The 40872-nt window shown below is 60.2% G+C and carries 26 protein-coding genes; 13 read left to right on the forward strand and 13 right to left on the reverse strand.

Going from position 1 to position 40872, the window contains the following annotated elements:
• Nucleotides 1-300: 300 nt before the first annotated feature.
• Together GE027_RS19275 and GE027_RS19280 are read right to left on the reverse strand one after the other, a co-directional pair.
• Nucleotides 301-522: a hypothetical protein gene (locus GE027_RS19275; RefSeq protein ID WP_153558859.1), complete on the reverse strand. Its 222-nt coding sequence runs from the start codon at nucleotides 520-522 to the stop codon at nucleotides 301-303.
• Nucleotides 489-1337: a transposase gene (locus GE027_RS19280; protein WP_153558860.1), complete on the reverse strand. Its 849-nt coding sequence runs from the start codon at nucleotides 1335-1337 to the stop codon at nucleotides 489-491. The genes GE027_RS19275 and GE027_RS19280 overlap by 34 nt, the downstream gene beginning before the upstream one ends.
• A 215-nt stretch (nucleotides 1338-1552) precedes the next feature.
• On the opposite strand from GE027_RS19280, the gene GE027_RS19285 reads away from it, so the two are divergent.
• The gene (locus GE027_RS19285; RefSeq protein ID WP_153558861.1) at nucleotides 1553-2689 is read left to right on the forward strand and encodes an alkene reductase; all 1137 of its coding nucleotides are present in this window, start codon (nucleotides 1553-1555) and stop codon (nucleotides 2687-2689) included.
• Between the two features lie 47 nt (nucleotides 2690-2736).
• On the opposite strand, the gene GE027_RS19290 is transcribed toward GE027_RS19285, so the two are convergent.
• The gene (locus GE027_RS19290; RefSeq protein WP_153558862.1) at nucleotides 2737-3957 is read right to left on the reverse strand and encodes a cation:proton antiporter domain-containing protein; all 1221 of its coding nucleotides are present in this window, start codon (nucleotides 3955-3957) and stop codon (nucleotides 2737-2739) included.
• Between the two features lie 171 nt (nucleotides 3958-4128).
• Between GE027_RS19290 and GE027_RS19295 the strand changes: the two genes are divergently transcribed.
• Nucleotides 4129-6258 (forward strand): heavy metal translocating P-type ATPase, encoded by a 2130-nt coding sequence (locus GE027_RS19295; RefSeq protein WP_237607661.1) that lies wholly within the window; start codon nucleotides 4129-4131, stop codon nucleotides 6256-6258.
• Between the two features lie 10 nt (nucleotides 6259-6268).
• On the opposite strand, the gene GE027_RS19300 is transcribed toward GE027_RS19295, so the two are convergent.
• The 4 genes from GE027_RS19300 to GE027_RS19315 all read right to left on the reverse strand — a co-directional run bounded on the left by GE027_RS19300 (nucleotide 6269) and on the right by GE027_RS19315 (nucleotide 16220).
• Nucleotides 6269-11533 carry a DNA repair ATPase gene (locus GE027_RS19300; RefSeq protein ID WP_237607662.1) on the reverse strand — a complete coding sequence of 1755 codons (5265 nt, stop codon included), beginning with the start codon at nucleotides 11531-11533 and terminating at the stop codon, nucleotides 6269-6271.
• 21 nt (nucleotides 11534-11554) lie between these two features.
• A complete protein-coding gene (locus GE027_RS19305; RefSeq protein ID WP_153558882.1) occupies nucleotides 11555-13684 on the reverse strand; it encodes a flotillin family protein in 2130 nt (709 codons plus the stop codon).
• On the reverse strand, nucleotides 13684-14445 hold the full coding sequence (locus GE027_RS19310; protein ID WP_153558863.1) for an OB-fold-containig protein: 762 nt from the start codon (nucleotides 14443-14445) through the stop codon (nucleotides 13684-13686). Before GE027_RS19310 ends, GE027_RS19305 begins: the two co-directional genes overlap by 1 nt.
• A 284-nt stretch (nucleotides 14446-14729) precedes the next feature.
• Nucleotides 14730-16220, reverse strand: coding sequence for a sulfatase (locus tag GE027_RS19315; protein ID WP_162006828.1), 1491 nt, complete (start codon nucleotides 16218-16220; stop codon nucleotides 14730-14732).
• Between the two features lie 328 nt (nucleotides 16221-16548).
• Between GE027_RS19315 and GE027_RS19320 the strand changes: the two genes are divergently transcribed.
• The 3 genes from GE027_RS19320 (at nucleotide 16549) to GE027_RS19330 (ending at nucleotide 22444) form a co-directional block, all read left to right on the forward strand.
• Nucleotides 16549-17973 carry a right-handed parallel beta-helix repeat-containing protein gene (locus GE027_RS19320; protein WP_162006829.1) on the forward strand — a complete coding sequence of 475 codons (1425 nt, stop codon included), beginning with the start codon at nucleotides 16549-16551 and terminating at the stop codon, nucleotides 17971-17973.
• A 279-nt stretch (nucleotides 17974-18252) separates the two neighbouring features.
• Complete coding sequence (locus GE027_RS19325) at nucleotides 18253-20988, forward strand: PSD1 and planctomycete cytochrome C domain-containing protein (protein WP_153558866.1); 2736 nt, start codon at nucleotides 18253-18255, stop codon at nucleotides 20986-20988.
• Nucleotides 20989-21004: 16 nt separating this feature from the next.
• Nucleotides 21005-22444 carry a DUF1501 domain-containing protein gene (locus GE027_RS19330; protein WP_237607666.1) on the forward strand — a complete coding sequence of 480 codons (1440 nt, stop codon included), beginning with the start codon at nucleotides 21005-21007 and terminating at the stop codon, nucleotides 22442-22444.
• A gap of 125 nt (nucleotides 22445-22569) precedes the next feature.
• On the opposite strand, the gene GE027_RS19335 is transcribed toward GE027_RS19330, so the two are convergent.
• The 5 genes from GE027_RS19335 to pssA all read right to left on the reverse strand — a co-directional run bounded on the left by GE027_RS19335 (nucleotide 22570) and on the right by pssA (nucleotide 27035).
• Nucleotides 22570-23154, reverse strand: coding sequence for an MgtC/SapB family protein (locus GE027_RS19335; RefSeq protein ID WP_153558867.1), 585 nt, complete (start codon nucleotides 23152-23154; stop codon nucleotides 22570-22572).
• A gap of 35 nt (nucleotides 23155-23189) precedes the next feature.
• Nucleotides 23190-23609, reverse strand: a complete 420-nt coding sequence (locus GE027_RS19340; protein ID WP_153558868.1) for a GreA/GreB family elongation factor — start codon at nucleotides 23607-23609, stop codon at nucleotides 23190-23192.
• A 268-nt stretch (nucleotides 23610-23877) separates the two neighbouring features.
• Nucleotides 23878-24279 carry an HPF/RaiA family ribosome-associated protein gene (locus GE027_RS19345; RefSeq protein ID WP_153558869.1) on the reverse strand — a complete coding sequence of 134 codons (402 nt, stop codon included), beginning with the start codon at nucleotides 24277-24279 and terminating at the stop codon, nucleotides 23878-23880.
• Between the two features lie 579 nt (nucleotides 24280-24858).
• Complete coding sequence (locus GE027_RS19350; protein WP_153558870.1) at nucleotides 24859-25554, reverse strand: class I SAM-dependent methyltransferase; 696 nt, start codon at nucleotides 25552-25554, stop codon at nucleotides 24859-24861.
• 590 nt (nucleotides 25555-26144) lie between these two features.
• Nucleotides 26145-27035: a CDP-diacylglycerol--serine O-phosphatidyltransferase gene (pssA, locus tag GE027_RS19355; RefSeq protein ID WP_237607664.1), complete on the reverse strand. Its 891-nt coding sequence runs from the start codon at nucleotides 27033-27035 to the stop codon at nucleotides 26145-26147.
• 133 nt (nucleotides 27036-27168) lie between these two features.
• On the opposite strand from pssA, the gene nadB reads away from it, so the two are divergent.
• Nucleotides 27169-28785 (forward strand): L-aspartate oxidase, encoded by a 1617-nt coding sequence (gene nadB, locus GE027_RS19360; protein ID WP_153558871.1) that lies wholly within the window; start codon nucleotides 27169-27171, stop codon nucleotides 28783-28785.
• Nucleotides 28786-29325: 540 nt separating this feature from the next.
• On the forward strand, nucleotides 29326-30933 hold the full coding sequence (locus tag GE027_RS19365; protein ID WP_153558872.1) for an IS1182 family transposase: 1608 nt from the start codon (nucleotides 29326-29328) through the stop codon (nucleotides 30931-30933).
• Nucleotides 30934-31038: 105 nt separating this feature from the next.
• Here the strand turns inward: GE027_RS19365 and GE027_RS19370 are convergent, their stop codons facing one another.
• Nucleotides 31039-31293 (reverse strand): hypothetical protein, encoded by a 255-nt coding sequence (locus GE027_RS19370; RefSeq protein ID WP_153558873.1) that lies wholly within the window; start codon nucleotides 31291-31293, stop codon nucleotides 31039-31041.
• A gap of 493 nt (nucleotides 31294-31786) precedes the next feature.
• Here GE027_RS19370 and GE027_RS19375 point away from each other — a divergent pair, with 493 nt between their 5' ends.
• The 6 genes from GE027_RS19375 to pglX form a co-directional block, all read left to right on the forward strand.
• Nucleotides 31787-32008, forward strand: coding sequence for a MerR family transcriptional regulator (locus GE027_RS19375; protein ID WP_153558874.1), 222 nt, complete (start codon nucleotides 31787-31789; stop codon nucleotides 32006-32008).
• 42 nt (nucleotides 32009-32050) lie between these two features.
• On the forward strand, nucleotides 32051-32680 hold the full coding sequence (locus GE027_RS19380) for a DUF1819 family protein (RefSeq protein WP_153558875.1): 630 nt from the start codon (nucleotides 32051-32053) through the stop codon (nucleotides 32678-32680).
• 69 nt (nucleotides 32681-32749) lie between these two features.
• On the forward strand, nucleotides 32750-33304 hold the full coding sequence (locus tag GE027_RS19385) for a DUF1788 domain-containing protein (protein ID WP_202617475.1): 555 nt from the start codon (nucleotides 32750-32752) through the stop codon (nucleotides 33302-33304).
• Between the two features lie 2 nt (nucleotides 33305-33306).
• Complete coding sequence (gene brxC, locus GE027_RS19390) at nucleotides 33307-36831, forward strand: BREX system P-loop protein BrxC (protein ID WP_153558877.1); 3525 nt, start codon at nucleotides 33307-33309, stop codon at nucleotides 36829-36831.
• A 63-nt stretch (nucleotides 36832-36894) separates the two neighbouring features.
• Nucleotides 36895-38508: an ATP-binding protein gene (locus tag GE027_RS19395; protein WP_153558878.1), complete on the forward strand. Its 1614-nt coding sequence runs from the start codon at nucleotides 36895-36897 to the stop codon at nucleotides 38506-38508.
• Nucleotides 38509-38745: 237 nt separating this feature from the next.
• The coding region (pglX, locus tag GE027_RS19400) for a BREX-1 system adenine-specific DNA-methyltransferase PglX (RefSeq protein ID WP_153558879.1) at nucleotides 38746-40872 on the forward strand (2127 nt) is incomplete at its 3' end.

Genomic DNA, 40872 nt, shown 5'->3' on the forward strand with positions numbered 1-40872 from the left:
GGCCGACCACCCTGTTCTACCCACTCGACGCCCAATTCCAATTACCGCTGAACCAGCACAGGTAAGCAAACCGCAAAGTGTATTTGAGCATTATTATCTCGCCGTTTCTCGTTGAAAGCCTGATTGCACTTCTGGGGCTTGCGGAACCAATTATATGCCAATAGTTACTCCCCTCTCTCCGCCGGTTTGGGCAAGTGGTGCTTGCCCAGGCCGGCGGGGAGAGGGGAGAAAATGATCTTGTTTCTGAAGCGTTTTTGGTGGGCGAGGAGTGCCAGATGGCTTCGCCGACTTGCTTCACGATCATGGCGGGGGATGCTCCGGAATTGACTCCGTCGCCTGCTGCTGGCGACGTTGTTCGGCCTTCAGTTCGGCGGCGACGAAGACTCGCAGGTGTTCGGGGACCAGCAAGGGAACCTTCTTGGGTGGACCGTCCGTCTTGCCACTGAGCCAGGCGATCAACTGCACGAGGTACGGCAAGATCCGGAGGGTCAACCGGCCATCGATCTGCTCGAGTGGCTGCATCGGTCGTTTGCACATCCGGCAACGCGCCGGGTAGCTGCCGCGATGCTTGTTTTGTCTTCACCGGTGAATAACGCGCGACGCTCGTCATCGGGGGATAAGGCATCTTCAACGGGTTCGTCGGCTGGTTGAGGGTCGGCCTGATCTTGTGGTGCGTCGCCGACGTGTTTGTGCAGGGCGATCAGTCGACGACAGGTTTTCAATCGTTCGTGGCGTCCCTTGGACGCGAGCAGGCCGACGTAACGGATTCGCCGACTGTGCCGCGGACAGATGTGTGAGGCGAAACGCTCGACGAACTCCACGCCCGGCATCGTCTCCGTCGTTCGCTCGCCTGTGCGATAATCCTTTAGCTTGATGGTGACGCCGCTGTCGTTATCGGAGACCATCCGGTGATCGCTGATCGCCGTGCCAGCCACATAGGATGCCAGGTAGTTGACGATGCCCCCGCTGCCCGACCACTGGGCCGGCGAGGCCTGCAGGTCGACAATCCACGACTTCTTCAAGAGGCGAGCAGTCAACTCACGGGCGGCCTGTTGCTGTTCCGATTCATCCGTCGGCTCCACGCCCGGCATGCGAATCCTGCCAGCCTTTACCCGAGCCCTAAAACGTTTCGCGTACTGACCGCGGTAGACCGTGGCAAGCTCTTCACGCAGTGACCGCAGGGAGGCCTCGTCGATCGGCAGCGGCACCCACCGGTCGTTCTCCCCCCTTGTTTCTTCCCTACCGCCCGAGTCCGTCCCAATCTCGCCGGCGATCAACACCACATGTAAGTGAACATGCCGGTTCAGGCGTTGCCTCCAGGTGCGCAGCGGCATCATCGGACCAGCACTGGCGATACCGCGTGCGAGTTGCGGCGGTACTTTGGTGGAGCGATTCCCATGAGTTGGGGCTTGCGTGCGGCTGCGGCGAGCGAAGCTGACCGCATCAAGAGCTACCTCGAGCGCCGAGCCGACTTGTCGGCGGTGGATAATGGGAAATACTGCGTCCTTCCGGGGGCCGCTCCACCTTTCCTTGTCTGCCTTCAGGGTTTTCTATGTCCACCGCGAATCAAACCGACACGTATCCCGAATTATTTTCCCCGATCGAAATTGGTGGGCTGGAATTGCCCAATCGCATCGTGATGGCGCCGTTGACGCGGGCGCGTGCCGGTGAACGTCGCGTGCCCAACGCGATGATGGCGGAGTACTACTCGCAGCGTGCTGCGGCGGGACTGATTATCAGCGAAGCGACGACGATTTCCCAACAGGGCATCGGCTGGCCCAATACGCCGGGGATCTACACCGCAGCGATGGAGCAGGCTTGGAAGCAGGTGGTCGAGTCGGTTCACGACAGTGGCGGACGCATGTTTTTGCAGCTATGGCATACCGGGCGGGCGTCGCACAGTGATTTTCACGGCGGAGACCTGCCGGTCGCGCCTTCGGCCATCGCGATCCAGGGTGACGGCGTCCATACGCCCGGCGGCAAGAAACCGCATGAAACGCCGCGAGCTCTGGAGACGGACGAGTTGCCGGGGATCGTGGAGGACTATCGGCGAGCGGCCGAAAGGGCCAAAGCGGCTGGCTTTGATGGCGTCGAAATCCACTCCGCCAACGGCTACTTGCTGGATCAATTCCTTCAGTCCAAATCCAACCATCGCTCGGATCGCTACGGCGGCAGCGTCGAAAACCGGTATCGGCTGCTGGGAGAAGTTGTCGATGCGGTTACGTCGGTTTGGTCGGCCGATCGGGTCGGGGTTCGGATCGCCCCAAATGGATCCTTCAACGACATGGGCTCGCCGGACTATCGCGAGCAATTCCATTATGTCGCACGACAGCTTGATCGCTATGGCCTCGCTTACTTGCACGTGATGGATGGCACCGGTTTTGGTTTCCACGAGCTCGGCCCCGTCATGACGTTGGCAGATTTTCGCAAGGTCTACTCCGGACGTTTGATGGGCAATGTCGGATACACCCGCGAATCGGGCGAGCGAGCGATCGCGGGCGGCGAGGCGGACTTGATTGCCTACGGCCGGCCCTATATCAGTAACCCGGATCTGGTAGACCGGTTTGCGAACGATTGGCCGTTGGCCGATACCGCGGATACATCGCTCTGGTATTCGGCAGGTCCTCGTGGCTACATCGACTTCCCAACATACGAGTCGTCGAAATCCGGTGTTCGCGACGAGACCTGAGCCGAGAGGTGGTTGTTGCGACATCACGGAGCAGTCCGCCGGAGCCATCAGGAGCGACGCTTGCTGTACCAGCGGATTGCGGTGGCGGCAGTGACGCCGTGGGCGATGACCGAAAGGACAACCAATGCGCTGACCAGGGGCCAAACGGCCGCCTGTTCGGTCTCGCGCTGAGCCAACGCGGCGTAGAAGATGGCGGCCACGCCGATCGGTCCGAACCAGCCCGCAAAGGCGGCGTCGGTGCTGCGCAGCAGCGGCCGCAACATCCGCCGCCCCAGCACCAACACCGGCAGCCGCCGCAGCAACAGGATCGACGCCGCCCACAACCACAAGACGAGGCCGTACTCACGCCACTGCTCCACCGGAAGAACCGCACCCAACAGCGCAAAGATGGGGATGACGAAAAACTGGTTGACGGTTTCCTGAATGCGTTCTTCCTGCAATCGGTCCGATCGCGTGGCGACCGCGTCAAAGGCGATACCCGCGACGAAAACGGCCAGGACATCGTCGGTTCGCAGCAGTTTCGCAAGCCCCAGAGTCAACAGCGTCAGGGCCAGCGTAAAGCCCAGCAGGCCGGTGCGTTCAATGGTGTGCCGTGCTTCGGCGTGCCGCAGTGCCCGAGCGGCCAGGCTGCCCAGCACCCAGCCGACGACGATCGCTCCGCCGACTTCCCACAGCAGGGTTACCGTTAACCAATGCGATATGCCATCCGGATGATCGTTGACCAACAGGATCGCCAGCCAAACCAGTGGGAAGGCCAGCCCGTCGTTCAGTCCGGACTCCGCACTAATGATCCGTCGCAGACGCAGCGGCAGATGGGACTCCGCCAGCCGGCCGGTGACGATCGAGCTGGCCACTACGGGGTCTGTGGGGGCGGCGATCGCTCCGATCAGCAAAGCCAGCAACCACGGCTCGGACAGCAGGGTCGTGGTCAGTCCGCCGGTGATCAGCATGGATATGGGCATGGCGACCAACAACAACACGGCCAGCGACTTCCAGCGCCGCCGTAATGTCGCCGCTGGAATGCGCAGGGCGACCCCCATCAAACCGATGGCCAGCGTGAATCTCGCCGCTTCTTCAACGAGCACCGTCTTTTGGCCACGCCACGAAGCCGGATCGATCCAGTCCAGCACCTGCGGCCCGGCCGCGAACCCAGCGACCAGCGCGAGCAGGGGCGCAGAGACGGGGGCGCGCTCGAGCCAAACCGAGCAGGCGGCGATGCCCAGCGTTAAACCGCCCACAAGAATCAATGCGATGGAGATCGGGTCCATGCAATCAGGATATAGCAAACCCCGCGCCGGCGATTCGACGGCGTCTTGCCGCGGTGCCATCATGTACACAGTGTGTCGAGCAGGTAGGCAGGGGTCTTGCCCAGGTCCGGCGGGGAGTGGGCGTAAACGTTTCGATACCTAGTTTCCGTTGGAGTCAGAGGAATCTTATTGATGTCGACCGACATGCGTTTGCGAATTCACGGACTGGACTGCGCCGAAGAGGTGGCGATGCTGAAGCGGGAGCTGCTGCCGGTCGTCGAGGACGAGGAACGATTGGGGTTCGACGTCCTTAAAGGCAAGCTGACGGTGGACCGGGCGGGAACGGGCGCTTCCGAAGCCGACATCCTGGCGGCGATCGCGCGCACCGGGCTGAAGGCCGAGCCTTGGCAGCAGGACGCCCAGCACGCCGGTGAAAGCACTTTTTGGCAGCAGCACCAGCGAACCGTATTGACGGTTTTCAGCGGTCTGTTCGGACTGGCCGGTCTGGTAGTGCAGCTGGCCGTGGGCGGCAGCGAAGCGGTGCCGCCTGTGGCCATCGGGTTGTACAGTCTGGGCATTCTGGCAGGCTTGTTGACGGTTTTTCCGAAGGCTTGGCGTTCGCTGGTTTCGCTGCGTCCGGACATGAATCTACTGATGTCGGTCGCGGTTCTCGGCGCGGTCCTGATCGAGGAATGGTTCGAAGGGGCGACCGTGGCCTTTCTGTTCTCGTTCTCGCTGTTGTTGGAATCGTGGAGCGTCGGACGGGCGCGTCGCGCGATTGCGTCCCTGATGGACTTGTCGCCTCCCACCGCCCACGTGCGCGACGCCTCGGGCGGAATCCAAGACGTGGCCCCCGCGGACGTGGCGATCGGATCGACGGTCGTGGTGCGGCCGGGCGAGAAAATTCCCTTGGATGGTTTCGTCAGCGATGGAGCCAGCAGCGTCGATCAGGCCCCGATCACCGGCGAAAGCGTCCCCGTCGAAAAGGACGAAGGTGCCGAAGTCTTCGCCGGCACGATCAATGGAGACGGGTTGCTGGAGATCGAAACCACCAAGGCGGCGGAGGATACGACGCTGGCGCGAATCATCCGGATGGTCGATAACGCCGGCTCCAAGCGCGCCGCTTCGGAACGTTGGGTCGAACGCTTTGCGGCGGTTTACACCCCGGCCGTGATGTTGATGGCCCTGTTGATCCTGTTGGTCCCGCCCCTGCTGTTCGGTGGCGAGTGGTCCGACTGGCTGTACCGTTCACTCGTACTGTTGGTGATCGCCTGTCCGTGCGCGCTGGTGATCTCGACGCCGGTCAGCGTCGTGGCCGCGTTGGCAGCGGCCGCCCGTCACGGCGTGTTGATCAAAGGCGGTATCTTTGTCGAGGTGCCCGCACGACTGAAAGCCATCGCGTTGGATAAGACCGGTACGTTGACGCGAGGCACGCCGGCGGTCATCGACATCGTGCCGATGAACGGTCACGACGAAGTGGAACTGCTGACCCGTGCCGCGGCCCTGGAACGGCACAGCAATCATCCGCTGGCTCGGGCCATCATCGCGGAAACCGAAGCGCGGGGAATTCCGATTCCCGAAGCCGAACGATTTGCCACGATCCAGGGCAAGGGCGCTTCGGGGGTGATCGCCGGCAAGCCTTACTGGCTAGGGTCGCATCGCTATCTGGAGCAGCGTGGTCAGGAAACGCCCGAGGTGCACCGGCAACTGGAGGCGATGCAGAGCGCGGGCCGTACCGTCGTGGTGGTCGGCAACGACCACCACGTGTGCGGCTTTATTACGCTGGCGGATCAGATCCGCGAAGAAACGCGCGACGTGATCGATCGGCTGCATCGCCAAGGTGTCGAACAGATTGTGATGCTGACCGGTGACAACGCGGGGACGGCCAAAGCCATCGCGAAAGAGGCGGGCATCGACCAGGTCCACGCCGAACTGCTTCCCGAAGACAAGGTTCTGGCCGTGGAACGCTTGGTCGAACAACACGAGTTCGTGGCGATGATCGGCGACGGCGTCAACGACGCTCCGGCCTTGGCCCGGTCGTCCCTGGGACTGGCGATGGGCGCCGCCGGCACGGACGCAGCAATCGAAACGGCTGATATTGCTCTGATGTCCGACGACCTTTCGCGGCTGCCGTGGTTGATCGGCCATTCGCGAAAGACGTTGCGGATCATCCGGCAGAACATCGCGTTCTCGCTGGCGATCAAGCTGTTGTTCGTCGTGCTTACCTTTGCCGGATTCGCCTCCCTGTGGGCGGCGATCGCCGCCGATATGGGCGCCTCGCTGTTGGTGATCAGCAATGGTCTGCGGCTGCTGAAGTCGTAGCGCCCGGCGGCTACTTTTCCGACGCGTCTTCCAGCTCGCTTCGCAACCGGTCGTAGTTGGCCAGCGTTGTTTCGACCAACTTCTTCAGGTCCGACAACTGGCGCCCGTTCTGACCGCTTTCCATCACCAGGGGTCGCATCCATTCCTGCATCAGATGAAACTGGCCTCGCACCAGCTCCAGCATCACGCGAGGAACTTTGTGCTGGACGATGTACTTCTGCTCCGGCGGCTGTTCCGCTCTCTGGCGGCTGATCGTTTGCAGCTGGGTCGACGTTTGTTGCAAGGCGTCGGCCAGCTGTTGGCCGGCATTGGAAAAACTCTGTCGCAGCGCGTCGACGCGTTCGTCCATGCGAACCTCGGCGGAATCGTCCTGCGCGGCGACGGCCCTGGCGATCACCTGCCGAATCGATTCCAAACCATCTCGCATCGATTGCAACTGCCGCATCAGCTGTGCCGCTTGGTCTTCGGAATCCATGCCGGCCATCTTGACGCTCTCGACAAACGCGTACTTGATCGCCTCCCAACGCTGCTTCTCTTCTTCGCTGAGCAATCCGTTCAGCTCCTTGAACTTCAGCACGTTGGATTCGTTGTCGGTGGTCAAGGTCTGTGCATCCTGCTCGTAACTGCTGATGATCAAAGCCTGCAGTTCCTCCTCGTTCATCACCGCGACGACACGTTCGGCGATGCGATTCATATTGCGGTAGCTGCCCTGCAGCTTGAACGGAGGTTCGGTGCGGTACGCATCCGCTTGAGCCGCCGAACGGATGTACTGGCGATTGACTTTCAGCACACAATCGCGAACGACCAGCAACTTCTGCAGCACCTGGAACATTTCACGTACTTGGTCGGCCGAGAAGTTGCTTTCCAGCTGCAGATCGTCCAGCGACTTTCGCTGGGCGGCGTGGATCAGGGCGCGGGCATCCTTGGGGGACGCCGAAGCGAGCGGCGCGAGCGTGGGGTTGCTGGTCAAGCAGTTCTCCAGATAGCTGATCTCGAACGCGTCTCGCGACTGGCCGATGATCTCGCCCAGGTTGTACACGTCGGCACGGTTGGACAGCATGTCCGGGATCTGGAACCGTTCCCCGCTTTCGGTATAGGGATTACCCGCCATCACCACGGCGACCCGCCGGCCGCGGAAATCGTAGGTTCGCGTGCGGCCGTTGTGCACGCCTTCGATCTTGCGTGTGGCGTCGCACAGCGAAATAAATTTCTGCAGGAATTCCGGATGCGTATGCTGGATGTCGTCGACGTACAACAGGACGTTGTCGCCCATTTCCAGCGCCAGGTTCAACCGTTCCACTTCCTCGCGGGCCGCGGCGTTGGGAGCTTCGGCCGGATCCAGCGAGGTGACGCTGTGCCCGATCGCCGGCCCGTTGATCTTCATGAACACCAGTCCCAGTCGGTTGGCGATGTATTCCATCAACGTCGTCTTGCCGTAACCCGGCGGACTGATCAACAGCAGCAGGCCCATCCGGTCGGTGCGTTTTCCTTCGCCCGTGGCGCCCATCTGCTTGGCCAGGTTGTCGCCGATCATCGGCAGATAGACTTCGTCCAGCAGTTGGTTGCGAACAAAACTGGTCAACACCCGCGGCTTAAACTCGTCCAGCCGCATGTCCTGGCGAGCTTCTTCGACCAGCCGCAGTTTCGTTTCCTGCAGACGATGGTAACGAGCCAAGACGTCCTGCCGGTACTGCGAGACCCGCGACAGGATTTCGTGATAATGAATGACCATTCGTCCGTCTTGAATCCGATCATGCGCCCCGGCCATATCGTCCAGCCTGACGGCGATCGCCACATCGGAAGGTACGAACGACGTGTCCGGATGTAGCGCGATCAACAGCGCCAGTTCGTCGCGGTAGGCTTCCGCAGGATCCAGTGCTTCGCCGCTTTCGTGGTTCTTCAAATAAGCGTCGGCCCAGTTGCGGGCCAACACAAAGACCTGCAGCGGATAGTCGGCAATCGCTTCGATGGACCGTTCCAACAATTGACGTTGATCGGCGACGGGCAGGGCGTCGCGAAACTCCAGCAGCAGGTGCGAGGCGCGGCCGCTGCAGATCCATTGCTCGGTGGGATCGATCAACTGGGCGAACAGGTATTCGGCAATGGCTTCGGAGGAAACTTCCGGAAACACATCCTGCAGCCGCAGTGTGGACCCTGCATTCGTCTCCGCACTCGTCTGTTCCAGGACTTCGACGATTCGTTCTCGGAACTGCCGGGCGGGTTGGGCGTCGGGGTAGGCCCGGGCCAGATTGGCAAAGCCATTGACCCAGTCGGTCAACCGTTGCTTGACCTGCGGATCCACCATTCGCAGCCACCACAGCGTCGCCACGGCGCGGGTCGAAGGGCCATATCGCAGTAGCCCCAATTGCTGATCGATTCCGGTCAGAGTCTGTAGGATCTTCAGGGCGTCGTGGTCGTGCACCCCTTTGGCATAGCCTTCGGAAAAACGGCCACCGATCTGCCCCCGCAGCCAATCGGCATCGATCTTCGGCCGCTCGGCTGGCGGTATCGCCCTCCACTGTTGGAACAATTCGACCGCCAAGAACTCCGCGCGATACACGGCGTCGTTCTCATTGGCCAACTCCTGCGTCCACAGATCCTCAGCCGCTTGCAGGTCCGGGTGCACCAGCGGCTGGAAAAACTGCGTCCCGGTCAGATGCAGGCAAATTTGACCGTCGCGCAGGACCGTCGTCAGGTCCAGCTTCTGGGTATTGACCGCAAATCGATGGCGCCCCAAACGGATGGCTTCACCACCGTCTTCGTACAGTTCCTGGCGGTCTTTTAATTGCCGTAGGGCATCCTCGCGAATCGTCTTCAACCGGCTCTGGATGTCTTCGACACGGACCGAATCGTCCAGTTCCTGGAGGTCGGCGATGATCGAACGGATCTTTTCGACCATCAAGTCCGCGGCAAAGTAGGCCAGAATCTCGTCGGCCGAGTCCATCCCGCGAGCCCGCGATTCGATCCCGCCCAGGATCCGATCGGCGGCCCCGGCGAGCGCCTCGGCGCGGCGATTGCGTTTCTCGACCAGCTGGACTTTGCGGGTCTCGAACGCGTTGTACAGCTCTTCACGGCGCTGGGTCAGTTGTTCGATGAATTCATCGAATTCAGCGAAGCGGCCTTCCAGCTCTTCCAGCTGGACCATCACTTTGGTCAGGTAATTGTCGCACTTTTCAGGCGTGTCGCAGATATCCAGATAACCGGCGACGGTCTGTTCGAGCAGCCGTAGCTGCGAAGCGAATTCCGCGCGTCCCTCGCCGCTGGCCAACTCGGCCGTGCGGGCCTTGAGACGGCTGCGAACCCGGTTCAGGGCCGCGAACACGGTGCTGATCTGGTCGATGATCTGGGTGCGTTTGGTCGTGTCTTCGATGTTCAGGTTGCTGACGGTTTCGGTCAGCAGTTCCAGCTCTCCGGCGGCCGCATCGATCTGTTCATCCAGCCGTTTTGCATCCGCTACGGTAGCCACGGCTTCGACGTGATTGCCGGTTTCTTCCACTCGGTTGCGGTAGGGCAACAGGGCGTCGTCGTGCAGCAGAAAATCGACGCACCGCCGGCTGACGCGGTCGCTCCGCTCGGCGATCTCGGTTTCCAGCCGTTCCACTCGGTCCGGGTCCACGTACCGCAGTTCGCGGAGTCCGATGGCGTGGCCGCGCTGCGAGCGAAGTTCGGCCAGCGAGGTGACAAACGCGTCGATGGTTTCGAAGCGTGAACGTTCGATCGATTTGAACAGGTCCGTCACCGCGTCTTCGACCGCGGCCGTCTTTTCCTCGGTGTCGCGACGAGCCCGCACGACACGTTCGAATTCCTCCACCGCCGCATCGGCCGCTTCGCGGATCTGCCGCAGCGGTTCGTCCAGCCGCTGGGTCTCGGGTTTGTCCAGCCAGAAGTAGCTGTCCAGGATGTCGCCGGCCTTCTTGCCAAGATCGACGTACAAGCCTTCGTAGTTGTCGTCCTTTTCGATCAATTGCAACACTTCGCTGCATTCGGCCATCCCGCGGACGAGTTCCTTGTTGCCGATTTTGAACAGCATGGAATCCGTGTCGCTGTGGGCGACATAGTCGGGACCGGTGAACGGCGTCTGCCACAGCTGGATCGCATGATGTTTCTGCGGCTGTTCCTGGGCCCGAAAGCAGACCATCAGACCATCGTCGAAGATCGTCTGTCCGTTGCAGATCAACGGCGTGTCGACCTCCTGGCGGATGACGTTGTAACGCAGTTGAACGTACGTGCCGTGGCGGCGATTGTAGAACACGTACAAATAATCTTCGCCGTTGCTAGCCGCGATGCTGCGGGCGTACAGCATCTCGGACAAACCGTGGTCAAAACGTTTGAAGTCGCCGGTTTGCAGATAGTAGCCGCCGGAAAAAATGATCCCGTGGTCATCGGGCAACAGGATGCAGGCGTGCTGGATGTCGTCCAGCCGCATCGCCTTTTGGATCTTGGCGTTGAACAACAGGTACCGCGCCTGATCCTCTTGGTACGGGACCATCTTTAGTAGGATCAGGTTCCCCAGCGACGCCCAATAGACTTCGGCGTCGTCCAGGGTTTGGTCGGGGTTGTCGACCGGTTCGGCGTAGATGCCCTTACCCGAGGCGGTGTTGTCTTCCACCTTGATGGTCAGGTCGCCGCCCACGGTTTCCACGAATACGCGGTCTTCGATCGAAACGTGGGGGTGTTCGCCGTAGCGGTGTTGGTCGCGGGTGGCTCGCTGCCACTCGAAGGCGTGCTGCGGCGGGTAGCGAACCTCGTGATCGCTGCGGTTATCGATGTACTCGAACCGGTCGCCGGTCCGTCGCCATTTGAACGTCTTGATGTCCGAGACCGATTTGCCGACGTGGAACACCATGTACATGAACACACCTTCGACAAAGAATTTTGCAAAGGTGGTGTGTTTGTAGAACCGGTACAGCTCTTGGAAGTCGCGCTGAAAACGATCGTCGTCGATCATCTCGGCCAGATCCACCGAGCGGAACGTGCGATCCTCCAGCCGGTAGGCGGCGAACACGTCTGCCAGACTGGTTTCGGTCTTCAAACCGAACTGGACGTTGTAACCGAACAGAAAACAGTTGCCGATTGCGACGAGGTCGCGAGGCACGCAGTTGTGTTCGGTGGTGATCCGTTCGGTCGACAGCAGATGCGTTTCGATATTGCCGAACGTCGCCGACCGCTCGTTGTTGAGAGCGGCCAGCCGCTCCCGCAGCGTACCAGCGGCCTCACGCAGCCGATTGCGTAGCACCTCGTAGGTGCCGCTGGTCATGGTGGTTTCAGCAGTCAAAGCAACGTGCCTCGCGGTGGACTAGTTCTTCGGAGTCCCGTTGGACTTGGCTGCAGCGGCCGTCGTCAGACGCTGGACCGGTTGGTCGGCGACGCCGGCGGAACTGGCCATCCCCAGCAGCGAGGTCAATTGTTGGCGCACGTCCTCGGTCTTGGCCAACCCCATCAACTTGGCGATCAGGGCGGCGATCGACAGGTCTTTGACGTCGCCGGTGTCCAGGTTGAACTGCCGCGTCAACTCCAGCAGTTTGTCGCTGAAGTATTCCGGGTTGCCGTTGAAGAAGGTGTCTTTGACATCGGTCGCCACGCGGCTGTTGTAGACAAAGCGGTCGATCGCCTTGCCGCCCTTGACGGCGGAGGTGATCTGATCGAAGAACTCGCCGTCGCCACCGACGATGTCGATGCGGGCGGCCCGCAGGGCGTCGCCGACCACACCGGCCTGGCTCTCGGCGATGCCGCGTTGGGCATCGATCGCGGCGATCTCGACCGCTTGTTCTTTTTCGATCTTGATCTTGAACTCTTCGTGCTCCTTGCCGACGCCGTCCAGTTGCTTCATGGCTTCGGCCTTCTCGGTGATGCCGGTCGCTTCGCTGTGGTATTTCTCCAGCGAGACCTTGGCTTCGGCCAGGCCTTGCTTTTCCATCGCTTCGGCTTTGGCTTCGATGCCCTTGGCTTCGGCCACGGCTTTCTTCTCCAGCACGGTCGCTTCGGCCAGGCCTTCCTTCTGCAGGGCGTCCGCTTTGGCTTCCTGCACCTGGGCGTCGGCCAATCCCGGCGCGGCGGAGGTCGCCGCGGTGCCTTCGGCGGTCATTTTGGCGGCGGCGGTTTCCTTTTCCGCAGCGTCGCGTTTGGCTTCGGCTTCGATGCGTACCTTTTCGGCGTACAGATCGGCCGCTTCGCGTTCGGCCTGGGCGGCTTTGACGCGTTCGATCAAGTTCTCCTCGGCCTTCATTTCGGCCGCCGTCACTTGCACTTTCTTCAGCCGTTCGGCCTGCGCGACTTCTTCGGTGTCCTTGATGCGTTCCTGTTCTTCCACCACGGCGCGTTCGACCGCGACGCGTTCTCGAATCACTTCCTGGATATTGCGTTTCTCAACCTCGATCGCTTTCTCTTTTTCGATCTCGGCCACACCCACCAACCGCAAGCGTTCGGTCGACTCGAGGTCGCGATCACGGATGACGCGTTCCTGTTCGACCGCGTCGGTGCGTTCTTTGTTGCGCAGTGCGACGACGATCTGGCGTTGTTTGTTCTCCTCGGCGATGCCCAGTTCTTCTTCGGTACGAATGCGGGCGCGCACCGATTCCAGGCGTTGTTCTTCTTGGACTTTGGCTGCCGAAGCCTGTTCGCGAGCTTTGATCTCGGCGATTTCTCGGGTTTGTTTTTCGACCGCTTCGACGCGTTGGCGTTCCAGTTCCAGAATGGTTTCTTCCGCTTCGACATCCTGCTTCTTCAGCGTCTTTTCTTTGTCGCGGGTGAACTGGTTTTCTTTGACCTTCTCGTTCGAGGTAAGCTCGGTGATCTTCTTGATCCCCTCGGCGTCCAGGATGTTGTGCGGGTTCAGCAGATCCAGCGGGGTCTGCTCGAGAAAGTCGATGGCCGCGTCGTCCAGGCGGTAACCGTTCAGGTCGGTGCCGATGACCTTTAGAATCTCTTCCTTGAACTCTTCACGTTTCTCGTACAGATCAACAAAGTCGAACTGTTTGCCGACCGTTTTCAAAGCTTCGCTGAACTTGGCGTCGAACAATTCCCGCAGGGTTTCCAGTTGGCTGCAGCGGCGGGCGCCGATCGACTGAGCCACTTCTTTGATTTCCTCCGACGACTTATCCACGCGGATGAAGAAGGCCACGCGGATGTCGGCCCGGATGTTGTCGCGACAGATCAGACCTTCGGAACCTTCTCGAGCGATCTCAAAGCTCTTCAGCGTCAGGTCCATGTACTCGCTGCGCTGCAGCAGCGGAATCACAAAGATACCGCCGGCGGTGCACGTCCTCAGCCCGCCGGAACCACTTCGCACGACCGCCTCATCGGGGCCGACTTTGACGTAGTACTTGCTGAAAACGATCACGACCAGGATCAGCAACAAAATCGCGGCGCCGATCACGACCAAGGCAAATTCGGTTGCCCCCGACAAACCGAACAACACGGGAAGCATCATGAGGGCACCTCTGGATCTACCTGGGAAACAATGTAAATGCGTTTATGGGGATCGAAACCGATGATGCGGGCTCGATCGCCTTTGGTTAGTTGCGGTCCGTCGGTACGAATGTTCAGCAGTAAGGGCGCGGCATCGGTTCGGTAATGGGCTTGTCCGAACTCCGCTGTGGCCTTGCTGGTCGAAACGGTGCACTCCTTGCCCATCAAACAGGCCGCATCGTACTGCGGTTCGGGCGCGAAAATTCGGGTCATCGGGCCTGTAGCGAGTTTCGTCAGCCCGACGGCGATGACCACGTTGCGGATCGACAGCAGAACACTCGTCAGAAGGGTAGGTTCGTATCGGGGGATGTCAAAATGGTTCCACAACAACCACGAAACCGACCAGAACAACAGCGTGAACGTGCCCGCCCAGATGATGATTGGGATCTTACCGAGGTTCAGCCACCGCAGGGTCATCGCCCCGGCACCACCGAACAGGTCCGAAGCTTGATGCGCCCCTTCCAGATCGGCCGTGGGTGAACCGGCCGCCGCATCGACGTCGACATCGAAATCCGCGTCCGGCGCATCCGGCAGATCGGCCGCGTCGAGGTCCATGCCCGGATCGCCCCCCAAATCCGCGTCCGGACCGTCCAGGTCCATATCGACCGCACCGATCAGCGACAGGACCAAATAGCACAGCAGCAGTCCCATCAGTACCGAGGCCGGCCACATGGGTCCCGCAAAGACGGCATCCAGAAATGTTTCCACAGCGTTCCACACAGCAGCGCAACCTCAGCTGAAAAGGCTTTCGCGGGCAAGTTAAACCCAGTGTACCGCCGCCGGAGCTCGCCTGCCGCTGGCGTCCTGCGGGCCGCACCGGCGGGTTGACGAGCGGCCGCTGCGATGGTCGCCGGTTCGCCCCACCAGTCCTGGCCCGCAAGCGAGAGAACCAGGGCGCAAAAAAACCAGCAAAGTGGCATCGGCTGTCCCGGCCGAGACAGCTGTGTTGGTTCACGGCTGGGACAGCCGTGCTACTCTTCACAGGCTGGAAGCCTATGCCACTGTTAGTTCCGCGGTCGGTGATAGGGCGAATCGACGGCGGGTCCGACGCTGTCGGCCGCTTCGTCCGGCAGCCGTGCCGAAAGCCGCTGCCGCACCGCCGCGTACTCGACTTGCCCCGCCAGATTGTGGAACTCGTGCGGGTCGCGCTGCAGATCGTACAGCTCCTCGAAGCCGTCGTGGTAGCGGATGTAGCGGTAACGCCGATCACTGATCCCATGCGACGGCCGCCGGCCCGTGTCTTTGAAGACAAAGGAGGTCAGCGAAACGCGGTCGTCCACGGCGCTGGGCTCACGCATCTGTGGCACCAAGGAGGTGCCGGTGCACTGCGGCGGCACCGGCAATCCGGCCAATTCGCACAACGTCGGATACAAGTCGGTCAAGGTCGTCGGCTGCTGCGTCCGAGCGCCGTCCTGCGACAGATCCGGCGCGTGGATAAACAGGGGCACACGCGTGGTCTGTTGCCAGAGCGCAAACTTTTCCCAGTTCTCTTTCTCGCCGATGTGAAACCCATGGTCGCTCCACAGCACCACGACCGTGTTGTCGGCCAACGGCGAAGCGTCCAGGCCGTCCAGCAGCCGGCCCAGCTGGTGGTCGACGTAACTGATCGAAGCCAAGTAGCCCCGCATCAAATGCCGCCACTGGTCGTTGTCGGTGACCCAACGGTGCCACGATTCGCGGCCGTGGCTGTACGCGTCTTCGAGATCATCTTCGCGATACTGCGGCAATTGGACGCGTTCGACGGGGTAAAGGTCGAACCACTGCGCCGGGACTTCCCAGGGGATATGAGGACGAAACAGGCCCACGGCCAGAAACAGCGGCTGGTCGGGCGGCGACTGCAGCCGGTCGATCGCCCAGTCCACCACCGCCCCGTCACCTTGCTCCGGCCCGAGTTCCAGCGGAGCGGCTCCGAACAGATAGAAGTTCAGCGGACGCTTGCCGACGAAGCCCCGATTTTGATTTGTGGTACGGACAAACGCCGGTCGCGGCCAATCGCCGGAGATCGGATCCAGCGGGTCGCCCCGGTAGGTGTCCCAGGCACTGGGATCGTTCTGCGAATCTCCCGGCGTCCACTGCAGGGTGTGAAAGACCTTGCCGCCGCCGGCGGCGTGGTAGCCGTGATCGCGGAAGTGTTGCGAGAGCACCACCGCGTCCTCCAGCACCGGTGATTCATGACGCCAACGCGGACCATGGGCGCGGAACAGGTTTTCGTACAAGCCACTTTTAACCGGATGAACGCCCGTCAGTACGGCGACGCGAGAGGGATGACAAGCTGGCGCCGCACAGTGGGCGTTGGTGAATGTGACGGATCGCTTGGCCAACCATTCGAAGTTGGGTGTCCGGACGCCCGGATGATCGGCCAGCGGGGAAATGTAATCGTTCAGGTCGTCGACACAGATAAATAAAACATTGGGCCGAGACACCGCCGGCGACTGGGCCGCCAGCGGAACCACGGATATCAGAACGATGGCAATGAAGCAAAGCGAACGTTGCATGCTGGTCACGGGAAGGCGTGGCAGGATCAAGGAAAGGCGTGGCAGGAGGCGAGACAGGGTGATTTCGCGAGTTGGCCATCTTAAACCGGATGCCCCGCCGCGAACATCGTCGCCAGCGATTATCATGCACCTCCCGCCCGCTGCGTTTCCGAGCTGTCGATGTATTTGACAACGCATCTTTTAGGCGAGCCGTTTGGGCGTTAGCGCCGGTATTTGCGCTGACGAAACCGAGGCTATCGCCTAAACGGCTCAAGAAATCGACAGCCCGTGTCGTCGCCGGATGTCGCGGCGAAGACGCCCTTCCCTTCCCCCTTGCAAAGTGTTTTCGATGAACGATCGATTGGATGGTTGCCCTCTGCGTTGCCCGGGCCTGTTGACGTTGGCTCTCCTTGCGGCAACGGCGTTTTCCGCCGCCGCTCAGGATGCACCGGCCCGCGACGCAGCGGATGCCGGCGGAACGGCTGCGGGACTGGTCGGCGACGGCCAAGCCGACAACTCGGCCGCGCTGCAAAGCCTGGTCGACGCGTCGACGGGAAACATCTCGCTGCCGGCCGGCACGTATCGATTGAGCAAACCCGTGGTGATCGAACTCGACCGCGTCGAGCGGACTTCGATCCAGGGGCACGGCGTGGCGCGCGTGGTCATGGATGGTCCGGGCCCCGCGTTTCGCTTTGTCGGCACGCACGATGGAACCGCCTCGCCCCGGACCTTTGACCAACAGGTATGGCACCGGCAAAGTTCGCCGATGGTCGATGGCATCGAAATCCTCGGTTCGCACCCACAGGCCGTCGGGATCGAAGCCGACGGCACGATGCAGTTGACCCTGACGCGCGTCGTGGTTCGCGAAGCCCTGCACGGCATTCGTCTGACCGGACGCAATCGCAACGTCACCATCTCCGACTGCCACATCTACGACTGTACCGGCGTGGGCCTGTTTCTGGACAAGTTAAACCTGCATCAGATCAACGTCGTGGGCTGTCATATCAGTTACAACGATCGCGGCGGAATCGTGCTGAAGGACAGCGAGATCCGCAACCTGCAGATCGGCAGCTGTGATATCGAAGGCAATATGGGCGGCCCTGACGCCGCCCCGAGCGCCAACATCGAACTGGACGCCTCGGGCACGTCCATCGGCGAAGTGGCCATCGTCGGCTGTACGATCCAACATGCTCACGATACCAAGGATTCGGCTAATATCCGCATCGATTGCGGTTCGATACCACGGCCGTTCACCGACGAGGTGCGGCACGGCAACATCACCATTGCCGACAACATCCTTTCGGACGTGCAAGTGAATATCGAGCTGAAGAATGCTCGTGGCGTCACGATCACCGGCAACACGATCTGGAAGGGCTACACCCAGAACCTGGTCGTCGAGAACTGCCGCAACGTCGTGCTCAGCGGCAACGTCTTCGATCGCAATCCTCGCTACGGCTACGGTGACGGCAGCGACGCTGCGCTCGGCGTACGCTTCGTCGACTGCGCCGACTGCACGCTCGTCGGCAACCATTTCTACGGTCGGGCCGGCGGCGAAGCGGCATTGGTCCTGCGCCGCTGTCAGCGATTCAACATCACCGGCTGCACCCTGCTGGACTACGGCCGCTGCGGAATTCTGCTCGATCAAGTCACGCACACCCTGGTGACCGGTTGTCTGATCCGCGACGATCAAACCGACGAGAGTACCGTGTCGATCGCTCAAACAGGCGACAACCTGGTCCAGATCTCGCAGTGCCAACTCAGTCACGCCCCCTAGCGGCCGGCATGCTTTTCACGATCCTGCCCCAGGCGGTAGCCCAGCGCCGCGTTTATCTGTGCCCGTTCTGAGGGCGGCGGCGAGCGAAGTTCCCGGGGCAGTGTTGCCGAGACGCCACTGGCGGTACCCCGAGGCGAAAAGCCGAGGAAACTTGCGTTACAAGCCTGTTTGCGGTTACAATTTGCGCCCCGCCGCGCCCCTCCCCACCCAAAACGCCTCGTCCGGTTTCTTCCGCATCGACCGGTCACACGAAGCCCTTCCCCATCGGACCCCACCACCATGACGCGAACGGTTCGTTCTCGACCACGTTTCGCCCCGAGCAAGATCGTTTTGTTGGGGGTGGTCTCCGCAACCATTGGCGTGGGTGCGATCCTCGTCGGCACTGCAAGTCGCGTGGCTGCGGCCGAACCATCCGCAGCGTCCGCCGGCGACACAGACCGGGCCGCATTGGATCCGGACACGGTCACCTACGAGAAGGACGTGCGGCCGATCTTCAAAACCCACTGCTTTCACTGCCACGGCGAAGCCGGCGTTGCCGAAAGTGGACTGGACCTGAGACTGCGACGCCTGGTCGTTGCCGGCGGCGATAGCGGCGAAGCCATCGTGGCTGGTCATCCCGACGAAAGCCCGCTGTATCAGTACGTTCGCGATGGCGACATGCCTCCGGCCGAAGTTCCGCTGCGGCCCAGCGAAGCGGAAATCGAAACCATCGAACGGTGGATCCGCCAGGGAGCCATCGCCACCGAACCCGAACCCGAAGACTTGGATCCCGACCAGTACATCACCCAACAGGAACGGCAACACTGGGCTTATCAGCCCATCGAGCGGCCGGCCTTGCCGGAGGTGACTGACCCGTCTGCCGCGACCAGCCCCATCGATCACTTTATCTTGGCACGTCAGCAGGCTGTCGGGTTGTCCCTGTCGCCGGCGGCAGAGCGAGCCCAGTTGATCCGCCGCGTCACCTTCGACCTGTTGGGATTGCCGCCTACGCCGGCCGAAGTCCAAGCCTTTATCGAAGATACGCGTCCGGGCGCCTACGCCCGGTTACTGGACCGGCTGTTGGCTTCGCCCCAGTACGGCGAGCGGTGGGGGCGCCACTGGTTGGACGTGGCTGGATACGCCGACTCCGAAGGCTACGCCACCGAAGATCCCTTGCGGCCCCATGCGTTTCACTATCGCGACTACGTGATCGCCGCGTTTAACGACGACAAACCCTTCGACCAGTTCGCCACCGAACAATTGGCCGGCGACGAACTGCTGACCCCGCCGTTTGAAAACCTCGACGCGGAGCAAACCGAAAAGCTGGTGGCGACCGGATTCCTGCGGATGGCTCCCGACGGCACCGGCATCAAGGGCGTCGACAAGGCGCTGGCCAGCAACGACGTCGTCGCCAAAACCATCGAGATCGTGTCCAGTTCGATGCTGGGAATGACCGTGGGCTGTGCCCAGTGTCACAACCATCGCTACGATCCGATCACCCACAAGGATTACCATTCGTTTCGCGCGCTGTTTGAACCGGCCCTGAACCCGAAAAAATGGCTGCCGCCCAGCCGCCGGCGCGTCTCGCTGTACACCGATGCCGATCGAGCGACCGCGGCGGAACTGGAAGTCGAAGCCAAAGCGATTTTGGCCGAGCGGACGAAGAAGCAGAACGAGTTCATCGAAGCGACGTTCCAGAAACAGCTGGCGAAACTGGATTCGGCCCTGCACGAACCCATCTCCGCCGCTCGTGCAACCCCGGCCAAGGAACGCACGGCCGAGCAGAAGCAGTTGCTGAAAAAACACCCCAGCGTGAATGTCACGGCCGGCTCGCTGTACCTGTACGACCGAGCGGCCGCAAACGAACTGAAAAAGATGGCCGACCAAGCGGCGGCGGTCCGGGCTCGCAAACCGCTGGAACAATTCGTCCGCGCCGTCTGGGAACCGGTCGACCAGCCGCCCGCCGAAACCTTCGTCTTTCATCGCGGCGACCACGAGCAACCCACCACGCTCGTCGCTCCCGGCGAATTGGGCGTGCTGGCCCCGCCCGGCGGGGTGCCGATCGCCGTCGACGATCCGTCGCGTCCCACCACGGGCCGCCGCCTGGCTTACGCCCGTTGGTTGACCAGCGGTAAACACCCTTTGTTCGCGCGCGTGATCGCCAACCGCATCTGGTTGTTGCACTTCGGCCAAGGTCTGGTTCCCACGCCGGCGGATTTTGGAACCCTGGGCGTGGAGCCAACGCACCCCGAACTGTTGGACTGGTTGGCCGATGAGTTCACGGCCAACGGCTGGAGCGTTAAACATCTGCATCGGGTGATCATGATGTCGGCGACCTATCGTCAGCAATCCGGGCGTCATGCCAAGGGTCAAGCGATCGACGCGGACAATCGGCTGTACTGGCGAATGCCGGTGCGGCGTCTGGAAGCCGAGGCGCTTCGCGACAGCGTGCTGGCGGTCTCGGGCGATTTGAATCTCAAGGCCGGCGGACCGGCCGTGCCGGTGATGGCCAACAAAGTCGGCCAGTTCGTGATCGGCAAAGAGAACCTGAGCGCAGGCCGCCCCGGCGCGGTGCTGCCGATGCACAACGAGGACCTGCGGCGGAGCGTCTATATCCAGGTCCGCCGCAGCCGTCCGCTGTCGGTACTGGATCCCTTCGATATGCCGCGGATGGAACCCAACTGCACCGTCCGCAGCGCTTCGACGGTTTCGCCACAGTCGTTGATGTTGATGAACAGCCCCTTCGTCCTAAAGGCATCCGAGAGGTTTGCCCGGCGACTGCGGCGCGAAGCCGGCGATGATGTTGAGACGCAGGTGCGGCTGGCGTGGCGGCTTGCTTATGCCACCACACCCAGCGACCGGGATGTCCAGCAGGCGGTTGCCTTCGTGCAGGCGCAGACCACCCACTTTGCATCGCTGCCGAAGCCGGGCAAAGCGGCGAAATCGAAAACGCCTCCGCTCCAGCCAGCCGACGAAGCCATGACCAGCTTCTGCCAGGCGCTGCTCAGTTCCAATCCATTTTTATACGTCGACTAAGGGAAGCAAGTTGTCTGTGGACCCCAAGCGTAACTCACGCCGACATTTCCTGGCCACCAACGCGATGAGCCTCGGTTCGGTGGCCCTGGCCAGTTTGCTGCAGCAGGACCGCGCGGCCGCGAATTCGGAACGGCTGAAACCCGAACCCCGCACCTACTCGCTGGATCCCCAGCCGCCGCAACATCCGCCGCGAGCCCGCGCGATGATCTCGCTGTGGATGCAGGGCGGTCCCAGTCACATCGACCTGTTCGATCCCAAGCCCAAACTGAACGAGTACGACGGAAAAACCTTTCCCGGCGAAATTAAATACGATAACGCCGCCCAGGCCAGCTCCAAGGTTTTGGCCAGCCCCTGGAAATTCGCCCCCCGCGGCGAGTGCGGCACCGAACTGTCGGAACTGGTACCGCATCTGGCCAACGTGGTCGATGACATCTGCCTGATCCGTTCGATGCAAACGGGCGTCAATAATCACGGCCAATCGATCCAGGCCATGAACACCGGCCAGATCCTGACCGGGCGACCGGTGCTGGGCAGTTGGTTGACCTACGGGCTGGGCAGCGAGACGCAGGAACTGCCCGCCTTTGTGGCCTTGATCGACCCGGGTCAGTTGCCGGTGATGGGTGTCGAGAACTGGACCAACGGCTACCTGCCGTCGCTGTACCAAGGCACCGTGGTCCGCCCCAGTGAACCGCGGATCATGAACCTCACGCCGCCGCAGCGTTTGAAGGGCAAAGCCCAACAGCAGTACCTGGAGTACCTCTCGCATCTGAACCGGCAACACCTCGAGCAGCGGCAGGGCGAGTTGGATTTGGAGGCGCGGATCGCCAGTTACGAACTGGCCGCCAAGATGCAGACCGCGGCCAAAGAAGCACTCGACCTGAGCCAGGAATCGGCCGCCACCAAACGGCTGTACGGCTGCGACGATCCGGCCTGCAAGGATTTCGCCGAGCGCTGCCTGATCGCCCGACGATTGGTCGAACGCGGCGTGCGCTGCGTGCAGGTTTTTACCGAGAACCAACGCTGGGACCACCACGGCAGCATCCGCACCGGATTGCCCTCGGCGTGCAAGAAGGTGGATCAGCCCTCGGCCGCGCTGGTTGCGGATCTCAAACAACGCGGCTTGCTGGATTCCACCCTGGTTCACTGGGGCGGGGAGATGGGACGTCTGCCGGTCATTCAGAACGACGCCGGAGCGGCCAAGGTCGGCCGCGATCACAACACCTACGGATTCAGCATGTGGCTGGCCGGCGGCGGCGTGAAAGGCGGCATGACCTTCGGCACGACCGACGAGTTCGGGCACAAAGCGGTCGAAAACCCGGTCAATCATTTCGACTACCACGCCACGCTGCTGCACCTGTTCGGCCTGGACGGCGAACAGTTGGTATTCGAGCAGAACAACCAAGAACGTTCGCTGCTGGAAGGCAAAGGCCGCGTCGTCCACGAAATCTTGGCCTAACCAAGCCGCTCGGCTGTCCCCAGCCGAGCGACTAAGCACGTCGGCATAGATCTTTCGGTGAAACCCCGCGACAACACCCTCCCGCACAGCGGGAGGGTAAAGCCGAATCAAATGTTGCGACGTGCTTATCTGCGCCGCTTCGCCAGCGGAGCTCCGACCGGTCCCGCCGGCGGCGTGGTCGGCCGGCCGGATGCGGTGGGTTTATCCCAGTGCGGCGGAGCGACGATCGGACGGTCATTCCACAAGGGTTTGGTTACCGGCCGGAGCACGCCCATGATAAAAATGGAGACCACGCCGGCTGCGGCGGCCAGGGCGTATTCGCCCATCCCGGCGACCGTGCCCAGGGCAGCGGCCAACCAGATCGAGCTGGCCGTGGTCAAACCGCGCACCTCGCGCTCGTTGCTGAGTTTAAGGATCGTGCCGGCGCCAACGAATCCGATGCCCGCCGCGATGCCTTGAATCACACGGGTGACTTCGTTCGGAGAATCTCCGGCGGTGGCGATCGCGGCCAGGGTAAAAATCGCGGCCCCCAAGGCCACCATCATGTGAGTCCGCACGCCGGCACAGTGCCCGCGAAATTGTCGCTCGGCCCCCAGGGCGCCTCCGAGCGCCGTGGCGATCACCAGATGGGCGCAGAAGTGCGCGAACTGCGCAATCGTCTCGCTGCCGAACAGCCAACCGGTGAGGTTTGAGTGAATGAACGATTCCATTTAGCTCCTATCGATGCGGCACACCGCCGCCAAAGTTACAAGTTGAAAGCACCGACGCGTTCGGGCTGGAAAGCTAGTCTGCCGATGCGGCGGGACGACGCGTTGTCCCAGGCGTGCAGCTTGACCGTATCGCCCACACGCTGCGCAAAGACCGATACGCCCAGCGGCGACAAGATCGAGAGCCTGCCGTCGGCGATCGAAGCTCGCTCGGGATACACCAACGTGTACACGTCGGTTTCGCCGCAAGCACAGTCATGCAGGTACATCGTCGAATGCATCGTGACCACGTCGGGCGGCAGGTCCAGCGGCCCGACCACGTCCGACTCGGCAAGCTTCTCGCGGAGCGTTTCCAGGTGCGGACGCGCATTGCCGAGTGGGCTTTGGGTCTCCATCTCGAGCAGTTCGGTCAGTCGTTGAAAATCGGTTTCGGTAACCGGATAAGCTAAAGCAGGCACAGCAAATAATTCAGAGTAAAACGTGAGGGTTCGTAGACGGGAACGGATGTTGAAAAGGGCGTTGCCTGAGGGATCAGACAACGCCCCGAAAAGGACAGCGATGGGCCGGAGCACAACAAGCTCGCAGCGCAGCAAAATGCGGACGAAGCCAATCCGCGGCTTCGTCCGCTGGTGAATGTGTCCGCTGGTGAAATCTTGAGAATCTTGATGTCCCGCGGCGTCGCGCGCTGGCGCGACGCAAACGCTGTGGGCTACGCTGCGAAACCGGTCACAGGCCGGCGTCGGCGTCGGCGTCGGCGTCGGCGTCCGCGTCCGCGACCGCCGCCGCGGCGAGCTCGGCCGGCCGCGTGCGAACGCGTTGACGGCGGTCGATCCGCCGCTTCAGCTTGTCACGCACCTTGCGGCGGGCGCGGCGAGCCGCTTCGGCTACCGCCACCATCACCTGCTCGCTCTTGCCCGTGGCCGTGACGCCCCCAAACCCTTCCATGACCAGGTTGACGCGACACACCTTGTCAACGCCGCCTCGGGGACCGTTCTCGTCGATGACCGACACCGTCACGCGCGAGATGCGGGAAGAAAGCCGTTCCAGCGTGTCCTGCAACGAACGACGAATTGCCTCGCGGGTCCGCGAATTGAGCCGACGAATCGTCGAATTAACTGAAATCTGCATCGATGCATCCTCCAACACGAAAAGAGACAGGAACAAACGTGCACGACAAGTTTTCTATGTGAGCATCCGTTTTCTGGGCCAACCGGGTTCCGAAGCGGGCCAGCGGCATTTCGCAGCTTGTTTCATACCACTGACTTACAGATAGGAGCAAACGCCGTGCCAATCGCTGGCCAGGCGGTTTCGATGCGGTTTCGATGCATTCCGGTAGCCCAGGACTGGCGGAGCCTGGCCCAGGCGTCACAACCAGCCCTCGAACGGCGTTGCGAAGCGTCAACTTAGCGCCGCCGGTGCCAAGCAGCGTTGACGCTTTCGGAGGCGCGCTGACGCTTTCAGCACGTCGGCATGAATCTTTCGGTGAAACCGCGCGACAACACCCTCCCGCGCAGCGGGAGGGTAAAGCCGAATGAAATGTTGCGACGTGCTTTCGGAGGCGAAGCGTGTGAGCGATTCGCTCCGGAGGTCCGGCCGACGGCGCACGCCAAGCGAGGCTGCCGCCCAAAGGGCTCATGCCGATGACGGGATACACGGACCGCAGCGATGGCCGCTATGGCTCCTTCCCACCCCCCAGGCGCACCGCGGCTACTCGTCGGTGCGGGTGGCGTGCAGGACGGTGAACAGCGAGAACGGCGACGACTTGGTCTGCGTCCGCACGTCCAGCGGCAAGCGGCCCACGACGTCTTGGGAACTGACGTTGGTGCGCCAACCCAAATGCCGCGTGAAGGTGTCGGCACGGTCGATGACCTTGGCGATCCAAGGGTTCTCGCTGCGGAAATGGTTGATGATCAGGACGCTGCCGCCGGGTTTTACCACGCGTGCGATCTCGGACATCATCTGCTGGGGGTCCGCGACCACGCTGACCACGTGAAAGGTGGTCACAAAGTCGAAGGACTGGTCGGGGAAGTCCAATTGCTGGGCGTTCATCGGACGCACCGAAATATGATCCCAACCCTCGCGGGCGATCTTCCGTTCGGCTTCGGCCAGCATCTCCTCGGACAAATCGATGCCGGTAACCTGGGCGTGCCGCGGGTAGGCGGGCATCGACATCCCGGTCCCGATGCCGACTTCCAGCACCTTGTTGCCGGGCTGGATATTCAGCCGCTCGATGCTCCGCCGCACCCGACGCTGCACCAACAGAGGCCAAACCGCCTCGTACGCCGGAATGAACTTGCTGTACAGCCGGCTGCGTTCGGGGTTTGCCTGCTTGCTACGCTTGCGTTTTCGCGAAGGACGCTCGGGCGGAGCCGTCGGTGCAGGATCTTCTAGGGTCGCGTTCATAATCGGACATTCCGTTCTCGTGTAGCGGCAACCCGAGCCGTTCTACCCGGGCGGGCACAGACCTATAGCATTGCGTTTTCTCCGCCGACGTCAACTCGCCGCAGCCCAGCGTGAAACCACTCAAGGCGTTGCCGCGGAACGACTTGCGCAAATGCTTGCAAGCTTAACTCGCTGCGGTTTTCGGGAAGTATTGCGCAGCGTTGACAATTCCACTTCCAAACTCTGGCGAGTTCAGTTACGGGGATGGGGAACTTTCGGCGGAGCGAAAGGCGACACTCATCCAAACTCTGGCGAGTTCAGCTACCGGGGATGGGAACTTTCGGCGGAGCGAAAGGCGACACTCATCCAAACTCTGGCGAGTTCGGCTACGGGGATGGGGAACTTTCGGCGGAGCGAAAGGCGACACTCATCCAAACTCTGGCGAGTTCAGTTACGGGGATGGGGAACTTTCGGCGGAGCGAAAGACGACACTCACCCAACTCCGGCGAGTTCAGTTACCGAGGATGGGGAACTTTCGGCGGAGCGAAAGGCGTCACTCATCCAAACTCTGGTGAGTTCGGCTACGGGGGCGGCGAACGGCTGCGTTTTTTTCAACTTTCCGTCGGCGGCGGTTCGGGATCGGTTACCAGCGTCGGGGACGAGGCGTCGGCCTTGGTGACGCCCAGCCGCACGGCCAGATGGCGGACCGGGCCGCTGAACGCATAGAAGCACAGGGCGAGCGGCAGGGCCAGCTCGTTAAACAGGAAAACGCCGCCGATCACGAACAGCGCCTGCCCGATCTGGTGCGGGGCTTTGCGGCCCCGCAACCACTGCTGGACCACATGTGGGTAGCGAAACCGCGACACCATCAGGTAGGCCAACGTCAACGTCATCAGCGGCACGGCGTACTGAAAGACGGTCAGGGCCGTATTGGCCAGATCCTGAATCCGCTCGCCGTAACCATTGGTGGTCAACGAGTGCAGGTGGGGCACGCTGATGACGAACGAGGCGATCGTGCCGGCGGCGGCCGGGCTGGGCAGGCCTTCGAATCCCTCGTGCGGGTCGTCCTCCTCGGTTTCCACATTAAACCGCGCCAGGCGGATCAACACGCACAGGGTGAACACGACGCCGATGGCCCAGGACAAACGATGCGGAAACACGTCGCTGAACCGCCACAGGATGACCGCCGGGGCGGCGCCAAAGGTAATCGCATCGCACAGGCTGTCCAGTTCGGCTCCGAACTGACTGGACTGGTTCGTCATGCGGGCGGCCGAGCCATCGAGGGCGTCGAACAGCATGCCGATAAAGATCAGGCACCCGGCGATAAACAGTTTCTGGTCGTCTTCCCAAGGCAGATTCACGCTGACGGCCACGGCGATCGACGCCATCCCGCACACGCCGTTGCCCAGGGTCAGCATCGTGGGCAGGACGGCAAGGGTCAGGCGGCGCCGGCGGCGAGGCCCCCGATGGCGGGGCCAGATGCGACGTCTCAGTTCGCTCACTTTAACTCGTTCCGTTGGATTCGGGTGGTTTTCGGTTTCACAATGCTACCAGCATCGCGCCGGCCAGTCGCCCGCTATACTCGGCATTTCTCAGTCCCCCCTCGTCCAGCAACCGAGCCCAGCAACCGAGCCCATGACGCCCCGTTACCTTGTGCCCTTTCACCCCAAACAGGTTCCGCACCATTTCGTCGACTTGTTGGTCATTGGCAGCGGTTTGGCGGGCTTGCGGGCGGCCAACGCCGCCCACCCACATCAGAGCGTGCTGCTGGTAACCAAAGACAAACTGCGGGAATCGAACAGCAACTATGCCCAGGGTGGGATCGCCGGCGTGCTGGGCCCGGGGGACGATTTCGAGAGTCATGTCTCCGATACCATACTTGCTGGAGGGAATCTCTGCGATTCGGAGGTGGCCGAAATGGTCATCCGCGAAGGGCCGCGACGGATCGAAGAGCTGATCGAGTGGGGCACGCAATTCGACAAGTCTCAGGGAAAACTGGCGCTCGGCCGCGAAGGCGGACACAGCCACCAGCGTATCGTCCACGCCCACGGCGACGCCACCGGGCGGGAAGTGATGCGGGCGATGATCCAGTACACGCGCCAGCGGGCCAATAACCAGATCTGGGAACAAGCCTTCACCCTGGACCTGTTGACCCACGACGGTCAGTGCCGCGGAGCGGTGATCTCGCGCGACCAAGGGCCGCCCACGCTGGTCTGGGCCAAACAGACGATCCTCTGTACCGGCGGCGTCGGACAGGTGTACCGCGAATCGACCAACCCTCCGGTCGCCACCGGCGACGGATTTGCGCTGGCGTTTCGCGCGGGAGTCGAGCTGCGCGACATGGAATTCATCCAGTTCCATCCCACCGTGCTGTACATCGCCGGTTCGTCCCGGTCGTTGATCACCGAGGCCGTTCGCGGCGAGGGTGCCTACCTGGTGGATGTCAACGGCGATCGTTTTATGCCCGAGTACGATCGCCGTGCGGAACTGGCGCCGCGCGACGTGGTCAGCCAATCGATCATCCAGCAGATGACGAAAACCCAGCACAATTGTGTGTACCTGGACCTCTCGCACCTGGACCGGGATCTGGTGCTGGCGCGTTTTCCAGGGATCGCCGCGACGTGCGCCAAGTTTGGTTTGGATATCGCCGAGGATCGGATTCCGGTGCGGCCCGGGGCGCATTACATGGTCGGCGGTGTGACGGTGGATCGGGCCGGACGAACCAGTCTGCCGGGCCTGTGGGCCGCCGGCGAAGTGACCAGCACCGGCCTGCACGGGGCAAACCGCTTGGCCAGCAACAGCCTGCTGGAAGGTTTGGTCTACGGAGCGTTTGCCGGTCAGGGCGCCGCGCGCGCGGCCGCCGAGATGCCCGACACGATGACGGCCTTGCCCATCGAGAGCTCCACAGTCACCCGGAAAGCTCAATCGCTGGATTTCGCCGACATCCGGGCGACCCTGAAAAGTCTGATGGGACGGCTGGTCAGCGTCCAGCGTGATGCGGCCGGACTGCGCGAAGCGATCACCACGATCGACTCGTTCTTTGCCTACGTGATGCCCCAGCAGTTCCAGTCGGAAATTGGCTGGGAGACGCAGAACATGCTGCTGACCTCGCGGATGATGGCCACCGCGGCCCTCGCCCGAGAAGAATCGCGAGGCGTGCACTTCCGCACCGATTTCCCCGAAACCGACGACGCTCGCTGGCGACGCCACCTCGCCATCCAGATCGACAAAAGCGGCGGGCATCCGCAGTAGGGGCACGTCACCCCGCTCCGGGGCTTGAGGTTGTTGGTAGTGAACATCCCCGTGACTCACGCCTCCGACAGGCGTTGTGCCACCCTGCGGGCTAAGGACGAACGGCCCACGCCGCTCGCGCAGAAGTCGCACGCAACTCACCTACGTCACTGCTCAGCCCGGAGGGCGACACAGCCCCTACTGCTCAGCCCGGAGGGCGACACAGCCCCTGCCGGCGGTATCAACCGCCGGTCTAGGTGCGCAAACTAAAAAAAGCCCCGGAGGGGCGACACTCGTCACCGCTTCGGAGTTTGAGGTTGTTTGTAGTGAACATCCCCGTGACTCACGCCTCCGACAGGCGTTGTGCCACCCTGCGGGCTAGGGACCAACGGCCAACGCCGCTCGCGCAGAAGTCGCACGCAACTCACCTACGCCACTGCTCAGCCCGAAGGGCGACACAGCCCCTGCCGGCGGTGTCACGGCCTGTCGAATTATTCAGGCGATTTGGGCTGGGATTTCAGCCGTGGGGCGCTATCCTGGGCGGCATCCCAGGAGCCCTCGATGAATTTTGCCCAGCGACCACTGGATCGGCAGCAAGCTGTCCTTTTTCCCGAACGACTTGATGAAGCCGTGCCGCCGGGCCACGGGGTACGGCTGCTTGATGAGTTGCTCGAAAGAGTCGATTGGCAGCCCTGGTCGGCGGCACGTCAGTGCAAAGGTAAAAAGCGGAAAGGGAGCAACCGAGGACGTCCGCAGATTCACCCGCGCATCATTGCTTCGGTGATCCTCTATGGCATCCTGCGACGGATCCATTCCTCGCGTGATCTGGAAGAGGCAATCAGTGTCCGCTTGGACTTCCGTTGGCTTGCTCATGGTACGAACCTGGATCACTCAACCATCTGCAACTTTCGCGTTGATAACGATGTGGCCCTGAAGGACTTGTTCATTCAGATTGTCCAGATCGCCGCTCAGATGGGACATCTGCCGCTGGCCTCGCTGGGTTATGACGCCACACGCATCAAAGCGAACAACCGGCGAAGCGGCACGAGGACCCCTGAAGAACTTCGTGAGCTACAAGCAGAGCTCGGCAAGCAGTACGACGAGGCTAAGCGCCAAGCTGAACAGGCCGACGCCGAGCAGACCGACCTGCTCGGCCAGCACAGCCGCGATCAATTACCCAATTCGCTGCAAGACATCCAAGCTCGCAAGTCCAAGGTCGACGCAGCGATCGAAGAACTCAACGAAATCAAGAAACGTGGCCTGAAAGAACCCACGCGACTTCCCATCACGGACTCAGAAAGCCGTGTGTCCAAAAACAAAGAAGGCGGCTTTGCGCCCAACTACACGCCCACCGCGACGGTGGACATCGACAGCGGCATCGCAGTCGACGCCGACGTGGTTTTCGGCCACCACGAAGACCGCGATATGCTCGGCACGCTCGACGCGGTGCAGCAGAACTTGGGTTTGGAAAAACCGGTTCCTGAAGTGCTCGCCGACGGCTTGATGAGTAGCGGCGAAAACATCGTTGGCTGCAAGGAGCGTGGCATCGATTTCCATTCACCGATCAACCTTCGCAAGCACGCTGACAATCCCGCGATTCGCGAAGACCTGACGCAGCCCGTAGCGGCCGAAGACCAGGACCGCTTACCAACGCGTAAAGTTACCGTTGGTGGTAAGAAGCTGACCAAGCTGGACAAGGAAGCATTCGTCTATGTTCCTGAGGAAGATCACTACCGCTGCCCCGAGGGCAAAGTGCTGCCACGCTGCTCAACGACGACCGAGCGAGAGAACGGCCGCGATGTGATTCGCCATCACTATCAATCGCATTCCGAAGACTGCAAAGGTTGTCCGCTGATGGCCACTTGCGTGGATGCAAAATCGGGGCGTCGCCGGATTCGCCACACGCATTACGAAGCCGACCGGATCGAGCACGCCGAGAAGATGGCCAGCGACGAGGCTCAGAAGAAGTACGCCCGGCGTCGTGCTCCCGGCGAACGTCCGTTTGCGATGATTAAGCAACGATTCGGTCTGCGTCAGTTCACGGTGCGAGGCCGTCAGAAGGTCGCACAGCAGTGGCGTTGGTCGGTGACGGCATTCAACCTTCACCGCCTGGTATCACTCATTCAAAGCAACGCTGACCCACCATCACCGCAACCTTCGGCAGCGTAGCCTTTCCCCGTCCGTATTCCCTCCTACCCGACGCGCTGCCTCCCGTAGAATCGCTGCGCAGTCAGCGAGCGGGGGGAAAGGGGGGAAGCCATCAGCAACGTCGAATTAGAGGTTTAATTCGACAGGCCGGTCAACCGCCGGTCCCGGTGCGCAAACCAAACAAAGCCCCGGAGGGGCGACACTCAGAGGCGCGGCAACGAATGAACAGATCGGTTTCGCCGTCGGATCGTCGAGCATCTCTTCAACTGAGCTCACGATCACTGGACCCATCGTCGCCACCGAATGCATCAAACTGCAGCGTGCGGAGGCGGTCACGATCATCGCTGCATGCCGGGCGGACTTGAATTGCATGGGTTTCATCGCTGGTGTCAATCCATAGACGAGCCGCCCATAATGGCTTCGAAAGATTCAGATTCTACCGAGATGTCGAAGACACATGAGTCAACTCCGTCAACTGCAGTTCACCAACCTCGAAGCGGCCGTCAACGATGCCAGGCAATTGTGATTTGCCTCAGCTGAACCATTTGCGTTATCCGTGTGCTAGAGTTTGGCACTCACGACGGAGAAACGAGTCGATCTGCTTTCGAAGCAGCCGCTGCAAGTCACCTCGTTCAGTTACTCCAACAGCACTAAACGTCGTCTCGGTGAGCTTGCGAATCTCGTCGCTGCAGATTTCGTAGATTGCCATTCCCGCTCCCTGATACCACACGAGATATGGCGCAGCCCCAGAACCGGCGGCGTGACCCACCGCCCTTCGGCGCGTACGGCTCCCGAACCCCCTGATTGGCAATCTCAATAGTTCTTGGTAGGGTTTGGCAATCAGGGGACATCGTTGGTCAGCCGGAGAGCGTCCATGAACAGGCTCAATGAGTTTTTGCGGGTCTCGGAAGCGGCCGAGTATCTCGGCGTCTCGCCAAACACGCTGCGAAACTGGGAAAACGCTGGAAAGATTGTTGCTCACCGCCATCCGGTGAACGGCTACCGGCTCTTTAAACAAGACGAGCTGGATTCGCTGTTGGAATCGGCTCAGCGACCAAGCAGCGATGGCGGAGCGAATCCGAAGAAACCGAAGTGAAGTAAAGGAGATTAATGCGGCGGGGCGCAGGCCGAAGTGCGATTGGGCGAGTTTCCGCTGTTCGAGCAAATGATGGTCGCGACGCCCTACGTCCTTTCGTTCACCGCTGGTGGCCTTCTCTACCACGAGTCTCTCGTGGTGGCCGAAGAGCTGCTGCGTGCTCGTTTTGACTGGAAGGTCGCCATCAAAGCTGTCCAGGATGGGAACCTGCTGCAAAGTCGAACCGAGAGCACCGCCAAGAGGAAACTGCGGGAAGTTCGCAATCGGCTTCAAGCACTCAGTCGTGATGAAATCCAACTGCTGGCCGAAGGCGGCAGGCAAGAGCAAAAGCTGATCCTCTGGTTGGCTTGCTGCTTGAAGTATCAAATCCTGGCCGACTTTGCCCGTGATGTTCTGCGGTCGAAATATCTGCAGCTTGATCTTTCACTCGACCGAGATGATGTCGATCGCTTCATTGACAACAAAACGATTTGGCATGAGGAATTGGAAAAGTTGGCACCGTCGACGAGAACAAAACTGCAAACCGTCATGCTGCGGATGCTTCGTGAATCGGAAATGCTGTCGCCGGAAGGCGCCATTCTTCCTCCAATTTTTTCAGAGAACCTGACGCGAGTCATCCGCGATGACTCGCCGGAGCATTTCCTCCTATTTCCCACAGCCGTTCCGGAATAGGAGACTTGTTGAATGAATCAACACCTCAAATCGGCCCCGATCGCCGACCGCTTCGATCACTTGCTCACAGTGATCGGCAGCCAGCGCTTCTTGCGCATGGAAGGCATCGGCAACGAAGTGCCTTTCTTCGTCGTGCCGTTCGATCCGTCCGAAGCGATCGAGATGGAGAAACTGCGCGGACAGCTGATCCGCAAGCTGAAGCACAAGGGCGTCCGCGTACTGGAAATTGATCTTTACGATCTTTCCAAAGAGCTGATGGACGAGCTGGGTGATTGGGATTTTTGGATTGAGAACGAATCCAAACACGACAAACGCGAGCTGCTAGAAGCCCTTCAGAGTCTGACCGATCCGCAAACGAAACTGGCACCCGCAATTGCGGCCAAGATGGCCGATGCGGAGTTCGATGTTTCCTTCCTGTGCGGTGTTGGCGAAGTCTACCCGTTCATCCGTTCGCATACCGTGCTGAACAACCTGCAAAGCGTCGCCAAGGAGCAGCCGCTGGTGATGTTCTTTCCGGGCGATTACTCCCACTCGCTCGAAGATGGCGCATCGCTCGATCTGTTCGGGCGATTGCGTGATGACAAGTACTACCGGGCTTTCAATCTGTACGACCGAGAGGCATAGCCGTGCAACTGAGAACGATTTTCAAGAACAAGATCGATCGCCCTATTGAAGGCGTCATCAAGGCTGACGACGAAGTCGGTCTGAAGACGGAAGTCGAAGAGTACGTCTTGACCGACGAGATCGAACGTCGGTTCGATGATTTTCTCGAGGCCTACACCGACTACCAGAACGCCAATGGTGTCTGGATCTCCGGTTGGTTCGGGTGCGGTAAGTCGCACATGCTGAAAATGATCTCGCTGCTGTTACCCAACAGGGCGATTGACGGCGTCAACGTACACGAGGTGTTCCGCGGCAAGTGCGAGGACGCAATGCTCGCCGGCCGGATCGACAAGGCAGTTGCCATCCCTTCGGAAAGCATTCTGTTCAACATCGACCAGAAAGCTGACGTCATCAGCAAGCAGGATGTTGATGCGTTGCTGGCCGTTTTTGTCAAGGTTTTCGACGAGCACTGCGGGTACTACGGCAAGCAAGGCTACATTGCGAACTTCGAGCGTCAGCTGGACCAAGACGGCTTGCTGTCGGATTTTCGTGACGCATTTGAAAAGCACGCTGGGATGCCTTGGGCGACCGGTCGCGAGCGCGTGCTCCGCGTCGGCAGCAGCATCGACAAGGCGTTCCAGGAAGTCACGGGCGAAAAGGTCGAAGGTGTCATTGGCAAGTACAAGGACGACTACAAGCTATCGATCGAAGATTTCGCAGAGCAAGTTAAACGCTACATCGACAGCCAGGGCAAGGACTTTCGGCTGAACTTCTTTGTCGACGAGGCAGGCCAGTACATCGCCGACAACACAAAGTTGATGACCAACCTGCAAACGATTGCCGAAAGTTTGGCGACCAAGTGCCGCGGTCGTTCCTGGGTAATTGTGACCGCCCAGGAGGACATGGCCAACGTCATCGGCGAAATGACGAAAGAGCAGTCGAATGACTTCTCCAAAATCCAAGCACGCTTCAAGACCCGCATGAAGCTGACCAGCACGAACGTTGCTGAAGTCATCCAAAAGCGGCTGCTGGCCAAGACGCCCGACGGTGAAGACACGTTGCGTCCCATCTACGAACGGGAGGCAGGCAACTTCCGAACGCTGTTCGAATTCACCGTTGGCCAGAAGTATCGCAACTTCCGAGACGAAGAACACTTCTTCGACTGCTATCCGTTTATTCCCTACCAGTTCGAACTGTTCCAATTAGCCATCCGTGGCCTTTCCACCCACAACGCGTTCGAAGGCAAGCACAGCAGCGTAGGCGAACGGTCGATGTTGGGCGTTTTTCAGGAAGTTGCCGTGCAGATCGCCGACGAGAACATCGGCAAGCTGGCCACTTTCGATTTGATGTACAAGGGCATCGCGTCTGCGCTGAAAAGTCATCTGCTCTCGGTCCGCGCTGCCGAAAAACACCTCGACAACCCGCTGGCCGTGCGGCTTCTGAAAGCCCTGCTGTTGGTCAAGTACGTCAAAGAATTTAAAGCATCGATCCACAACTTGACGGTACTGATGATCGATCGCTTCGATGCGGATCTGGGACAACTCCAGAAGGACGTCGAGGAAGCGCTCAACCTGCTGGAAAACCAGGTCTACATCCAGCGGAACGGCGACTACTACGAGTTCCTGACCGACGAAGAGAAAGACGTTGAGCAGGAGATCAAGAACACAGAGATCGACTCATCGGAGATCGCCGACGAGCTGAACAAGATCCTGTTCGAGAAGGTCCTCAAGACCCGCAAGCTCCGCTACGAGCCTAACAAGCGAGACTTTTCCTTCACACGCAAGCTGGATGATCGGATCTACGGGCGTGAGTACGAACTAGCGGTTCACTTCATTAGCCCGTTCCACGAGCACTGCGACAATCCCGATCAAGTCAAGATGACGTACATGGGGAACGACGAAGTCACTGTTGTGCTTCCCAGTGATGCACGACTGATTCGCGATCTGACGCTGATGAAACAGACGGCCAAGTACGTCGGCCAGAATTTCTCGACAACGAATAAGGAAAATATCAAACGGATCCTCAGTGCCAAGACCGCCACGAACCAGCAGCGTGAACAGCAACTCACTGAGCACGTCAAACGGCTGGTTGGCAAAGCAAGGATGTTCGTGGCGGGCTCGGAGATTGAAACCACCCGCGAAGATCCGGGAATGCGGATCCATGAGGGGTTTGAGGCTCTCGTCGAGCACACCTATAAGAACCTGCCAATGCTGCGAGGTGTGACCTTTACCGAGGCGCAAATCGAAAAGTGCTTGAACGAATCGAGCGATGGTTTGTTCGGCAACGATGCGGCGATGATGAGCGAACCCGAGAATGAAATGCTTTCGGTGATCAACCGGCAGACCGCCAAGGGGATCCGTCCGACGGTGAAGATGCTGATCGAGGATTTTGAGACCAAGCCGTTTGGCTGGCCGCTACCTGCGATCCAGTGCATCCTTGCCAAGCTGATCGCCCGCGGGAAAGTGGAAGCTCGCGGTGATGGCGAACTGCTGGACGGGCAGGCATTGCTGGCTGCGTTGAAGAACACGCAAAAACACGGAAACCTCGTGCTGGAGCCGCAGATCGAGTTTCCCTCCAGTGCCGTTCGGGCTTTGAAGGATTTCTACGAGCAGTTCTTCGATACTCCGCCGCGAGCCAATGAAGCCCGGGCGCTCGGCGCCGAGACGGCCAAGGCTTTCGAGAATCTCGGCCACGAGTTGCGAGAGCTGGTGGCACGCAAGTCCGAGTACCCGTTTTTGTCCGCCCTGGAGCATCCAGCGGACCGGATGGGAAAGCTGGCCAAGAAGTCCTACAAGCACTTCCTGACCGAGTTCGGATCCGAGTCGGAGGAGCTGTTGGACCTCAAGGAAGACACGATCGATCCGATCCGTCGCTTTATGACGGGTAGCGGCGCACAGCTCTACGCCGACGCCAAACAGTTTCTCGACCGCAATCGAACCAACTTCGCCTATCTCGAGGGCGACGAAGCCGACCAGTTGGAAACAGCTCTCGCCGACGGGCGCTGTTTTGCGGGCAACGGGATGAAGCGAATCAAGGAACTTACGGATTCACTGCGTGGCTCGCTCGAAACGCTGGCCGACGACGCTCGTAACTCCGCCGAGCAGGCGATCAAGTCGCGAGTCGAAAAGCTGAAGGCGATACCGGGTTACGAGACGCTCAGCGATGATCAGCGGAAAGAGATTGACTCGGTCGTGGACGACACGATCAGCCAGATCCGCAACCAACCGATCATCGCCGTTGTGAAGGAAGCGGCAACACGGTTCGAGACCAATGGCTACACCGGGATCTTGCGAAAGGTCACGCAATGGACAGCACCTGCCACCGTCCCGCCGGGCGGGTCGAGCGACAGCGAGGAGACGGCGGAGCTTCCCAATCCGGAATCCAAAATCGAAAATCCAAAATGGATTGAATTCATCGGCATGAGTCATCTCGATGTTTCGTTTGACAAGCCGTGGCTGCAGACCGAGGGCGACGTAGATCGGTACCTGCATTCGCTCCGGGCGGCAATGGTTTCAGCCGTTAAAGAAGGGAAGAGGATCCAGCTGTAGACATTTTGGGTGGATGATTGCGGATTTTGGATTGGGTTCCGGGAGACCGGTAGATCAAGTTTGATGACCGATATAGCGACAATCGACAAATGGATCACCGATGCTGAGGGAGAAAACCTCGAGTTCAAGTCCGCGCGCACTCGCTACGGACTTGATGAGTTAACCGAATATTGCGTGGCGTTGGCCAACGAGGGTGGTGGCAAAATCATCTTAGGCGTTACGGATAGACGGCCCCGATGCGTTGTTGGCTCGCAAGCCTTTCCCCACCCCGAAGAAACTCGTAGCCAACTTAATCAACGACTGCACTTGGGCATTACGTTCGATGTCGTTCAACATCCCGGTGGTCGCGTACTCGTATTCCACATTCCCAGTAGGCCAGTTGGGATTCCGATTCAATTTCGGGGCAAGTACCTGGTCCGACAAGACGAGAGTCTCGTAGGCATGTCCGGTGAGAGATTACGTGAAATCTACGCCGAGGCGGGACACGATTTTTCTGCAGACGTCTGTCCCGGCCTGACGCTGTCGGATCTATCTACAGAAGCGATCGAGGACTTTCGGGCTCGTTGGAAAAAGAAGAGTAACAACAGCTCGATCGACACCCTTACCGTCGAACAATTGCTGTACGACATTGAGGTCGGCAGCGATGAAGGGCTCACCTATGCGGCCTTGATTCTGTTCGGTACCCGACAAGCAGTCCGGAAATTTCGTGGCCAAGCCGAGATCGTCTTCGAGTACCGCTCCACCAACGCCGCGGGTCCGGCTCAGCAACGGGAAGAATTCTGCGAGGGCTTCTTCTTGTACTACGACCGGCTATGGGAGTTGATCAACCTCCGAAACGATAAGCAGCATTATGAAGACGGTCCGTTTGTGCTGGAGGTGCGCACCTTTCAGGAACGGGCGGTCCGCGAAGCAATCCTCAACGCGGTCAGCCATCGCAGTTACCAGCTTGGCAGCAACGTCTTCATCCGCCAGTTTCCCGAACGGCTGGAAATCGATAGTCCCGGTGGATTCGCTCCGGAAATCAATCCCGAAAATATCCTCGTTCGCCAGTCGCCCAGAAATCGGCGCATCGCCGAAGTATTCGCCAAGTGTGGTTTGGTGGAACGAGCCGGCCAGGGCGTTGACTTGATGTATCAACTGGCGATTCGCGACAGCAAGCGAACTCCCGACTATTCACGATCCGACGACTACACCGTCAGCGTCGTCATGGCGGGGCAGGTACTGAATCGGTCCTTCGTCCGATTCATCCTCCAGTGCGATCTAGATGACCTCGAATCGCTCTCCACGGAGCAGTGGCTCGCCTTGGAAGCCTTCAGTCATGAGCAACCTTTTCACGGATGTTCGCAGGAATCGCTGAATCGCCTTCTTGAACTCAAGATGGTCGAGAGGGTGTCAAGCGATCGGTACATTTTGCCCAGGCAGTACTACTCGTTTCTCGGGCGTGAGGCGGCATACGAACGGATGCGGGAACGCGAAGCCAAGAAGGAGTCGCTCGAGGCGTTTCTCGACGACTTCCGTATCGATGGCGTGGCCATTTCGCAAATTGAAGAGATCCTGCCAAACGACGATCGGGCGACCGTCCGGGCCATGTTGAACGAACTTGTGGGCGAGGAAAGGGCTCATACGACCGGCGATCGCCGCTGGACACGGTACTTTCCCGGTCCGGAGGAAGGATGATGCGCCAGCACGTTTCTATGTTTCTCTTTGCGCGAAGTCGCTCCGAGATCCAGGGTCCTGGGGCAGAAACTCCGCGTTTTCCGCTGTTTTCTATGTTTGTCTATGTTTCTCCGCCCCGACAACGCAAATCCGAATTGACAACCTTGCGCCTCCATTTGGGGGGCAGAGCAGATGAGGCAGTGTCCCTAGTTCCCAAACCCAATCCAAAATCCCCAATCGAAAATCCAAAATCCGCAGATGGAAACATCCAAGCTACGCAAGTTCGCATCGCAGGCTCGCAAGTCGCTACTTGAACTGGTCGGCACCCGCATGAAGTCCGTACTGGCCGACGGGAGCCTTGCGCGCCGGGAGAGTCCGAAGGCGGTGGCGGAACTTGAGGCGAAGATCAAGGAGCTGGGGCGAGAGCAGACCATCGAGATGGTGGCGTACACGTGGTTCAACCGCTTCTGTGCATTGCGCTACATGGACGTCAATCGTTACACCAAGATCGGCGTCGTCTCCCCGCCGGAGGGCCAGTTCCAGCCGGAGATTCTGGCTGAAGCCAAGATGGGGCACGTCGATGAGGAGCTGGTTCCTGCGGCGACACGTGAAAAGGTCATGCGGTTGCTGGATGAGACCGATCCGAGTGACGACCCGCAAGGCGAAGCATATCGGTTGCTGTTGGTGGCGGTGTGCAATTATTACCACGGCTTGATGCCGTTCATGTTCGAGAAGATCGCGGACTTTACCGAGCTGCTGCTGCCCGACGATTTGCTGTCGGGTAATTCGATTCTCGCCTATACCCGCGAGGCTTTGCTGCCGATCAATTGCTCGCCCGAGCACACCGAGGAGTCGGTCGAGGTGCTTGGCTGGTTGTACCAGTTCTACATCGCGGACAAGAAAGACGACGTCTTTGCGGCCCTCAAGAAGGGCAAGAAGATCACGCCCGAGAACATCCCGGCGGCCACGCAGTTGTTCACGCCGCACTGGATCGTGCGCTATCTGGTCGAGAACTCGCTGGGCCGGCTATGGATGCTGAACCATCCCGACTCGGGGCTGATCGAACAGATGGACTACTACATTCGACCAGAAGAGCCCGAAACCGACAATCCAAAATCCAAAATCGCAAATCCAAAATCCGAAGACTTTCTGCGTATCAGCAGCCCCGAAGAAATCAAAATCTGCGATCCGGCCTGCGGCAGCGGTCACATGCTGACGTATGCGTTTGATCTGCTGTACGCGATCTACGAAGAGCAAGGCTATCAGCCCACCGAGATCCCGCGTCTGATCCTCAAGCAGAATCTCTACGGAGTCGAGATCGACCAGCGTGCCGGTGCTCTTGCCGCTTTTGCGCTCGTCATGAAAGCCCGGGAAAAGGACCGCCGCTTCTTCTCCCGCAAGCCGCTCGACGAAGGCTCCGCAACGGCAATCGAAAATCCAAAATCGAAAATCCAAAATCCCAACGTCTGTGTTCTAGAAAACATTACGTTCGATCAAGAAGTGCTTTCCGACTACATCGAACAGGTCGACCCCGATTTATTCACAGACGGGATTCGGGGAGTCGTGAATCAGTGGGAGGAAGCGGACAACTTTGGTTCGCTGATCCGTCCACTGGTGACGGACGTGAGCGAAGTGCTGGAGTTACTTCGCGAGCGTCAGATGGGCGAAGACCTGTTCCTTGCGGGCGTTCACCAGAAAGTGCTAAAGGCGCTGCGGCAGGCCGATTATCTGAGTCCCAAGTATCACGTCGTCGTCGCAAACCCGCCGTACCTCGGCAATCGAGGAATGAATCCATCAATGACGGCGTGGGTGAAGAAGAATTTTCCCGCAACCAAGTCCGATCTATTTGCAATGTTTATCGAGCGCAACATGGGGCTCGCTAATCGAGGCGGCCTAGTTGCGATGGTCACAATGCAAAGCTGGATGTTCCTTTCCTCTTTAGAGAAACTTCGCGCCAGATTGCTTGAGGAGAACACCGTGATTTCGCTCGCGCATTTGGGCCCTCGCGCATTCGATACAATCGGCGGCGAAGTCGTTTCAACGACCGCGTTCATCTTTGAGTCGTCATCCCGCCCAAGCTATTCCGGGGTCTACATTGGATTAACTGACGGAGAATCGGAGACGGAAAAACAATTGACATTGCGAGCCGCGGTTGCGGATCCGCATTCCAAAGCGAGGTTTACTTCGTCGGCGGTCGATTTCGCGAAGATTCCCGGCAGTCCGCTTGCGTACTGGTTGAGCGAGAAAGAGCTCGACCTGTTTGCCGACTCGCCCAGCATTGGCGATAGGACGAAACCAAGGCAAGGGATGTCGACCAATGATAACCAGAGATTCCTGCGTCAGTGGTTCGAAGTGCCGCTGAACAAACTTGGTTTTGGTTTCACA

The organism is Roseimaritima sediminicola (assembly GCF_009618275.1).
Classification (GTDB): domain Bacteria; phylum Planctomycetota; class Planctomycetia; order Pirellulales; family Pirellulaceae; genus Roseimaritima; species Roseimaritima sediminicola.

Coding starts and splice junctions, on each gene's coding strand:
- nadB (WP_153558871.1), top strand. CDS start 27,169: ATGACGCCCCGTTACCTTGTGCCCTTTCACCCCAAACAGGTTCCGCAC.
- GE027_RS19290 (WP_153558862.1), bottom strand. CDS start 3,957: ATGGACCCGATCTCCATCGCATTGATTCTTGTGGGCGGTTTAACGCTG.
- GE027_RS19375 (WP_153558874.1), top strand. CDS start 31,787: ATGAACAGGCTCAATGAGTTTTTGCGGGTCTCGGAAGCGGCCGAGTAT.
- GE027_RS19335 (WP_153558867.1), bottom strand. CDS start 23,154: ATGGAATCGTTCATTCACTCAAACCTCACCGGTTGGCTGTTCGGCAGC.
- GE027_RS19370 (WP_153558873.1), bottom strand. CDS start 31,293: ATGAAACCCATGCAATTCAAGTCCGCCCGGCATGCAGCGATGATCGTG.
- GE027_RS19275 (WP_153558859.1), bottom strand. CDS start 522: ATGCAGCCACTCGAGCAGATCGATGGCCGGTTGACCCTCCGGATCTTG.
- GE027_RS19325 (WP_153558866.1), top strand. CDS start 18,253: ATGACGCGAACGGTTCGTTCTCGACCACGTTTCGCCCCGAGCAAGATC.
- GE027_RS19345 (WP_153558869.1), bottom strand. CDS start 24,279: ATGCAGATTTCAGTTAATTCGACGATTCGTCGGCTCAATTCGCGGACC.
- GE027_RS19365 (WP_153558872.1), top strand. CDS start 29,326: ATGAATTTTGCCCAGCGACCACTGGATCGGCAGCAAGCTGTCCTTTTT.
- GE027_RS19280 (WP_153558860.1), bottom strand. CDS start 1,337: ATGATGCCGCTGCGCACCTGGAGGCAACGCCTGAACCGGCATGTTCAC.
- GE027_RS19350 (WP_153558870.1), bottom strand. CDS start 25,554: ATGAACGCGACCCTAGAAGATCCTGCACCGACGGCTCCGCCCGAGCGT.
- GE027_RS19285 (WP_153558861.1), top strand. CDS start 1,553: ATGTCCACCGCGAATCAAACCGACACGTATCCCGAATTATTTTCCCCG.
- GE027_RS19295 (WP_237607661.1), top strand. CDS start 4,129: ATGTCGACCGACATGCGTTTGCGAATTCACGGACTGGACTGCGCCGAA.
- GE027_RS19320 (WP_162006829.1), top strand. CDS start 16,549: ATGAACGATCGATTGGATGGTTGCCCTCTGCGTTGCCCGGGCCTGTTG.
- GE027_RS19315 (WP_162006828.1), bottom strand. CDS start 16,220: ATGCAACGTTCGCTTTGCTTCATTGCCATCGTTCTGATATCCGTGGTT.
- GE027_RS19305 (WP_153558882.1), bottom strand. CDS start 13,684: ATGCTTCCCGTGTTGTTCGGTTTGTCGGGGGCAACCGAATTTGCCTTG.
- GE027_RS19395 (WP_153558878.1), top strand. CDS start 36,895: ATGACCGATATAGCGACAATCGACAAATGGATCACCGATGCTGAGGGA.